The following is a 55,550-nucleotide window of genomic DNA, read 5'->3' on the forward strand; positions in this document are numbered from 1 at the left end:
GCACGCTGGCCCACAGGCCGAGCCCGCCGGTCAGCGGGTTGAGCAAGGGCAGCAGCGCGAACAGAACGGTCGCCAGCGCAAGCTGCTCGATCCACGCGCGGCGCGCCGGCCGCAGCCCGGCATGCAGGAAGGCCAGCGCCCACACCGCGAAGAAACCCTGGATCTCCCAGTCGGCCCGCCCGGCCAGCGTCGCGGGCAGCAGCCGGTTGAGCCAGAGGCAGGCGGCCAGCGCGAGCGACAGGCCGCCGATGGTGCCCAGGTTCAGCAGCTCGACGAGACGGTGCCCGAACGGTGTGCGCCCCGCCTTGCGGCGCTCGGGCAGCCGCTTGACCACCCACAGCACGAGCCCGGTGGCCACCATGACGGTACCCACGACACCGCAGAGAAACAGCAGCAGGCGCAGCCCCGGTCCGGCGAAACGGCCCAGGTGTGCCGCGGTGAGCACGTTGTAGACGGCGCTCGCGACGCCGGGCTCGGACCCGGCCGGCGCAGCCTGCACGGCGCCCGTCACGCCGTCGAAGACCAGGCGCCGGCTGGCGCCGCGATCCACCAGGCTCGTGCCGCCGTGCTCGCGCAGCTCCACCGTGGCCGCCGACGTACCGGGGCGGTTCACCGCGATGCTGCCGACTTCCCTGCCCGGCCAGCGCCGCTGCGCCTCGGCCAGCATCGGCCCGACCGGCGCCAGCGGCACGCCGGCGACGACCGGTTCCGTGACGCGAGCCGCAGCGCCCGGCCCTGCGCCGCGCCCGGCCTGCTGGCGCTCGGCGAAGTAGGCCCGGGTATCGCCGTCGTAGGCCGCGTTGATGCCGGCCGGCAGCAGCATGTACATGAACAGCAGCAGCCCGCTGAAGGTAATCATCAGGTGGAATGGCAGGGCCAGCACGGCGGTGGCGTTGTGCGCGTCCAGCCACGATCGCTGGCCCTTGCGCGGACGAAAGGTGAAGAACTCGGTGAAGATCTTCTTGTGCGTGACCACGCCGCTCAGGATCGCAACGAACATGAGCAGCGTGGCGATCGCCACCACCCAGCGTCCCCAGACGCGCGGCATGCCGTACAGCTCGAAGTGAAAGCGGTACAGGAAATTGCCCGCGCGCGTTTCGCGTGCCGCGATGGGTTGGCCGGTGGCCGCATCCAGCTCGGCGCGCTGCTGGCCGCCGCGCCCGGCGGGCGCACCGGCAGGACGCCAGCTCGCCTGTACCTGCATCTGCCGTTCATTGGGCAGGGCGAGCGTCCAGGATTCGGCGTCCGGCGCCAACTGCTGCATGGTCTGCAGGGCGCGCTCGGCGGTCTGCGGCGCGGGGGCGGACCGATGCAGTTCGGGCCGGGTCCATGCGTTGACTTCGTCGAGGTAGTAGCTGAGCGTGCCGGTGAAGAACACCGCGTACAGCAGCCAGCCCAGCGGCAGCCCGGTCCAGGTGTGCAGCCACGCCATGGACTGGCGCAGTCCCTCCGCTTTGCCGTCCGGTCTCATCGCGCACCTCGGGCTGCGCCGGCCGGCGCCGGGATCTCGTTCGCATGCATCTGGGCCAGGCCGTGGCTGGCGAGCCAGGCCAGCAGTGCCGCCAGGCAGGCGCCGGCGAGAGCGCGCCGCGTGCGCGCCTGGGCGAACACCCACATGGCCAGCACGGCCCAGGCGATGAAGCCCAGCATGGTGCCGGCCATGACCGCTTCGGCCCGCGAGGTGGCGCCCGCCAGCGCCAGGCCCAGCGCGGCGGCGCCCGCCACGTCCGAGGCGAACAGATAGCCCACGCCGCCGGCGGCCAGGCTGCGCAGCAACACGTCGACGCGGTACCGCCAGCCCGGGCCGCGGCGCACCGCGGCTGCGGGCCGGCCGCGCTTGGCGGCCCGGATGTCGGGCGTGTGCGGCGCATCGGAGGCGCCGCCTGGCATGCTCATGGTCATGGTCAGAAAGAAAGCTGTGCGGAAAGCGAAATGCGTCGCTCGTCGCCGTACAACACGGTGCCGGGCGGAAAGCGCCGGCGTTCGTAGTACGCCTTGTCGAAGAGATTGCTCACGTTGAGCGCGAGCTTGAGTTGCTTGTCGTGGCCGATCGGCTTGTCCCAATACAGGCCCAGGTCGACCAGGCCGTAGCCCGGGTTCCAGTTCGCCGTCGGCGGGCTGTCCGTGCCACCGCTCCACGGGCTGTGCACGCGCGACCATGCGCGCAGGCCCAGCCCCAGGCTGACCTCGCCGACGCCGGGCGCGCGGTAGAGACGGAACTTGTTCCAGATCGACAGGTTGTGGCGCGGCGTGTATTCGACGCTGTTGCCCAGGGCCGCCACGCTGTCGGTGCGCAGGTACTTCGCTTGTGTATACGAGTAACCGAGCTGGGCCACCCAGCCGTCCATGATCTGCCCGGTCAGGCGCAGCTCGACGCCCTGGGCGCGGGTGAGGCCGGTCAGTCCGTAGCAGCGGTCCTCCGGGTCGGGCAGGTCGGGCCACGGCCTGGCAGGCTGTCCGGGTTCGCAGATCAGGCCTTCCTGCTCCGTCGCGACGTTCTTCTTCTCGACCCGGAACAGTGCGCCGGTGAACATCGCGGAACCCTCGAAGAGGTCGGCTTTCAGGCCAGCCTCGTACTGCACGCCCTCCACCGGCCGGGTGATGTAGTTACCCTGCAGATCCAGATACGTCAGGCTCGGCTGGGGCAGGAAGGATTCGCCGTAGCTCGCGTAGACGGTCACGGCAGGCGTGATGTCGTACATGGCCGCCAGTCGCGGCGACCAGCGCTGCACGGTGTTGGCCTCGCCGGTGGACGGCGCGCTGCGGTAGCGCGACCAGCCAGCACCCAGCATGAAGCGCGTGCGCCCGTCCGGCAGGTGCAGCATGTCCTGCAGGTAGAAGCTGGTGTCGGTGCGCGTAGCGGCGGGCACCAGCGGGTCTTCCCAGATCAGGAATTGATAGGGGTAGTCGGTGTAGACCGGGTCATGGATATTGATCGGGTCGACCGCATACGGCCCCGAACGCGATTGGCTCGCCACGGCGCGGCCGCTGGACGAACCTTCGCTGCGCCCGTAGCCCGCGCCGAGCAGCCAGTCGTGGCGCCAGTCGCCGTGGCGGGCGACGCCGGTGAAGTCCAGCGAGCCCGAATAGCTCTCGCCCTCGCTCTGGCGGCCGCTGACATAGCGCTTGACGTTGCCGTCGGCGTCGGGGCCTCCGGCGGCAGCGTCGGCGCGCGTGTTCTGCCACCACTGGTCGTAGCGCTGGTAGGTGGCGCCGCCGCGGATCTTCAGGGCTTCGCTGCGCGACCAGGTGGCGTCCCAGATCAGCGTATCGGTATTGCGCACCACGCGGTCGTTCAGGCTACCCCAGAAGAAGTCCCGGGGCACCGGGTAGTACTGGCCGGCCAGCGCGCCGCGCGAGATCATGAAGTTGTTTTCCTGCTCCGGCACCGAGCGCACGGCCATGCGTTCGTAGGTCAGCGTGGTGTCGAAATCGGCGTTCGGGCGCAGCGTGAAGGCCGCCATCGCGCTCTTGGGCTCGGACCAGATGTGGTCCTGGTCGTCCTTGCGGTGCTTGTAGCTGCCCACCAGCCGGTACATGAGCCGGCCTTCGGCCTCCAGCGGTCCGGTCATGTCGACCATGCCGCCATAGGAGCCCTTGTCGTCGGTTTCCATGCGCAGCACGTAGGCCGCCCGGGGCTGGGGCCGCTTGTATTGATAACTGATCACACCACCCGGTTCGGCCGAGCCGTAGTACAGGCCGGCCGGCCCGCGCAGCAGCTCGACCATCTCCAGGCTGTCGGTGCCGCGCAGCGTCCCGGCCGTGTCGCTGTAGCTCGGGATGCCGTTGATCAGCGTCTGGCCGCTGGCGAAGCCCCGGATCTGGATCGCCCGGCTGTGGCCGCCGCCCGCATCGCTGTTGGAACTGTTGGTGGTGAGCCCGGCGAAGCCCTCGAGCGTGGCGAAGATGTCGGCGTCGCCGCGCTCTTGGATCATGTCGGAGGTCACCTGGTCCACGGAGAACGGCGTCTCGCGCGGCAGCAGGTCGGTCTTGGTGGCCGTGCTCGACGGCCGATCGGCCATGTAGGTCGGTACCTCGCCGGTGACGGTCACCGTGCCCAGCGTGACCGGCGCGGGGCCGACCTCGGCCTGTGCCACGGGGCGCAGCGCGTAGCCGGCCGCGCCGCGCGGCACCGCCTCGTAACCGCTGCCGGCGAGCAGGCGCGCCAGGCCCTCCTCGACCGTATAGCTGCCGCGCAGGCCATCGGTGCGCACTTGCGCGAGCGGGCCCGCGTCGAAGGCAATGCTGGCGCCGCTGGCCACGCTGAACCGATTGATGGCCTCGGCCAGCGGGCCCGCGGGAATGTCCACCGCGTGGCGTACCGGGTTGTTGCTAGCAGCGAACGCCGGCGCGGGCAGAACGCCGGCGCCGGCCAAGACTGCGCACAGCACGGTGGCAAGCGAAACGGCGGCGACGGAGCCGGGCGTGCTGCGCATGCCGCCCAGGCGCGCGCGAGCATGAAAGCGATGTCGGGACATGACGAACCTGTTGTCTATGAAAGAAGGGATTCGTCCTGCAGGACACCCGGCCTGCCTGCAACCGGCAAAATGGGGAGGGATCGCGGCGGCGTGCATAGGTCGACGGTGCTGGCCGGCGATCAGCGCGAGACGATGCGAGTCCAGTAGCGCGTGCGCCGCTCGATGCGCAGCGGGAAGGCCGCGACGAGCAGCTCGAGCGCCGCGTCCGTATCCGCGAGCGGATACACCCCCGACACCCGCAGCCCGGCCGCTGCGGGCGCGCACCCCAGGTAGCCCGGGCGATAGGCCGCCAACACGGCGACCCAGTCGGCCAGCGGCGCATCCACCACGCTCAAGCGCCCGCTGCGCCAGACATCCTCGTCGCCGGCGGACGGCGTCAACAGCCCGCTCGCGCCCGCCGAGAACGTCATCGCCGAACCTGCCGGCACCCGGCTCGACGCATCGAGCCCGGCCGGCTGCACGCGCACCGCATGGGACGACACGGCCACGCGCACGCGCCCCTGCGGCAGCACACGCACCACGAAGCGCGTGCCCAGCGGCTGCAGGCGCCCCGCCGGCGTGTCCACGAAGAAGGGGCGCGCATCCGGCCCGGTCTCGATCCAGAGCGCCCCGGCGCCCAGGACGAGCCGACGCTGCTGGGCGTCGTACCGCAGCTCGGCGTGCGTGCCGGCATCCAGGGCCAGGCGGGTGCCATCCGGCAGTACGCGCTCGTGCCGCTCGCCCGTGGCCGTCCAGAGCAGCCCATCGTGCGGGGCGTAGGCCGAACCGCGCAATGCCAGCGCACTGCCGGCCAACCCGGCGCCCAGGCCGGCCAGCAGGCGCAAGGCGCCTCGACGCGTGCCGGCGCGCGCCAGCACCGCCGCTGCCACCGGCCCGGACAACGGCTCCAGCCGGCCGCTGAACGCGAGCACGCGCTGCCAGGCGCGCTCGTGCGCCGGATCGGCCGCCAGCCAGCCGCGCCACTGTTCGAGCAGATCCGCATCGGACGCTCGCGGCAGCAAGGCGGCATACCAGCGCGCCGCTTCGCGGATGGCGCGTTCGTCCCGGCGCTCGTCTGCCGGCATGCTCAATCCATCAGCAGGCAGCAGTGCGCTACCGCGGTGGCCACATGGTTCTGCACGGTGCGCACCGAAACCCCCAGGCGCTCGGCGATCTGCGGATAGGCCAGGCCGTCGAAATGCGCGAGCAGGAAAGCCTGCTTCACCTTGCGGCCCAGGCCGTCGAGCATCGCATCCAGTTCGGTCAGGCGTTCGCACATGACAGCCTGGACCTCGGCCGACGGCACCCGCTCCTCGGGCAGGCTGGCCAGCACCTCCAGGTAGGCCAGCTCGATGGCGCGCCGGCGATGGAAATTGGCCACCAGACGCCGCGCCACGGTCGCCAGGTAGGCGCGCGGCTCGCGCAACTGCGCATCCACGCGCGCCCGCAGCACGCGCACGAAAGTGTCGTGGGCCACGTCCTCGGCATCGTGACTGCTCGGCAGGTTGCGCCTGAGCCAGGTGCGCAGCCAGTCGTGGTGCTGCACATAGAGCACGGCCCCGAAGTCGGGCGCGGAGGAGTCGAGTCTGGACATGGGTCAGCGCCGGCCAGGGCCAGCGCAATGATGTAAATGATAATGAATATCGTTACATGATATCGGCAGGCGCATCGGCTGGCAATCGAAAGCAATCGGCCGAGGCGGCGCTCGGGGCAGCCTGCCGGACGTTCGTGCAGACGTCCCGCGCCGGCTTGCGTGCGACAATGCCCTCCCCCCGCCTGCGTGACGCGGCCGGATGCACGTGCGGCGGGCCAGACAGGAGACGCGATGCCCGCCCCGACCATGAGCGCGAAGGAATGGTCCCTGCTTTGTGGACTGTCCCTGCTGTGGGGTGCGTCCTTCTTCTTCACCGGCGTCGCAGTCCAGGAACTGCCCCCGCTCACCATCGTGCTGCTGCGCGTCGGGCTGGGCGCACTGACACTCTATGCGGTGCTGCGCGCAAGCGGCGGTACGCTGCCGGGCGACGCGCGGGCGTGGCGCGACCTGGCGGTGCTCGGTGTCATCAACAGCGCCTTGCCGTTCACGCTGATCGTCTGGGGCCAGACCCAGATCCCGAGCGGCCTGGCCTCCATTCTGAACGCCACCACGCCGCTGTTCGGCGTGCTCGCCGCCCACCTCTGCACCCAGGACGAAAGGATCACGTCGAATCGGCTGGCGGGTGTCGTCATCGGCTTTGCCGGCGTGGCGCTGATGGTGGGCGCCGGCGCGCTGCGCGGCGGCGACGCCCCGGTCGCGGGCCAGCTCGCCATCCTGGGCGCGGCCTGCTCCTATGCGATCGCCGGCGTGTATGCGCGGCGCCTGCGGCGCTACGGGCTCGCGCCCATGGTCGCCGCGACCGGCCAGATCGCCTGCGCCACGCTGATCCTGCTGCCCCTCGCGCTGCTCGTGGAGCGCCCTTGGCAATACGCCATGCCGGGCGCCGCCACCTGGTTCGCCGTAGCCGGCTCGGCCGTGCTGTCCACCGCACTGGCGTACGTGATCTATTTCCGCCTCATCGCCACCGCCGGCGCGACCAACATCCTGCTCGTGACCTTTCTCGTGCCCGTCAGCGCCATTCTGCTGGGCTGGCTGGTGCTGGGCGAACGGCTGGAGCCGCGCCACTTCCTGGGCATGGCGCTGATCGCCGGCGGTCTCGCCGCCCTGGATGGCCGCCTGCTGCGCCGGCGCCGCGGCGCCCCGCTCAGTGTTGGTGGAAGCGGCACTGACCGTGGTCGGCCAGGATCTCGATGACCCGGCAGTCGCCCACCTCGCCGTGCGCGCAGCCGCGCAGCATGCGTTCCAGCTCGGCCGCCAGCGACTGCAGGCTGGCGATCTTGGCGCGCACCTCGACCAGGCGCTCGCTCGCGATGGCGTCCGCCGCCGCGCACGACTGGTGAGGATCGTCCTGCAGGGCGAGCAGCGCGCGGATGGCGTCCAGTTCGAAGCCGAGTTCGCGCGAGTGGCGGATGAAGGCCAGTCGCCGCACTTCGTCCTGGCCATAGCTGCGCCGGTTGCCCTCGGTGCGGCCGATACCCGGCATGAGGCCGATCTGCTCGTAATAGCGAATCGTCGGCACCTTGACCCCGCTGATGCGGGCGGCCTCGCCGATCGAATAAGTGTGCATCACAGGGCTTGCTCCTCTAGTCGCTAGAGGACCTAAGCTTACTTCACATCAGGGCCTGTCAACGGGCGCATGCCGCGCCGCAGGCCGTGGAGTACGAACGATGGACACAGCAACCCAGCAATGGCGATTTCACGTCGGCGGCATGGACTGCGCCGCCTGCGCACGCAAGATCGACACGGCAGTTCGCCGCCTGCCCGGCGTCCAGGACGTCTCCGTCTCGGTGGCTGCCGGCACCATGACGCTGACCGGGCTCGCCGGCGTGGATCTGGACGCCCTGCAGCACCGAGTGCATTCGCTCGGATACACCACCACGCCGCTGCCGGCCGCGGGGCGGCGCGGCGAGACCGCCATGGCGCCCGACGCCACGCCGCCTGCCTGCGGCAACACGCACCACGATCACAACCACGACCACCGCCATGGCAGCGACCGTGATCGCCAGCACGCCGGGCATGCGAGCCCGGCTGCGGCGCCGGGCGCCATGGCGTTCTCGCCCGCGCAGGCAACGGCCGGCGCGCGAGGCTGGCGCGCTTGGCCGCAAGGCGGCCAGGCCCGGCTCACGCTGGCCTGCGGTGCGGGTGTCGTGCTCGCCTTCGTCCTCGCACAGGCCTACCCGCCCGGCAGCGTGTGGGCCTATCTGGCGGCCATGGCCATCGGCCTCGTGCCGATCGCTCGACGCGCCATCGCCGCCGCGCGCAACGGCAGCCCCTTCACCATCGAGATGCTGATGAGCGTGGCGGCCGCGGGCGCGGTCGTCATCGGCGCCACCGAGGAGGCCGCGGTGGTCGTCCTGCTGTTCCTGATCGGCGAACGGCTGGAAGGCCTGGCCGCCGGCCGGGCGCGCGCCAGCATCGCCGGCCTTGCGGCGCTGATTCCGCGCACCGGCCTGCGCGAAGACGGCGCCGAGCTGCGCAGCGTGCCCGCCGCCGAGCTGCGCATCGACGACATCGTGCGTGTGCGGCCGGGCGACCGCATCCCCGCCGACGCGCAGGTCCTGAGCGGCGCGAGCGCGGTGGACGAGGCGCCGGTCACGGGCGAATCGACGCCGCGCAGCAAGGCGCCGGGCGATGCGGTCTATGCCGGCACCATCAACGGCGACGGCGTGCTGCGCCTGCGCGTCACCGCGGCTGCGGCGGACAACACCATCGCCCGCATCATCGCCCTGGTCGAGCAGGCCCAGGAAGCCAAGGCGCCCACCGAAAGGCTGATCGATCGCTTCTCGCGCTGGTACACGCCGGCAGTGATCGTGGTGGCAGCGCTGGTGGCCGTGCTGCCGCCCCTGCTGGGCATGGGCGACTGGAGCACCTGGGTCTACCGCGGCCTGGCCATCCTGCTGATCGGCTGCCCGTGCGCGCTCGTGATCTCCACGCCGGCCGCCATCGCCGCCGCGCTCTCGGCCGGCGCACGGCGCGGCCTGCTGATGAAGGGCGGCGCGGTGCTCGAGGCGCTGCGCGGCATCGACATAGTCGCCTTCGACAAGACCGGCACGCTGACCGAAGGCCGCCCCCAGGTCACGGACATCGTGGCCGGGGCATGGGACGAAGCACACGTGCTGCGCCTGGCCGCCGGGCTGGAGCGCGGCGCGAGCCATCCCCTGGCACGCGCCGTCCTGGCGCGCGCCGAGGCAGAAGGCGTGAGCCTGCCCGATGCCGCCGAGTCCACGGCCCAGGGCGGCCGCGGCGTGGCCGGCCGCATCGAAGGAATGACGGTGTTCCTGGGTTCGCCGGCCGCCGCGGCCGGGCAGGCCAACCTGCCCGCCGCACTGCACGAACGGATCGCCAGGCTCCAGGCCGAGGGCAAGACGGTGGCCGTGCTGGTCGTGGACGGCATGGCGGCCGGCGCGCTGGCGATGCGCGACGAACCGCGCGCCGACGCACGTGCCGGCCTGGCCGCCCTGCAGCGCCAGGGCGTGACCGCCGTCATGCTCACCGGCGACAACCGGCAAACCGCAGACGCCGTGGGCGCAGTGCTGGGCATCGCCGCCCACGCCGAGCTGCTGCCGCAGGACAAGCAGCGCATCGTGAACGAACTGCGTGCCCAGGGGCGGCGCGTGGCCAAGGTGGGCGACGGTATCAACGATGCGCCCGCGCTGGCCGCGGCCGACGTGGGCATCGCCATGGGCGGCGGCGCCGACGTCGCCCTGGAGACCGCCGACGCGGCCATCCTGCACGGCCGGGTGCTCGACGTGGCGGACATGCTCGCGCTCTCGCGCGCCGCGGTGCGCAACATCGGTCAGAACATCGGCATCGCGCTCGGACTCAAGGCCGTGCTGCTCGTCACCACCGTGCTCGGCATCACCGGCCTGTGGCCGGCGATCCTCGCCGACACCGGCGCCACCGTGCTGGTCACGGCCAACGCCCTGCGCTTGCTCGCCTGGCGCGGCTCGACGCAGGCGTGACATCGCGCCGCCCGGCACCGGCATCGCCGCCTTGCGGGCCGGTGCGCGCCATGCCGGTGCCGAACGGGCCCGCGCAGCGCGGGCCGCGCCCAGGCGCTAGGCGCGGGTTGCCGACGGGGCCCTCGATCTGTCGTGGGGATGGAGCTCGGCGGCCAGCTCGAGCCAGGCCCGCGCCGCCGCCGGCACATAGGCGCCGCGCCGCCACACCAGGGCCATCGCCCACTCGGTGCCAGGCTCGTCCAGCAGCACCGGACGAATGCCCGTGTGCTTGCGCTGCTGCGCCAGCATGCGCGGCAGGAACGCAACGCCCAGCCTGGCCGCCACCAGCTCGATCATGAAATCGACCTGGCTGCTGCGCGCCGCGATGCGCGGTTCGAAGCCGGCACGGCGGCAGGCTTCGAGAATGATCCGGTGCAGCGCGAAGCCGCTTTCGAACATCAGGAAGGGGGTGTCGCGCAGACCGTCCAGGGTCACGCGCCGGCGCCGCGCCAGCCCATGCGCTTCGGGCAGCAGCGCCACCAGTGGCTCGTGGCGCACCGGCTGGACCTCGAACTCCCCGGACGTGGGCAGCAGCGCGCCCGCCACGTCCACCTCGCCCGCGCGCAGCAGATCCTCGAGCTGGTCGCTGCCATGCTCGACCAGCCGGATCTCGATCTCCGGATAGCGCTGCCGGTACGCGGCGAAGAGCGGGGCGAACAGCGTACTGCTGCCGATGGGCGGCAGACCCAACCGCAGCAGCCCGCGCTTCAGGCCACGGATCTCGTCGAGTTCGGCGAGCAGGTCCTCGCGATCGGCCAGGAGCTTGACGCCGCGCCGATACACCACCTCGCCCGCCGCGGTCAGCACGCTGCGATGGCCGATCCGGTCGAGCAGCGGCACGCCGATCTCGTCCTCGAGCTGGCGCACGGCCTTGCTCACCGCGGACTGGCTGGCGAACACGGTTTTGGCGGCCTGCGAAAAGCCGCCCTGGCGCACGACCTCGACAAAAGCACGCAGGGTACGAAATTCCATGGTTATTCGATTATCGACTTAAATCTATTCGAACAATTCGCTTTCCTCATGCTGCCCCGGATTATAGAGTGGCACGCATGCATACACCGTCAAGCCCCGCGCGCCAGGTGCCGAACCGCACTCAGGTGCCGCCTTCGGATCGCCCCGGCCCCGTCACGCAGACGGCCGCAGCGCCGGCGCCGCGCCGCCATCCGCTGCTGCAACTGGGCTTCGTCGCGCTGTTCTGGCTGGCAGGCGAAGGCATCGGGCGCGCCACCGGCCTGCCGCTGCCGGGCGGCGTGATCGGCCTGGGCCTGCTGCTCGTGCTGCTGGCCAGCGGGCGGCTGGCGCTCGCGAACGTCAAGCGTGGCGCGGAATGGCTGCTCGCCGACATGCTGCTCTTTTTCGTGCCCGCGGTGCTCGCCGTGCTGGATCACCGGGATTTCTTCGGTCTGCTCGGCCTGAAGATCCTTTTCGTCATCCTCGCCAGCACCACCGCCGTCATGCTCGTCACCGCCTGGGTGGTCGAGCGCTGCCATCGCTGGAGACTGCAACGTGTCCCTGCATCCGGCGTTCGTTGAAGGGCTGTTCCAGGCGCTCTTCTGGTCCGCGCTCACCATCGGCCTGTACGGCGCGGCCAAGCGCGTCCACCGGCGCTGGCCGCGCTGGTGGCTGATGCCGCTGAGCATCACCCCGCTGCTGGTGGGCCTGGTGCTGTTCGGCATCCATGCGAGCTACCGCGAGTACATCCATGCCACGGGTTGGCTGCTCATTCTGCTCGGCCCGGCCACGGTCGCCTTTGCCGTGCCCATCTACGAGCAGCGCCGGCTCATCCGCGCGCAATGGCCCGTGCTGCTCGTCGGCGTGCTCGCGGGCAGCCTCACCGCCATGGTCTCGAGCTGGGGCTTTGCCACCCTGGCCGGCCTGGACGATACCCTGCGCGTGAGCCTGGTGCCGCGCTCGCTCAGCACGCCCTTTGCCATGGCCGTGTCCGCCGACATCGGCGGCGTGCCCGATCTCACGGCCATCTTCGTCGTGGTCACCGGCATTGCCGGGGCCGTCATTGGCGATATCATGCTCACGCGGCTGCGGCTGGAGTCGGCGATCGCGCGCGGCGCCCTCTTCGGCGTCGGCGCGCACGGCGCCGGCACCGCCCGCGCCCACCAGCTCGGCCGGACAGAAGGCGCGGTGGCCGGGCTGGTCATGGTGATGGTGGGTTTGGCCAACGTCCTTGCCGCGCCCTTGTTGGCACAATGGCTTAGATAGGAGATCGTCGCATGCGGCACCCGCGCATGCTGGACACACTCACGGGGCGCTGGGGCGCCGCATGGCGCGATGCCGCAGCGAGTGCCGCGGCCGCGGCCATTGCCTGGCTGCTCGCGGTCTGGCTGTTCGGCCACCAGCGTCCGGTGTTCGCCGCCGTCACGGCCATCGTGTGCCTGGCGCCCGGCCTGCCCAGCCACGGCAGGCAGGCGGTCGGCCTGATGCTCGGCGTGGCGACCGGCATCGTCGCCGGCGACCTCGTCCTGCTGCTTCTGCCGCAGGAAGTCCTGCTGCCGCACGGGCTGTCGCTGCTGCGCGTGGTCTTCGCCACTTTCTTCGCCATCCTGCTCGGCGCCTCCTTCGGCCAGCCTCCGGTCGTGCCGATCCAGGCCGGCGTGTCCGCCATGCTGGTGCTCGCCATGGGCCCGGAGACCGCCGGCATCGTCCGGCTGGCGGACGTTTCGGTGGGCGTGGGCGTGGGCCTGCTCTTCAGCCAGGTTCTGCTCACCCCCGATCCCCTGCAGATCATCGACAAGGCCGCGGACGACTTCCTGCGGCGCATCGAGGACGGCCTGAAGCGCGCCCAGCAGGCGGCCCAACGACAGGACAGCGCCCAGGCCGACGCCGCGCTCGGCCTCTTCTCCAACGCCCACGCCAGTCTGGCGGCGCTCTCCACCGCCATCGAGAACGCCCGCCACAGCACGCGCTGGTCGGTGCGCGGACGCCTTTCCGCCCAGCTCGTCGATGCGGCCGTGGCGCGCTACGACCGTGGCGCCACCCGCCTCTTCGCGCGCAGCCTGTTGCTGGCCGAAGCCCTGAGCCGCGGGCTGGAGAACGCACGCGAGCAGATCCCGGACGGCTTGGCGCAGCGCATCGCCGAACTCGCCCAGCGCTGCGCCGACGTCCTGGCCGGCCGGCCCGTCGCACCGGGGGAGCCCCTGCCGGCCCGGCTGCCCGACGACCTCTCCTGGCGCCAGGCGCTGGACCACCTGGGCGCCATGGAAGGCTTGCTCGCCGATCTGGGCCCCATGCAGCCGGCGGGCCAGGGTACATCGACCTTCATCGCCCGCTGATCCAGGCCGCCGCATGCGTGCGGCTTGGGCGAGGGCCGTACCTTGCGGTATCGTGCTCCCATGTATATCGCCATCGGGATCGCGCTGGGTGCGGCCATCGGGACGGCGTTGGGCAACCTCGCGCTGGGCATTGCCGTGGGCGCACTGGTCGGCCTGGCACTGCATTCGATGACGCGGCGCTGAGGGCACACCGGCTCGTCGTAGCCGGGTCTGGCCGCGCGCGGGCGTGGCGTCGCGCCGCGTACGCCCGGGCGACCCACGCGGGTCCGCGTCCGCACCCAGCTTTTTGCAGCGCACGCCATGGCGAGGGCGGAGCTGCCCGCCCATTCCGGATGCACGGAGGCTTCATGTCCGACACCCTGCACTTGCCGGGCGCCATGTGCGTCCATCGCGAGCCCGCGCCATGATCGCGCAGCGGCTCGCCCGGCTGGTCGACCTGCGGCGCGGCGAGGCATGGCCGGTCGCATGTTCCGTCGGTTTCTTCTTCTGCGTGCTGACCTCGCTGATGATGCTGCGCCCGGCACGCGAAGCGCTGGGCATGCAGAGCGGGCTGGACGCAGTGCGCTGGCTGTTCGTCGGCACCGCCGTGGCCACCCTGCTGCTGAACCCAGTGTTCGGCTGGCTCGTGAGCCGCCACGCGCGCATGCGCGTGCTCGTCGCCACGTATGGCTTCTTCGCGCTCAGCCTGCTGGGCTTCTTTGCGCTGCTCGTGGGCGCCCCCGAAGCGGTGGGCCGTGTGAGCGGGCAGGTGTTCTACGTCTGGTTCAGCGTCTTCAACCTCTTTGCGACCATGGCGTTCTGGGCGCTGATGGCCGACCGCTACACGCTGGAACAGAGCAAGCGTTTCTTCGCCCTGATCGCCGTCGGCGGCACCCTGGGTGCGATCTTCGGGCCCTGGCTTGCGAGCCTGCTGGCGCGGCCGCTGGGCACGGCGGCCCTGTTGCCGGTGTCGGCCGCGTTCCTGGCGCTGGCTCTCGTGCTGGCCGGCATCGTCGCACGCACGCAGCCGACAGCGCGCGGCGCCGAGGAGGACGGCGTGCAGGGCCCGGTACTCGGCGGCTCGGCGTGGCAGGGCGTGCGCGCCGTAATGCGTTCGCCCTATCTGGCCGGCATCGCGGCCTACGTGCTGATCCTCGCCGTCATGGCCACGCTGCTCTATTTCACGCGGCTGCAGATGGTCGCGGCGCAAGGCGCGGAGCTGGACATGCGCACAGCGCTGTTCGCCCGCATCGACATGCTCACCCAGATCGCCACCCTGGTGATCCAGTTGTTCATCGCCGGACGGCTCATGAAGCGGCTCGGGGTGCCGCTGGCCCTGGCCCTGCTGCCGATCACCACGGCGCTCGGCTTCATCGGGCTGGCCATCGTCGGCTCCCTGGCCGCGCTGATCGTCGTCGAAGCGGCCTTTCGCGCGGTGCAGCGCGCGATCATGCGGCCGGCCAGGGAAACTTTGTTCACCGTGCTCGGTCGAGAAGACAAGTACAAGGCCAAGGCTTTCGTCGACACCTTCGTCTATCGGTTCGGGGATGTCGCCGGCGCCCAGCTCGAAGGCGCGCTGGGCAGGCTGGCCATGGGCCTTGCCGCCGTCACCAGCGTAGCCGTTCCGCTCTGCCTGGTCTGGGCAGCGCTCGCGGTCTGGCTGGGCCGGCGCCAGTCCCGCCTCGCCGCGCCGCCGGCGCCCGACGCGCAGCGGCACACATCCATCACCTTGACCCAGCCAGGAGGCCAGACATGACATCCCGACGCGACGCCTGCAAGATCGCGCTCGCCCTGGGCGCCGGCGCAGCCCTCGGCGCAACCCCGCTGCACGCGGCGAGCGCCCGCGCCAGCGAGCTCATCACGCGCCCGATCCCGCGCACGGGCGAGCGTCTGCCCGCGGTCGGGCTGGGCAGCTCGGCCACGTTCTCCAGCGCCGCCAACACCCAGGATGCCCAGCGCCTGCGCGAGGTCCTCGAGGCCTTGCTCGCGCAGGGCGGCACGGTGTTCGACACGGCGCCCTCCTACGGCGCCTCCGAAGAGGTGGCCGGCACGCTCGCCCAGCAGGCCGGCATCGCCGACAAGCTCTTCTGGGCCACCAAACTGAACGTTGCGCAGGGCGGCAAGGCGGACCCGCAGCAGGCACGCGCGCAGATCGAGGAATCCTTTCGCCGCATCGGGCGGCCCGTCATCGACCTGATCCAGGTCCACAACGTCGCCGACGTCCCCACCCAGTACGCCATCCTCAAGGAACTGCGGGAGGCCGGGCGCATCCGCTACGCCGGCGTGACCAACACGTTCAGCCGCAACCGCGACACGCTCGTACACGCCATGCAAACCGAGCCGCTGGATTTCATCGGCATCGACTACGCCATCGACAACCGGGACATGGAGGAACGCGTACTCCCGCTGGCGGCCGACCGCGGCATTGCCGTGCTTGCCTACGCACCCTTTGGCCGCACCCGGCTCTGGGACAGGGTGCGCGGGCGCACCATCCCGCCCTGGGCCGCCGAACTGGGCATCGCCTCATGGGCGCAGTTCTTCCTCAAGTTCGTTCTCTCGCATCCGGTCATCACCTGCGCCACCCCGGCCACGAGCCGGCCCGCCAACGCCATCGACAACCTGGGCGCGATGCGCGGCGAGCTGCCGGATGCGGCAATGCGGGAGCGGATGGCGCAGCATATCGCCGACCTTTGAGTGCGCATACGGCGGGTCTACCCCCTCTTGCCCGGCCCCCCAGCTCTCGGCCATCGGGCAGGCGCTTCGCGACCCGCACCCAGGCGTGCGGAAGGGCGTAGCGCGCCGATGCTTCGCCCGGCCTCAGGCCTTGGCGACGTGTTCCGCGGCTCTGATGCCGAACACCAGCCCCTTCATCAGGCCGCCGATATACGTAGCACCCTGTCGCCCTTCCAGACCGGCGGTGTTCGCGCCAGCGGCATAGAGGCCGGCGACTGGAACGCCGCGGGTCGAGCGTACGCGCGCATGCTCGTCAATCGCGATCCCGCCCATGGTGTAAGTAATGCCCGCGCAGACGGGCGCGGCAAAGTAGGGAGGATGATCGACGGCCCATGCCTGCCCCGCCGGACGCGAACGCGGCGGGTCGAGTTGCTGGAACTGACCGGAGATGACGGCTTGCCGGTGTGCCGCAATCGTTTCCTGCAGCGCCTGCGCGGGCAGCCCCGTGCGCGAAGCGAGTTCAGCCAATGTGTCGGCCTGAATGATCGTGCCACCGGCGCGCACCAGATGAGGATTCACCGGAATGCGCGCGTTCCTGCCTGGCCCCTCCCAGATTGCCGAATCGAAGACAGCCCAGGCCGACAGCGGATCTTCAAGTTTCGCCACCGCATTGGCCAATTGCACGCCGCCCAGCCCCTCGTCGGCGAATCGCCTGCCGTCGGCGCCTACCATGACGCCCGCCACGCCCAGCTCGTCGAGCTGCGGATACGGCCAGGTTCGGGGGTTGTCGAACGCATCGCGCGACAGCAGATGGCCGTAGAAGTAGCTGAGATCGGCGATCTCGGCGCCAAACGCCTGCGCCATGCGCAGGCCGTCTCCAACACCGGTTGCCGCCCCCCTCTGTTTCAGCTTCTCCGGTGCGCCGCTGATGTGCTGGCCAAGCAACGCCAAGTTGCCCTGGAAGCCACCATCGGCCAACACCACCGCCGACGCCGGAAGCTGGCTTACGTCACCCTGCCTGCGAATCTCTACACCGACGCATGCGCCAGCGCGCTCCATCAGCGAAACGGCCGCAGCGCCCTGGATGATGCGCCCACCGCGGGCAAGCAGGTTCCTGGCCAGGAGCCGCAGCGTGTAATCGGCGCCACGCCCGTACCAATCCATGCCGGCCATGATGCGTCGAGGGGGCGCCATGACCCAGCTTTGCCAGTCGACGGCCAAGCTCATGCGGACGAACTTTACGCCCTGACTTTTGATCCACTCGCCTGCGCGCGCGCTGGTATGGGCCAGCGCGCGCGTCAGATCCGGGTTGGCTTGATCTTTGGTGGCGGCCCGTACCGCTTCGATCAGCGCTTCGGGACGATCCCTGATATTGCGAAAAGCCACATGCAGCACGCCACCAGCCAGCCTGCTGTTACACAGATAGCGCTCGTCGGTACCACGCTCGAGCAGTACGACGCGCAGCCCCTGTTCCGCAGCGCGATTGGCGGCGGCGAGCCCGGCAATCCCGCCACCGACGACGATCAGGTCGAACGCTTGCGTGTCGGGCATGGCATTCATTTCGGTAACAGCATTTCCGAGACGACGCGCACCAGCTCGACGTAGCTCTTCATGATGAGCAGCAAGACCGCGCTTGAGACAAGCCCCGCCGCCAGCACCAGCCAATGCAGCGATAACAGCTCGAACGCTGCCCAGGCCCCGATCAACGGCAGGACAGCAACGAGTACTGCGATCGCCGTACCATGCTCGACAAGCAGCTTTATGGTGGGGAACTGTTCCATGATTTCGATAGCGATCCACAGTGTTTTTTATTAAGCGCGATGCGGCCCTGGCCGGTCCCGGCAGCGGCGTGCTAGCCTTTCTCCGCCATGCCGGACAGCAGACTTCCCCATCCGGAAAGAGGCGTCGACTGCCCCAGCAATCGCAACGCTGCCCAGATACTGACCTGGTTGGTCGTCAGTACCGGTTTTCCCAACTTGCGCTCCAGCGCCTCGACACGGCTCATCGCCCACCAGTTTCCGCACGCCAGAAAGACAGCGTCGGCCTCCGATCGGTCCGCCTCGCAGGCCAATGCAAACGCCGTGTCCGGGCTGAGCCGGCCGACGTCATTGTTGCGCACCACGCCCATGGCCCGTTGACTGACCACCTGGACGCCATTGGCCTGGATGAAGCTGGCCACGGTCTGGTTCACCGATTCGCTCCAGGGAGCCGCCAATGCCACGCGCTGAATGTTCAAGACAGCGAACGCCTCAAGCATGGCCGTGGAAGCGGTCGCGGCCGGCTTGCCGGTGGCATCCTGAATACGTCCCAGAAGTTCCTTGTCATAGCCGAGTCCTTTGCGTGAAGTGGGCGCCGTGGCGGCTAGAAGGATCACGCCGACATCGGCATCGGCCAATTTCCGGCTTTCCGTCTCCAGCTCTTCGACGATGCGCACCGTTGACTCGGCATCAATCGAATTGAGCGTGAGCCGCGCCGTGTGCAAAGACACATCGCGCGGCAGGACATCGGAGAACTCGGGCTCTTGAGTAGAGTTCGACGACGGCAGCAGCAAGCCCAGGCGCCGCGTCCTCAACATATCGGTCATGCTATCTCCTGATGCCGGCGCACTACCGGCCTGCTGTCTTGACAAGAAAGCTGCGGCCTACCAACTGCCGGTGGATCTGGTTCGTGCCCTCCCATATCTGGGTGATCTTGGCGTCCCGCATCAGACGCTCCACGCGATAATCCTTGGTATAGCCATATCCGCCGAACAGTTGAACCGCGTCGGTGGCAATGCGCATGGCGAGATCGGAAGCACGCATTTTCAACATGGAGGACTCATTGCCGATGTGCTCATCGCCTGCTTCTATACGGCTTGCGACATGCCAAAGCCATCTTTCACACATCGCAAGATCCACCGCCATGTCCGCCACCATGAATTGCACGCCCTGGTTCTCCAGAATGCGCCGTCCGGACTGCACCCGCTCGTTGATGTAATCGACGGCGTCGAAGAAGGCGGCGCGCGCAATGCCCAACGCGTGCGCCGCCACGCTGGGACGGGATTTGTTTAGAAAGTGAAACAGCATCCGAAGCCCCTCGCCCGGCCTGCCAAGCAGGTTCGCGGCCGGAATGCGGCAGTTCTCGAACGACAAGGCGGCCGTGGTGGAACTTCGCATGCCCATCTTCTTCTCGGTTCGTATCACGCTGAAACCCGGCGTGCCCTTCTCGATCACCGCGATGGAGATCGCGTCCTTGCCCGATCCCAGCGGGCCCCACTTGCCGAACAACACCAAGTAGTCGCACACGTCGCCGTTGGTGATGAATATCTTGGATCCGTTCACAACGATCCCATCGCCCTCCGGAACGAAGGTCGTTCTCATCCCGGTCGCGTCGGACCCCGCCCAAGGCTCGGTCAGCGCCAACGCGACCAGCGCGCCATCGGCGATTCCCGGCAGCCATCGCCGCTTCTGCTCCTCGTCGGCGAAATCCACGATCGGGCTGGCTCCGTGAAAATTCGTCGCCCAGACAATGCCTGTGGAGGCGCATGCTTGACTGATCTCCCGGCAGCACGCGAGATAGGTCGAATACGAGAGTTCGTTGCCACCATAGGCTTCGGGCACGAACATGGCGTTCAACCCCAGAGCATTGATGTCATTCACGTTGTCCCAGGGGAACTCCTCGCGCTCGTCGTAACCGGCTGCCCTGGGCTGCAATCGCTCGCTGGCGAGCCGGCGCACGCTCTCGATGACCTGACGCTCTTCTGCCGTGAACTGAATCGTTGCGTCCAGTCGTTCAAGTAGATTCATGAGGTGTCTCACAAGGATATTGAATGACCGCCGTCGACATAAATGCTCTCTCCGGTCAAGAACCCGATCCGCTCCGTGAACAGGGCCGCGACCAGCCGCGCGATCTCGTCCGGGGTACCCGGTCGTCCCGTGAAAGTGCGGGACCTCACCTTCTGCCCGTGTTCGGGATCGCTCAGATAGTCCCGGTTGATGTCGGTCTCGATGTATCCAGGCGCCACATTCAGCACGGATATGCCTTTGCGTCCCCATTCGGCCGCGAGGCAGCGCGTGATGGCGCCGACGGCGGCCTTTGCTGCGCAATAGGCGGTGCTGCCCTTGGCGCCAAGGCGCTCGAAGAACGAGCCGATGTTCACGATCAACCCATCGCCCGATTGCACCAGATAGGGATAGACCTCTCGGCATGCCGCGAAAACGGACACCGCGTTGATCCGCAGTACCGTCTCGAATTCGGCGGTGGGAAATGCGCGCGAGGCGCCGTCGCGGTGAATGCCTGCGTTGTTGACCAGGCCGTCGATCCCGCCGAAACGCTCGGCGACCTGGCCAAAGGCCGCACGCAGATCATCTTCGCGGCTCACGTCGCACCGCAGACAGAAAAAAAGGTCGGCCAGGCCGACGGCGTCGTGCACGTCCGGTGGGCTGCCGCTGCGCGACAGACACGCCACAGCGTGGCCGCGCCGCGCCAGCTCGCCGGCGATTTCCGCGCCGATCCCCCGGCTGGCCCCGGTAACGACAATGGTCCGGTGCTTTTCCATGTCAGTGCCCGAACTTGGTCGTATCCGGCTGCCTCTTGCCGGCGAATGCCGAACCCAATTCGCGCGCTTCTTCAGACGCATAGTAGCCAGGCAACATCAGGTCGTGCGAAAGGCGGGACAGCCCGCCCACGCCCTGGTGCTTCGCGCCGAACGCCGCTTTGATGCTCGCCAGGGCAAAGGATCCGCGCTCGGCGATCTCCAGCGCCATGTCCATCGTCGCCTGAGCCAGCTCGGCGTCGGGAACGACCTTGTTCACCAACCCCATCGCGAACGCCTCGGCCGCAGTCAGCTTGGGGTTGCGAAACCACATCTCCTTGGCGCGCTTCTTTCCTATCAGGTCTTCCAAGTACCAGGTGCCGTATCCGCCATCGAAGCTGCCCATCATCGGCCCTACCTGACGGAAAACCGCGCTTTCCTTGGCGATGGTCAGATCGCAGACGACATGCAGCACGTGGCCGCCGCCGACCGCGTAGCCGTTCACCGATGCAATCACGGGTTTCTGCAAGCGTTCGATCGCCTCGTACATTTCCAGCGTCGGCATGACACCCGCATAGAGTCGGCTGTCGGGTAGTCCCTCCTTGCGCCCGCCGATGCAGAAGAACCTGTTTCCCGCGCCGGTGAGTACCAGCACACGGGTGCGCGTCTCGCGCCGCACGGCTTCGATGCAATCGCGGACTTCCAGGCAGGTGGTCGGCGTGAACATATTGCCGTCATGCGGCCGATTCAGGGTCAGAATGCCCACCGACCCTTCCTCTCGATACAGTATGGTTTCGTACGCCATCAGATAACTCCCGACTGTTTGTACTTCTCGATCTCCAGAGCGCTCAAGCCCGCCAGCTCGCCGAATACGGTGGCATTGTCCTGGCCCAGCCCAGGCGGCACATGTCGATAGCCGGCCTCGCGGCTGTCGAAACGAATCCCCAACCCAACCTGCGGGATCGGCTGGCCGCTGTCATCCATGGCGTAAAAAAGCCCCCGCGCCAGCAGTTCTTCATCCCGGACGACCTGATCCACACGGTTGATGGGGCCCGCCGGCACCTTGTGGCTGCGACACTGTTCCAGCCAATGAGCCCGCGGCCTGCCAAGCAAGATCTGCTGTATCGCCGCCACCAGTTCCTGACGGGACGCCACACGAGCCTCGTTGCCGGCGAATCGCGGATCGTTCGCCATGTCGGGCCGCTCGATCAGTCCGCAGAACCTGCGCCAGATGGCGTCGGTCGGCAGACCCAGCGTGATCGGCTCGTCCGCGGTGCTGAATACCTGATAGATGGCAATGACGCTATCCTTGGCGCCGGACCGCCTGGGCGCTTCGCCGCCCCCCAGATAGCTGACTATGCGCGGGGTCAGGAAGCGGGTCATGCTCTCCACCAGGGATATCTCCACCAGATGCCCCTGGCCTGATCGCGCCCTGTCCATCAGCGCGGCAAGACATCCCATCGCGGCGTCCGCACCGCTCAGCAGGTCCGCTGCAGGCGTACCCACCTTCTGGGGATCACCCTGCAGCTCGCCCGTCAGGTCCATGACAGCGCTGTAGCCCTCGGCGATGAGGTCGTAGCACGGATCGTTCGCGCGGCCGCCCTCCAACCCGAAACCGGTGAGCGAAACGAAGACGATATCGGGCCTGACCTGTTTCACGGCCTCGTACGCAAGGCCGAGCTTTGCCAGGGTCGAAGGCAACTGATTGGTCACCAGGACGTCGCTGGCCTGGATCAATTGCCGCAGCAATGCCTTGCCTTCAGGCCTGGAATAATCCAAGGTGACGCTGCGCTTATTGCGATTCACGCTCAGGTACCACAGGGCGTGCCCCGCCAGGGAAGGCGGCCGCCATAGCCGGGAGTCGTCGCCATTGCCCGGACGCTCGACCTTGATGACTTCGGCGCCGAAATCGCCCAGCAGCATGGTCGCGTAAGGCCCGGCGATCGAAGTGGTCAAGTCCAGGACGCGTGTTCCTTGCAGCAGGTTCAACGCCTGCCCCGCCGCCTTGCGCGGCAGGCTGTCAAGCGGAAGGGGTTGGGATTCGATGTTCATACGATGTGCACGCTATAACGACCTTCGATCACGGCATCGCGCAACGCGAACTTCTGTACCTTTCCTGTCGGTGTCATCGGAAACTCGGAAAGCATCACCAGAAACTCGGGCAGCTTGTACTTGGCTATCCCACGCTCTTCGAGATAGTCGAGCAATTCCCTCAGCGTGGGCTGTGCCTCCCCTGCGGGAATCACGAACACGCAACCCTTCTCGCCCAAACGATCATCCGGCACGGCCACCACTGCGACGTCGTTCACCAGCGGATGGCGGCCCAGCAACTCCTCGACCTCGCGCGCACTGACTTTCAATCCGCCACGATTGATGATGTCTTTCCTGCGCCCCACGATCCGCATGTAGCCCTCGGCATCCATGACCGCAAGGTCATTCGTAAACAACCAGCCATCCGGGGAGAACGCCTGCGCAGTGCGTTGGGGATCATTGAAGTAGCCCAGCGCGACATGAGGCCCGCGCGTCGCGAGCTCTCCCACTTCGCCGCAGGCCAGGATGCGCGTATGCGTCTCGTCGAATATGGCCAACTCACCGCCAGGCATGGCGCGCCCGTCCGTGCCCCAGCGTTTTTCCTCGGGGTCGTCGGCCCGCGAACTGCTTCCGACGAAGCACTCCGACATACCCCACATACCGATCAATTCGCATCCCAGCTTCTCTTTCGCTTCCAAGCCCAGATGGCGTGGGATGGGTGCGCCGGCGCAGCCGAAGTAGCGAAACGACGAGGTATCGCGGTGCTGGACCGCAGGACAATCCAGCAGCATCTTGACGAACGGCGTCGCAGAGAGCGTGAACGCGCAGCGTTCGGCTTCGATCAGACGCAGCGCCTCCTCAGGGTCCCAGATGTCCTGCAACACCATCTTGCTGCCCAGCACCAGCGCCTGTCGCATTCCCCACACGAAGCCGGTCCCGTGGCCGACTGGAGACGGGACCCAGACGGTGTCCTCGTGCGTGAGTCCGAGCAGCTCCGGCATCGCTTGCGTGGCGTACATCATCGTGTTGTGGCTGTGCATCACGCCCTTCGGCTTGGACTCCGTACCCGACGTGAACACCACGACCGAGACATCGTTCGCGTCCCACTCAAGAGCCGGCAGAGGGAACGACGATTCCGCACTCAGCTCCGCGTAGTCCCGCATGCCCGCAGCGGCTTCGCCGCCCACCACCACGACCCTCTCGAGATCAGGCAGCGACGCGCGCATGCGCTGGTACATCGCGGGATAGTCCCAGCCACGGTATTGCCCTGGAATCAAGGCCACCTTGGCCTTCGCAAAGGCGAGGATGTAGGACAACTCGCTTTCCCGATATATCGGCAGCAGAGGATTGGTTACCGCACCCACGCGCGTCGCTGCCAGATGCACGACCACGAATTCCGCCCAGTTCGGCAACTGCACGGAAATCACATCCCCCTGCCCGACACCCCAGGCGGCCAGATTGGCCGCGACCCGTCGGGACGCCTCGTCAAGCTCGGCAAAGCTGAGGCGTCGTCCGTTGGGTGACACCACCGCCGTCGCGTCGGGGCGCAGCCGTACCACATCATCGAGCGCATGCAACAGGGTTCGTCCCCGCCAGTATCCAGCCGCTTCGTAGCGCCGTTTGCTTTCTTCTCTCAGCAAGGTGTCGAATCGCATGAATACTTTCCTTCAGTCCAGGCCGATTGCTGTGCGCCAGGCGCGGGCACGCGCCCTGCGGGCAGGGTTGAACCGGAGCGAACCCAACGCCTCGTACAGCTCGCTGCTGACGCGGTAATGTTCTTCCATGCCCGTCGCATGCAGCAGTTCGATCGGCCCTAGCGGGTGCCCCAAGCCCAGACGCAACGCCATGTCCATCTCCTCCGGTGGAGCCAGCCCTTCGTCTACGCTGGCAAGCGCCGCATTCAGGTAGGGACGCAGCAGATAGTCGACGATGCGACCCGGGGCGTCCGCGCATACCGCGGTACTCAGGCCCATGCCGTTGAAGAGGGCATGTATCGCCGCGATCACCGATTGCGATGTCGCTCGTGTACGCACAACCTCGACAAGATCCGTGGCGGCGGCTCGGCCGAGACGGTATCTGCTGAATCCCACGACATTGACCACCGTATCCTCTTGTTCGCCCAGGTATAGCCCCAGACATTCTGTATGCAGTTCAACGGCGATCGCGGCCTCGGAGGAAAGATCCCGTCCGGCCAAGGCTCTTGCCCTGGCAACCGGATCACCGCCGAGGATCATCGTTCCCCGCCATGCAGCGCTTGCGTCGCGCAGTGTCGACAGGTCGGGAAAGGAGCGGCTTGCACCCAGATCGATCAGTTCCATTGCCATGGTTTCAGCTTCCGAAAGTTCCGGTGGATGCGTAGCGATAGAAACCGCGGCCGCTTTTCTTTCCCAGATGGCCGGCGGCGACCATCTGCCGCAATAGCGGCGGACATACGTGCCGCGGGTCACGCGTCGCTTCGTAGAACGCCTCGCAAAGCCGAAGCTGGGTGTCCAGGCCGACCAGGTCGACCAGTTGCAATGGCCCGAGCGGGTATCCCAGCGCTTTGCGCGCGGCCAGGTCGATATCCTCGGGCGCGGCGACACCGCGTTCCACCAATCGGATCGCGTCGTTGTTCATCGGGATCACGAAGCGGTTCAGGATGAAGCCAGGCGTGTCCTTGGTTCGCACGGTTATCTGTCCCAACGCGCGGCAACATGTTTCGGCGATTCCCAGGGTGCGCGCGTCGGTCAGCAGTCCCGGCGTCACCTCCACCAATTTCATCAGTTGCGCCGGCAAGCAGAAATGCATGCCTATCACACGCTGCGGTAATCGGCTGGCACTGGCCAAGCGGGTGATCGAGAGGGTCGACGTATTCGATGCGATGACCGCTTCCTCGCGAATCACTGCGTCGAGTTCCCGGACAAGCGCGCTCTTGACGCCAACGTCCTCGTAGACAGCCTCGATGACGAGGTCGGCGCGTGATAGGTCGGCGATCCGGCTCGTGGATTGGATTCGTGCCTTCGCCGCCTGCGCCGCTTGCGCAGAGAGCCGGCCGAGTTTCACCGAGCGCATCAAGAACCCGCACACCTCTGAAACAGCAGACCGTGCTCGCTCTGCGTTCACGTCGTACAGCCAGGTGGACGCGCCGCCCCGGGCAGCGACGATGGCGATTCCTGTGCCCATCGTGCCGGAGCCAGCCACCGCGATGGTACGCACTTCACTGTCAGCCAGCACGACGCGACACCTCGTAGTCGAGCTCGAAGTACGTCGGCCGTCCGTCGAACCAGGGGTCGCCCCACAGTTGCTGACCGCCGTCGATCGTCAGCACCTCGCCGGTGACGAACTTGCTGGCATCGCTGGCGAGGTACGTCAGACCTTCGCTGATATCTGCGATCTCGCCGGCGTGCTTCATCGGGTTGGCCTGCTGGAAACTGGCCCGGCCTTGCTCGTTGTAGTAGTTGAATGCGTCCGTCTGGATAGTCCCGGGCGCCAGGCAGTTCACGCGTATCCGGTGCTCGGCCCATTCGACCGCGACGGACTTGGACAGAAAGACCACACCCGCGCGGGCCGCACACGTGTGCGCAACCTGGGGCAGCCCACGCCAGATGACTGCCACGACATTGATGATGTTGCCCGGTTGCCCGTGCTTCTGCCAACGCTGTGCGGCCGCCTGCATCATGTACCAGGTGCCGTTGAGATTGGTGTCCACCACTGCGAGCCAACCTTTGGGCTTTATCTCCAGCGCCGGGCTGGCAAACTGGCCGCCAGCGTTGTTCACCAGCACATCGATACCGCCGAACTCGCGCCAGGCCTCGTCCATGAGCGCCTGTACCGCCTCGGGATCGCGGATCGTCATCGGCCGGGCCAGCACCTTTGCACCCAGCTCTCGCAGATCCCGGGCCGTCGCTTGGAGCCGCTCGCCATCTCTGGCGCAGATGACCAGCGAGGCGCCCAGCCGGGCGAACTGCTCGGCGCAGGCCTTGCCCAGCCCGGTGCCTGCGCCCGAAACAAGCACGACCTTCCCCTCGAACAATCCGTCTCGGAAGGCGGTCTTCGGGTTCGCATTAGTCTGCATATAGCAATCTCTCTTCGCGTCACATGTAGGGAATCAATACGAGATGCCAGCCCGGGCCCGCCGAGTCGGCATGCAGACCACGGGCTCATCGGTCCAGGATGCGCGGCGCACGCTTGGCGATGAATGCCCTTGGACCTTCCTTGCCATCCTCGCTGTTCATCGAGATCGTCGAGAGATCCGCTTCGATTCTCAAACCGTCCTGCAATGAGGTATCGACACCGCGCAACACGGCGTCGCGAATCAGCCGCATGGCCAGCATGCTGTGACCGGTAAAGCCGCGCGCGTACGCCATCGCCGCCTCGATCACATCACCGTGCACTATTCGATGCAACAGGCCTATGCGCAGGGCTTCGTCGGCAGCCACCATGCGTCCGGTCAGCACGATGTCCAGGGCCGCTGCCACGCCCACCAGGCGAGGCAAACGCTGCGTCCCTCCGTAGCCAGGCACCAAGCCGAGCTTGACCTCCGGCAGACCGAACTTCGCCGACGATGTCCCGACCCGGAAAGTGCACGCCAGGGCGAGCTCGCATCCGCCTCCGAGGGCATATCCGTTCACGGCCGCGACGGACGGAACGGGAAAGCTTTCGATGCGAGAAAATACCGACTGGCCAAGGCGCGTGCCGACATACTCGTCGGGGATATCGCGATCCAGCAGTTCGCTGATGTCGGCGCCCGCGCAGAAGGCCTTATCGCCGCAGCCCGTGAACAGCAGCGCCCGCACCTTCCAGGCCGCAACTTCATCCAGCGCCTCGTCGATTGCTTGCAAGGTGGCATAGTTCAATGCATTCAGGGCGGCGGGACGATCGAGCGTGATCACCGCAAAATCGTCGCGTCGCGTCAACTGAATGGACATGGATGCTCCTGTAGCCGGATGACGACAGGGTGCTCTCCGGTACACCAGTGAGTACCTGCTCGTCAGATGTCTATGTACAGCGACAGTCTGCCCGGCGCATGAGCTCGCGACAATTTGACGTTTTCAAAGGAGTGGTTTGGGCACCGCGAAGCGGCACACGCGGACACTGTTGCGTCGCCCATAGAGCGGCTCAGCCGCTTTGGAGGATGAAATCGACCAACTCGCGCGCAAAGACCGGCATTTCGCTCTGTCGGCGCACACAGATACGCAGCTCCCGCATGGCCCAGTCGTCCATTAGCTGCACCGTCTTGAAACGCGTCGCCTTTGCCAGACGCTTGGCCACCATTTCGGGCAATACCCCGACACCGACGCCGGCTTCGACCATGCGGCACATTGCGTCAAAGCTACAAACCTGTACGCGCTGCCGCAACGAGCAGCGCATCTGCGCCACTTCGTGCTGAAGAAATGCCACGGTGGCGCTATGTGTATCCAAGCCGATGAAATCATGTTCCAGCGCGTCGGCAAAGTACATGAATGGGACGTCTGCGAGTGGGTGATCCTCGGCGACGGCCAGCACCAGCCGGTCTTTCCGGTATGGCAGTGTCTCGACCCCTTCGGCGACGACGTGTCCCGATATCACGCCGATGTCGGCGATCCTTTCGTGCACAGCGCGTACAATCTCGGCGCTCAGCCGCTCCTGCAGATCGACGGTGATACCCGCATGGGTTCTGAAGAACCGCGCCAGCACGCCAGGCAGGATCTCGGATATGGCCGTCGCGTTCGCAAACAGCCTCACATGGCCGCTGACCCCCTGGGAGAAGGGCTGCATGATGTCCTGCAGCCGCTCCACGCCATGCAGGACGTTGCGGGCGCACTCCAGAAACGCCTCGCCCGCGGGAGTCAGGGAAAGCCCCCGCGTCCCACGGTAGAAGAGTTGTGCTCCCAGGACTTCCTCCAGGTTCTTCACCCGTAAACTGGCAGCGGAAAGCGACAGAAAGGCGCGCTCCGCCCCTCGCGTGAAGCTTTCCTCTTCCGCAACGCTGGTGAAAACCCTGATATCGGTCAGGTCGAAGCGCGGAACACTCGACACGGCATTGCCTCCGTTCCCAGGGGAAGCATGGCCGGCGAGCAAGCGAGCCCTGGAATGCTTCTATCAGCCGGCAAGCTCGACTTTACTGCACACACGTCTGTTGCATACACATTCACTGCATGCTCTCCAGCCTTGCTTGATTACGCACTCCCCGCCACCGGGCATCTGCGCCCCCGAGATACCTGGGCGGACAGCCCGGGGCTCGACGCCACATCGCTCTCCGGCGACTCGAGCCGTGTGTTGCTAACCTTCGTCCACCTGATTCATCGTGTAGAGCAGACGATACCGGTCAAATGCAGCGTGATCGCCGAGTTCGAGCACGCGCCACGATGCCATCTCGGCAATATCATGCATTGCGGCCGCGAGGTCCTTGTCGTGTCCCGCCTCGATCAACATTGCCCAGTCTGAGGATCCGTCCCGATGCCCCGTGACGCGTACGGCATCCATGCGGGCCCTCAACTCGGGATCGTTCTCCACCAGCCACACACTGCCGATGCACGCATGGCGCGACAGTGCCGGCAACACCTCGTTCACCAGGCACTGACGCACGTCATCGGGGGCGCGGCCACCACGATTGACGCGGATCACTCCCAAGACGCCGCCAGTGCCGCGTCCGAAGCGCGCCACAACCCGACACGTAACTCGAACCGGGTTGGCATACCAGCCACGGCGCTGGCGGTCTTCGTCACTCACCTTGCCGAGCAGCGCCAAATACGCAGGATCGAGCAACGCTCCCGACGTGGACGTCTCGAACAGCACCATGTGACTCGCATTGCCCTGAATGCGCTCGTAACAACGCCCTGATAGGAAAGTGGTGCCCACACGGCTCGGCATGTGGTCATGCAAATACCAATGCAGCCATTCTTCTGTCACCTGTGGCGCGATATCGAACCAATACGCCAGGACACCCCGTGATGTGCGATTGTTTTCGGGCACTGCCTACCTCCCTGAGAAGCCCCGCTAGGCGGACGAAACTTCCGTCAGCTTGGAACATTCGGCGCAACGCGACGGCCTTGCCGGGGCGTTCGTTGCAGCTCAGCGCGCAGCACCTGGCCCGATGGACTGCTACAGCGAGATACGGCTTTCCTCGATGACGCGTCCATAACGCTCGGCGTCGGCGGCCAGGAACCGGGCGAACTGGTCAGATGTCGCGGACCAGATCTCCGAGTACAGCGCCTTGATTCGGCTTTGCACCTCGGGGCGCTGATATGCCTTGTTCAAGGTGGCGTTGAGCAGGTCGACGATCTCGCGCGGCGTATCGCCGGGGGCGAACACGTCTCCCCACAGCGGAAAATCGAAGTCCTCGATTCCTGCGATTTCGCTCACGGCTGGCACGTCGGGAACCGTCGCCACGCGCTGCCCGGCCGTCACTGCCAAGACCCGGAGCGAGCCGCTCATGGCGTGCGGCATTGCCGTCGACAGCGCGCCAAAATGACATGCAAGCTGCCCGCCCAGCAGATCGGCAAGCACCTGGCCGCCTCCTTTGTAAGGAACGTGAACCAGCGCTGTGCCGGTGCGCAGCCCCAGCATCTCGCCAGCAAGATGGCCCGGCGTGCCGACACCCGCAGAGGCGAAGGTCACCGCTCCAGGGTTATCCCTTGCGTCAGACAGGAGATCCTCCAGCGAGCGGTATCGGGATTTCGCGGAGACCGCAATCGCATGGGTAATGCTGTAGACCGGCACGATAGGAACAAGATCGGCGAGCGGACGATAGCCCAGGTCTTTGATCAGATGCTGACTGATCGATATCTCGGTCGTGTTTCCCAACAGCAGCGTATAGCCATCTGGCGCTGAACGTGCCGCGACGCGGGCAGCGATGCTGCCGCTGGCGCCGGGCAGGTTCTCCACGACGACCGACTGGCCCAGGGCACCCTGCAACGCCTCGGCGGCAATACGGGCCGATACGTCGGCGCTGCCGCCAGGCGCGTAGCCGATCAGAATCCGAATCGGCTTGCCGGGATACGCCCGGAGCGGGTTGGCGACTGCGTGCTTCGCCGGGAAGGCCAACGATGCCAACCCGAGAGCGCCAAGCCGGCGAACGGCATTTCGTCGCGCATGCCGCAACTCGAACCGATCCGAGACGTCGCTCATGAGGCTCATCTTGTCTCCATGCGAACAGGCTGATCGACTCTTATAGGAATTCACTTCCCATTGCCTGGCATGAACTTATAGCGGCCTGCCTCGGCAGGCAATCGCGATTGCGCAAAGCCCTCTTTCGCGATGGCAAAAGCCCGGCGGCCCTTGGCATTCCCCTCCGAAAGGTGTCGACCCTTGATGGACGACGAACGAGCACTTTGCCATATCAAAATTGTCTGCGCCCGATCGTGCGACATAGGATTTGATCCTGTTGCCGCCGCCTTGCCGCGCCCCTTGCGGCCCAGGAACCCATGCCCATTGCTACGCACGATTCGACTCGCCCGTATGTCTGGATCGGATTGATGAACCATGATGGCGTGTCCGTCGAGACTGCGCGCAGTTGGTGCAGGACGGTGCTCGCATCATGCATGCGCGCATCGGAGCCGGACCCGGCGCATGGTCTGTACGCCGCCTTCAACATGAGCCGGCTCGCGCTGGTCGCGCCATGTGACGCGCCGCCCAGCCCCGATGCGCAGAGGTTGCCCGTCCCGCCGGGATCGGCCTTCAGGCAAGAGCTTGGCGAATTGACTTATGAAAAGCGCCAACGGGGCGCGAACGCTGCCGGGCATGAGCGAATACTCTACGCCGTTCGCTTCAACGTGCCCGACACATGGACCGATGAGTTCGATCGCTGGTATGAAGAAGAGCATATACCGATGATATACGGCTGCCGGCATTGGGCCATGACGCGCCGATACCGCCTTCACCGCGCCGGTGAAGGCGATGCAAGCCACCTCGCGCTGCACTATCTATCCGACGCCGGCGGTCTGGACGCGCCTGAACTCCAGGCGGCGCGGCAGACCCCATGGCGCAAGAAGTTCCTCGAGCAGGACTGGTTTACCGCTGTAGACAAGATCGTCTATTTCCGCCTCGGAACCGCGTGACCGCCGGCCTGGCATCCTGCCGATCGGACTTGCCCTGGCCCCAGGTCGGGCCCAGCCACTGCCGCACCAACTCATACGCGACAAGCCATGCAACTGCCCGCGCGCCAGACTTCCCGTATTACCACCGACGTGATCGTGGTCGGCGGCGGCGGCAGCGGGTTGGCCGCCGCCATCGAGGCCGCGGCTGTGGGCCGCCGCGTAATGTTGGTGGAGAAAGGTCCTCGACTCGGCGGGACGACGGCCTGGTCGGTGGGGTCCATCAGCGCAACCAATACTCCGCAGCAACTGCGACGTGGCATCCTGGACAGTCCTGACGCTCACCTGGAAGATCTGGAGAAATTCAATAGTGTGCTCGGCCTGAAGGGGAACGCCGCGCTGAGCCGGACCCTGGTGGACAACGTGCCGGAGACCGTACGCTGGCTGATGTCCATGGGAGTCGAGTTCTTTGGGCCGATGAACGAACTGCCTCATCGCAAGCCCCGCATGCACTTGGTTCTCCCCAACTCGCGCGCGTACATCTACCATCTCTCACACCGCGCGCGCACCCTGGGTGTTGATATACGGACGTCCACTCGGGCCATCGCACTGCTGACCGAACATGGCGCCGTGCTGGGCATACGCTGCGACACGCCGGACGGAGCGCTCGAAATCCTGGCTCGAGGTGGGGTCGTGCTATGCAGCGGAGACTACAGCGCTAGCCAGCATAAACGCGCCGAGCACCTTGGGCTCGGCATGGCGGACGTGCAACCGGTGAATATCCGAAATACCGGGGATGGTCATGACATGGTGCAACAGGTGGGCGGCCGGCTCATCAACTCCCACCTGTTCCTGGCCGGCATCCGCTTCGAGGCTCCTTCTGCAAAGTGGCTGCATCGTCTTCCTCCCTGGCGCATCGTGACGCGCGCCATGCGCTTCATGCTCGAGGCACTGCCGGGCGCCTTGATACGCCCGCTGGTCATGAGTTTTCTCACCACGGTCCTCGTTCCTTCTCCGAAGCTGCTTAGACAGGGCGCAATCCTGGTCAACGGCAACGGGCTGAGGTTCTGCGATGAGCTCGACTCCCCCGGCCCCTGCATCGCGCAGCAGCCCGGCCAAGTCGCCTATCTGATTCTGGACGCGAAACTCGCCGCACGGTTCACAGGGTGGCCCAACTATGTCTCGACCGCGCCCGGCCTGGCTTACGCATCCATCGCCGACTACAGAAGCAACCGTAAGGACATTTACCGGGAGGCCCCGAGCCTTGATGCCTTGGCGAAGAAAATCGGCGTTCCAGCCGAAGCGCTGGCAAGAACCGTCGCCGAACACAATCGAAATATGGGCACCAATGCCGAGACCGACTCGCGTCGCGCGCTGGACGAGGGCCCTTACATCGCGCTCGGGCCCGTGCGTTATTTGATCAATTTCACAGATGGCGGCGTGGCAGTGTCGGACAACCTCGAGGTACTGGGCGCCGATGGCCAAGGCATACCGGGCCTTTATGCAGCCGGCTTCACCGGCATGGGCGGCGTCTTGTTGGAAGGGCATGGCCATCACTTGGCCTGGGCATTTACGTCCGGCCGCCTGGCCGGTCGCCGCGCCGCCTACCGGGCGGTGACCGACGACATTCCCGAGGCCGCACACGCCGCAGCGCCCTCCCACTGACAAGAAGAACGGCGCCACATCCGCATCGACACTCATAAGGAGACGACCATGGAAACCCGCAAGCAAAGAGCACCAGCCACGACCGACGCCATCGCACCTCCTCGACGTCGTGCCTTGTCGAGTTTGATCTTTGTTGCCGTCGGCACCCTGCTCGTCGTGGCGTATTCTCCGGCGCACAGTGCTGACAACCGGCCCATCCGGTTGGTGGTTGCGTACTCGGCAGGAGGCAGCATCGACCTTGCCGCACGGCGCATCGCCGACGAGCTTTCGGTACGACTTGGACAGCAGGTCATTGTCGAGAACCGTGTGGGCGCCAACGGCGTCGTCGCCAGTGAATATGTCGCGCGCTCGACGCCCGACGGGACGACGGTGCTTTTCACAACGATGCCGGCACACGCGGGCAACCAATCCGCCTACAAGACCCTGCCCTATGACACGATAAAAGACTTCGCGCCCGTAACGGTATTGTCGATCGTCCCGCTCGTATTGGTTGCCCGTCCCACTTTGCCAGCGAACAACTTTGACGAGCTCATGCGGCTGGCCCGAGAGAAGCCAGGTCAGATCAACTATGCGTCGTTCGGCATTGGCGGTACCGCACACCTGGCAGGCGTGCAAATGAATCTGCTCGGCGGAACCGAAATGAGCCATATCCCGTATAAGGGCGGCGGCCCCGCCATGGCCGACGTTGTCGGTGGCCACGTGGACCTTTATTTCTCCGGCGTGGCATCCGCTCTGCCGTACATCAAGGACGGCAGGCTCAAGCCCCTGGCGGTGTCCAGCCGGGAGCGGGTCAGCTCGTTACCCGATACCCCTGCGATCGCCGAAGTGCAGGGCTTCGAAAGCTTCGAGGCGGTCGTCTCACCCATCATGCTCGTGCCCGCCAGGACACCCAGACAGACGATAGACAGGCTACACGCGGCAACGCTCAAGGTCACGCAAACAGCCAAGTATCGGGAGCAGCTTGAAGCGGCAGGAGAAGGCGAACCGCGCGCGACGACGCCCGACGAATCCAGAGCCATGCTCGAGAATGAGGTCGCGCACCTGGCCGGCCTGTTCATGGCCGCCGGCATCCAGCCCGAATGAACTCGGACGCGCTCGAATCGCCGGCAAGGGAATCCTCATGACGCTCTCGCAGCTTTCGACCATTGCCCGCTTCGTGGCCACTGCGCCCGAACGCGCGCTTGCCGCCGACGTCATCGAGACGGCCAAACAATGCCTCGTCGACTGGACCGCGGTATCCCTCGCAGCAAGACATGACGCCGGGCCGATGGCGACACGCCGTCTCATCGAACAATGGCATACGCATGGACAGGCATGCAATCTCTACGGCGACACAGGGGCGGCAGCCCCCATGGCGCTGGTCAACGCAAGCTTGTCGCACAGCCTGGACTACGACGACATGCATTTTGCCACCACCTTCCATCCAAGCGGCCCCACCTGGGCAACTGCCTTGGCGATAGGTATGGACCGAGGAGCGACCGAGGAACAGATGCTGCGCGCGTTCGTGACGGGTTATGAAGTCGGCGCCACGATGGGGTGCGGCGACGTGGGCCCACGCCTGGCGGATGCAGGCTGGCACCCTACAGGCATTCTCGGACATTTCTCGGCTACATCTGCCGCTGCGGTGTTGCTGCGCCTGCCGGCATCGCAGATCGCAGTCGCGCTGGGCTTGGCGGCGACCCAGGCGGCCGGCCTGCAGGCTTCGGGCGGAACGATGGCCAAGCCCTATCACGTCGGCAAATCGGCGATGAACGGGGTACTGGCCGCCGAACTCGCAGCACTGGGCATGGATGCGAACACGCGTTTGTTCGACGAAGCAGAGGCAGGCTTTCTGAGCGTGCTGTTCCAGCGCCCCGCGGCCGCCAGTTTCGACTCGCTCGGGAGAACCTGGCAGATACGAGGCAACACCTTCAAACCCTATGCATCATGCCAGCTCACCCATGCCGCGCATGAAGTCGCGCGCGGACTCGCAGGCAGGCTCGAGCGCTGCATGCTGCGTCAAGTTCGCGTCTGGGTTCATCCGCTGGCCATCAAAGTCGCAGGCCGGCCTGGTGCATCGACGCCCATGGAGGGAAAATTCAGCATTGCCTATTGTGTAAGCCTGGGGCTGCTCGGCCATGACGCAGATATGACCGGTTTCTTGCCTGAGCGTATAGCGGATCCCGATGTTCGCAAGCTTGCCGCCATGACCCGGGTCATCCCCGACGACGACACGGAGCGTTGTGCCGCCCGCATCGAGCTCGACCATGGTGCTGCTGGCGTCGTCCGCGGGGAAATCAATGCGGTCCGTGGCAGTCCTGGTCGCCCCATGACCTGGAACGAGCTTGAAGAGAAATTCCTATCCTTGACAAGACCGATACTCGGCGACTCGGCTGCACAATTGCTACTGGTTCTACGCAATTTCGAACGGCCTGGACAACTGGCCGAGTTCGTTCGCATCGTCAGAATGACCCGTGATAATGCTATTGCCGGTACAACCGCAACGGAGACGCAGCGATGAAAGTCACTGGAGGATGTCATTGCGGCCACGTGTCGTACGAGGCCGAACTTGATCCTGAGAATGTATCCATCTGCCACTGCACCGATTGCCAGATGCTGAGCGGCTCTGCTTACCGTGTGTCGGTGCGGGTACCCGTGGCAACGTTCCGGCTGAACTCCGGCAGTGTCAAGGTTTACCTGAAGACTGCGCAGAGCGGCGCCCAGCGGACCCATTCATTCTGTCCAGAGTGCGGCAGCCCGGTGCACTCGGCCGACCCGAACGAGCCAAAGACCTATTCACTGCGGGTGGGCTGCCTCGACCAACGCGCTCGGCTTGCGCCGCGCAGGCAGATTTGGTGCCGGTCAGCCGTGCCTTGGTCCGGCAATATCGAATCGGTACCGGGCGTTCCCACACAATAATGGCCCGAATGCGCCAGTTCCGCCCAGGTGGATGCTGGCGCTCATCGCGGCGCGGATAGGCCGCCGATGGTCATCGGTGCAGGGCACATCAGTTCTTCAATTTGAGACCGGCCGCCTTGACGACCTCCGCCCACCTCGCCATATCGGCCCTCACGAACGCGGAAAACTCCTCCGGCGTTAGATCGATGGGCGCCAATCCTTGCCTGGCAAGGGTTTCCTTGACCTCGGGCTGACGCAACGTGTCCGCCGTCTGAGCGTGCAGCGTCGTGAGTACCTCGGCCGGCGTCCCGGCCGGCGCGACGATCCCATACCAGTATTCCAGCACATACTCCGGAATACCTGCTTCCACGAACGTGGGAACGTCCGGCATAAGCGACGTCCGCTCCCGTGTGGACACCGCGACGACGCGTAGTTTGCCGCTGGCCGCCAAAGCCGTTGCGGAGGGCAGCGAGGTGAACAGCACCATCCCCTTCTGTGCGCCGATGACGTCCGCAAACGCCTGCCCGACGCCCTTGTAAGGGACGTGCGTCATCTTGGTTTTTGTCTCGTGTAGAAATAGCTCCGCTGCCAGATGCGCGCCGCTCCCTACTCCCGCCGAGGCAAAGGTCAGGGCCCCGGGTTGCTCGCGGGCCAGTTGGACCAAGTCGGCCGCCGTTTTTATGGGTGAACTGGGATCGACCACAAGCACCATGGGCGTGGAGGCCAGCGGCGTGACCGGAATGAAGTCACGATCCACATCGTAGGGAAGATCGGCATACAGGCTGGGATTGATACCGATCTCGGAAGTCGAACCGATCATGAGCGTATGGCCGTCCGGAGCCGAGCGCGCCGTGAATTGCGCGGCGATCGATCCCGCCGCGCCCGGCCTGTTCTCCACGACGACCGAAGTCCGCAAGCGTTCCCCCAGGCGCGGTGCTACGGTGCGCGCAATGATATCGGTACCGCCTCCTGGAGAGAACGGCACAATCAGGGTCACGGGCCTGCCCGTCAGGTCCTGCGCGTTCGCGCCAGGCATCATAACGGCACAAACGAACCCAGCCACCGCTACGACGAGAGCGGATGATTTCCTGTGAAACATGACTGTCCCTCCGGTGTTTTTCGTGCCCGCGTCCATGCGCGATGCATCTGGTTGACGGCCACTGCCAACCGGGCCGCGCTGCTCAGGAGCGGTGCGTAGACAATGCGCGCAGTTGGGAGCTGTAACGAGCTTGTGCGCTAAGTCTGGAGCAAAGCGTATTCGGTGGGCAATTTGTCATCGTCAAACCGGTACTTTGCGTGACCGAAATACCTTGCTTCGGGCGGCCGGGTCACGCGCCGAACGTCGCCGCAGCAACCTTGACGGACATGGGATTCTCTGGCCGCACTGGCATCACGGCGAGCGCCGTGTCTGGCCGTCGGGCCGGGTGCCCCGACGGGTGCCTTGACCGTGGTTGCCCGGCGTCCTGGTCGGCGTCCCTCTGGCGTCGTCTGGACGAACGGGGCCGATTCACCGGGCGGCTACTGATGGATCTCGGGTTCCACCAGCGCCACGAGCTTGCGCAGCGACGCCTGCCAACCGAGGTAGCAGGCTTCGGGCGGGATCACGTCTGGCACGCCCTCCTGCTCGATGGACAGTTCCGTGCCGACCGACACGGCCTTGAGCGTCACCGTGACCTTCATCTCGCCCGGCAGGCCGGGATCATCGAAGCGGTCCGTGTAGACCAGTCGTTCGTTCGGCACGAGTTCGAGATAGACACCGCCGAAAGCATGGCTGGCGCCGGTGGTGAAATTGCGGAACGACATGCGGTGCCTGCCGCCCACCCTGGCATCCAGCTCATGGACGGTGCACAGGAAGCCGAAGGGCGGGAGCCAACTGGCCGCCGCGTCCGGCTCGATGAAGGCGCGATAGACCTTTTCGGGTTTGGCCGCGACGACGCGATGCAATCGGATGGTGTTTGGCATGACATTCTCCTGGTGTGGCCTTCAAGTGAGTGATTGGCCGGAATCCGGCCGGAACAACAGCTTGAGATAGCGATACAGGTGATCGATGCTGTCGGCCGCCACCGCTGCGCCGCCCGTGGCCTTGGCCAGGATAAAGGCGCCTTGCAGCACCGCCTGTGTATGCAAGGCCAGTGATCGTGCGCTCCAGTCCGGCGACAGCCCGCGGCTGTCGAGCACTGCCTGGATGTCCGCTTCCAGCGTGGCGGCATGGCCGCTGATGCTGCGTTCGCAGGCGTCGCGAATGGCCGGGATGGCGTCGTAGGTCTCCTGCACCATCGTGCCGACCAGACAGGTGAATTCCGGCACCTCGCCCTGCAGCAGCTCCTTGCGCAAGGCCACATAGCCCAGGACGCGATCCAATGGGTCGGCATGCTCGTGAAACGGTGCCGCGGCAAAGAGCGCACCTGTCACTTGCGACCAGTGGTCTGCCGCTGCGACGGCCAGCTCGTCCTTGCTCCTGAAGTGATGGAAGAACGCGCCCTTCGTCACGCCGGCGGCCCTGCAGAGATCGTCGACCGTGGTCGCCGCATACCCCTTGGCGCGAATGAGCGTCAGGGCCGCGTCGAGGAGTTTGGACTTGGCGTCCGGCTTTGTCGGGCTTCGGGGCACGGGAATCTCGTCTACGTCATACATACCAACTAGTCGGTATCGTATCTGTGGTCACAGGAAACGTCAACAGGGTGCCGAAGAGCATCGGCGTGTTCTGAAGGTGTGGCAGCATAGTCCCCTTGCCGCTCCGATCGAGTTCACGGACGTTGACCGTCACCTTTCCGAACAACCAAGGAGGAGACACGTGAAAGCCATTCGTTGCGCCAGCATCGCCTTGGCAATTGCAGGGACCTGCTCCCTGCCGGCGAACGCGCAGGACTACAACTATGTGCCTGGCTGGGCAAATACCCACAACCATCGTTACAAAGGCCAAGGCAACGGAGGGGAATGGTCGGCGAAAACCGAACTGTTCGCCAAATTGAGCGTCCGGGGGCCAGCGACGCAATGCACGCTGGAGAACCTGTCCGACGCCGACGGCAATGCCATCGTCAACCGGTATCGCCGCGAGGCTCGCAAGACCAACGAAACGACAGCGCTTCGGTCGGCGCATCAACAGGTTGAGATACATCATCGACAGTTGAAAGCGCGGGGAAAATGCTGACCGCTCCCGCCGGCGACCGGCCCTGCGCGGCCGGCGCACCGGCGAACGCACCGTCACGCCGTGGTGGCGACCTCGCGCGCGGCGCGCTCGAACCAGCCTCGAACCGCCAGCCAATGAGAGTCACCATATAGCCGGCGGAATCGCTGCGCCTCTTCCGCCTGCTCGTCGTGCCAAACGCTCAGACGCCGAACCAGGTACTCCGACGTCAGCGCAATGCCGCATTCGACGGTTATGCAATGGCGCCATTGCTCATACGTCTCAGGAATCATCATGAACACCGTTCGTGGTGGAGATGTGGCTGCTCTCGGCCACGTTCTTGAATCCGTAAATGAGATGATATAACATATCAATCTATGATGGAGCGTTTTCACTCTGCCTGGCCATGAGCGCTCACCGAAAACTGACAGCCAACCAGCAGCGCGTACTCGAAGCGCTACGCCAAGGCCCAGGCGCCCTGAGCGCCTATGCGCTCCTGGAACGTGCGGGGTTCAGTGGGCCGAGTCAGGTCTATCGCGCCTTGGACAAGCTGATGGGTCTGGGCCTGGTGCGCCGGCTGGAGAGTCTGAATGCCTACATCTGCTGTTCGGGGTCGGGCGCATGCCGCCCCACGGCATTCGCTATCTGCGACTGCTGCGGGCACATCGACGAGATGGTCGACGGGCCGCTTGCACAGTGCCTGCAATGCATGGCGAACCATCTCGATTTCAAGCTCGATCGGGCTGTCGTGGAGGTGCATGGCAGATGCTCGGCATGTGCCGCCCCAGGAAGCCCCGGGCACGACTGACGACCCCGTATCGGCTGCCCCCCCTGTAACGACAACGAATAGCGAACAATGAAGACAGAAACTTTTTCGCAGCAGAAAAAGCTGCCCGTGACGGTCCTCTCCGGCTTTCTTGGCGCCGGCAAGACCACGCTCCTGAATCACATCCTCAACAACCGCGAAGGCCGGCGCGTGGCGGTCATCGTCAACGACATGTCCGAGGTCAACATCGACGCCGCGCTGGTGCGCGAGGGCGGCGCCGAATTGTCTCGCACCGATGAGAAGCTGGTGGAAATGAGCAATGGGTGCATCTGCTGCACGTTGCGCGAAGACCTGCTGCTGGAGGTAGACCGCTTGGCCAAGGAGGGCCGTTTCGATCAGCTCGTCATCGAATCTACCGGCATCTCCGAACCGCTGCCGGTGGCCGAGACTTTCACTTTCGAGGGCGAGGACGGCCGTAGCCTGAGTGAAGTGGCCCGGCTGGACACCATGGTGACGGTGGTCGACGCCTACAATTTCCTGCGCGACTACAGTTCGCGCGACAGCCTGCAAGACCGCGGGGAGTTCCTGGGCGAGGAAGACGAACGCACGGTCGTGGACCTGCTGATCGAGCAGGTCGAATTCTGCGATGTCATCGTGCTCAATAAAGTGGACCTGATCACCGGGCAAGAGCGCGAACGGCTGATGGCCATCCTGCGCAAGCTGAACCCGCGGGCGCGAATCGAAATATCGGAATTCGGCCAGGTGCCGCTCGAGCGCGTGCTGGGTACCGGCCTGTTCGACTTCGACGAGGCTTCCAAGGCGCCAGGCTGGTTGAGGGAGCTGCGGGGCCAGCACACGCCGGAGACCGAGGAATACGGCATCCGCAGCTTTGCATACCGGGCGCGCCGTCCTTTCCATCCGGAACGCTTCTTCGCCCTTGTGGAAAGCCCATGGCCGGGTGTGGTGCGGTCCAAGGGCTACTTCTGGCTGGCCAGCCATCCTGAACTGGCGGGCTCCTGGTCCCAGGCCGGTGCCGTGGCACGCCACGGTGCAGCAGGCTACTGGTGGGCGGCCATGCCGCCCGAGCGCTGGCCGCAAGACCCCGAGTATGTCGCCATGATCCGCAAGAACTGGCATGACGGGGTCGGCGACGCCCGGCAGGAACTGGTTCTGATCGGCATGGACATGGACGAGGGAGCGCTGTGCGCCCGTCTCGATTCCTGTCTGCTCACCGATGAAGAGATGGCACAGGGCCCTCACGTGTGGAAGACCTGGCACAACCCCTTTGCGAACTGGCCCCGATCCTGACGCGTTTCTCATGCTCCGAAGCCAGCCTTTGTCGGCCCGATCGACCGAACTTCGCGTACCTACGTTCGCCACCTGGAAAGCCTGCATCCCCATGATGCGGTGGCCTGGGCCGCCGCCTCAGAGAGTGTCTCCCTATGAGTTCCGAACTGATTCCCGTCACGCTGCTCACCGGCTTTCTGGGCAGCGGCAAGACCACGGTGCTCAACCACCTCGTCCGGCAACCGGAACTGGCCGACGCGCTGGTCATCATCAACGAGTTCGGTCAGATGCCGCTGGACCACAGGCTCGTGGCCCACAGCACCGAAAACCTGGTGATGGAAATGAGCAGCGGGTGCCTATGCTGCACTGTCCGCGGCGATCTGGTCAAGACGCTGCGCGACATCGTCTGGCGTTTCTCTCGCAATGGGCAGCGGCAGTTCCGTCGCGTGTTGATCGAAACTACCGGCCTGGCCGATCCGGCCCCCATCGTCCACACGCTGATGACGCATCCACAGGTCGCGAGCCGCTATCGCCTGGACGGCATCGTCACGACGCTGGATCTGGCGACCGGCGAACAGGCGCTGAACAAGCACCCTGAGGCCGTGCGGCAAGCCGCCATCGCAGACTGCCTGCTGCTCACCAAGGCCGACCTGGTCGACGACGATGCGCGGCATGCGCTCCTGCGCCGGCTCGACGGCATCAATCCAGCCGCGCCGCGCTGGGAGGCCCGCCACGGCGACATCGCCGCATCCAAGGTACTGGACCTGGGACTGTTCTCCACCGACGGGAAATCGCCCGACGTCGAGCGGTGGCTGCGTGAGGAGGCCTACACGGGCAACGCCCATGAGCATGCCCATGAGCATCACGGCACCGACGGACAGAACGATGGCCACGGAGCGCACGGCGATCACGACCATGGCCACCATCATGACGTCAACCGCCATGATGATCACATCCGGGCGTTCTGCTTTTCGATCGACCTCCCCATGCGCGAGGAAATCTTCTCAGCCTGGATGGAGGTACCGCTCGGCTTCGTGGGCAGCAACATCCTGCGCATCAAGGGCATTCTGAACATCGAAGGCAGCGCCGGGCCTGTCGCCATCCATGGCGTACAGCACATCTTTCACCCGCCCACGACCTTGCCGGCGTGGCCCGATGACGACCGGCGTTCCCGTCTGGTGTTCATTACGCAGGATGTCGGCAGACAGGTCATCGAGGAGACGTTCAAAGCCCTCGATGGCCATCTGCCACAACCTTGGGAGGCGACATGAAAAGTGCGCACATCCATCTGGGCAACGCGCTATTGATCCGCGGACTACTGAAGCAAGCACCCCGCGAAGCGATCCGGCTGGCGCACGAGCCCTATTCCACCCATCCCGGCGCCGAGATCGAAACACGATGAATTCCTCCTGTTGATTCTCAACCCTGCTCGAAAGGAGCCTTCCGTGAAAGTCCTCTCCTCGCTGAAAGACGCCAAGACCCGCCATCGCGATTGCCAGGTCGTGCGCCGGCGCGGCCGCATCTATGTCATCTGCAAATCGAACCCGCGCTTCAAGGCCCGCCAGGGCGGCGCCAAGAGCAAGAAGGCGTAATGCATCGCCTGGACGTTGCAATCGTGGGCGCCGGCGCAGCCGGCATCGGCATGGCCCTGGCCTTGCAGAAAGTGCCGGGGCTGAAGTTCGGTGTGCTGGAAGCCGGTCGCGTGGGCGAGTCGTTCCGGCGCTGGCCAGCGCAGGCGCGCTTCATCACGCCGTCCTTTCACAGCAATCCTTTCGGCCTGGCCGATCTCAATGCCGTGAACGAGCCGAGTTCGCCGGCGATCCACACGGGCGCCGAGCACCCTGGCGGCGCCCAGTACGCCGAATACCTGACCTTTATCGCCAAGGGGCATGAACTTCCCATCGCCAAGGATTGCAAGGTCGAGGCGGTCGGGGCGGTGCCGGGAGGCGGCTTCATCCTGGAGACCCCAAAGGGCAGGCTGCGGGCCGGCTTCTTGATCTGGGCCACGGGAGAATTCCAGTTTCCGGACCTGGCACCCTTCCCCGGTGCGCAGTGGTGCGCGCATTACGCGCAGGTCGCTGACTGGACAAGCTTCAAGGCCGGCCGCTACGCGGTGATCGGCGGCTACGAGAGCGGCGTGGACGCGGCCGTCAACCTGGTCAAGCTCGGGCGCAAGGTCCGGCTGCTCGTGCGCAAGTCGACATGGGATCCGCAAGGTCCGCATGACCCGAGCCTGTCGCTCTCGCCCTACAGCCGGCAACGGCTCTACGAGGCGATCGATACGGGCCGGCTGGAGATCGTCTTCGGCGTGGACGTGATCGGTGTCACGCAGAACCAGGGCGGCGGCTTCCGTATCCACGCGGGCGACGGCCGGTACTGGGACGAGAAGCAGGCCCCGATTCTGGGGACCGGGTTTCTAAAGGGCGGCGGCGTGCAGCAAATCGCCGAGCTTTGGGACTGGGACGACGACGGCCGCGTGGTGCTGTCCGAGGCCGACGAATCGACGATCACGCCGGGTCTGTTCCTGGTCGGCCCCCAGGTGCGTCACGATAAGCGGATCTACTGCTTCATCTACAAGTTCCGCCAGCGCTTTGGCCTGATCGCCCAAGGCATCGCCCAATGCCTAGACCTCGACACCAGCGCCTTGCACACTGGTGCCGGCGCGTGGGGTCCCTTCGGCAACGGCGAATGCTGCGAGGGCTGCGAATGCTGACCGCTCTCAAGCGCATCGTCCGTTCGTCCTGGATTTCCGTACTGCTGATCGCCGGCATCGTCGCCGGCGCGGTCATCGGCCACATGTGGCCTGCAGCAGGCGAACTGCTGGGCAGCCGCGTGGATGCCACCCTGCTGGTGCTGGTCACGCTGCTTTTCTTCGGCGTGCGCTTCGAAGCCATCGTACGCGCCTGGGGCAACCTGCGGTTCCTGGGTCTGACGCTGCTTGCCACCTACGTTCTCGTCCCGGCCATCGGCTATGCCATCGCCTCGGTCGTGCTCGCGGCGCACCCCTTGTTCATGGTGGGGCTGGTGATCTATTTCATGTCGCCCTGCACGGACTGGTTCCTGGGCTTCACCCGGCTGGCGCACGGGAATGTCGCCTTGGGTACGGCCCTCATCCCGATCAACATGGTCGTGCAGCTCCTGCTGTACCCGGTCTACCTGCACCTCTTCACGCGCGGCCCCGTCGAGGTCGACGCCGGGATCATCGGCAATACGCTGCTGCACTGGTTTCTCGCGCCCCTGGCCGTGGCCGTCCTGGCCCATTACGGCCTGCGCCGGCTGGTGGGCACGCAACGGTTCGGCCGGCTGCTGCACCGCGTAGACCAGGCCGTTCCCTGGGTAATCGCGCTGCTGGTCATGGAGATCTTCGCCGCCAACATCGCCGTCATCCTCGAACACCGCAGCGTCTTCACCTGGGTCCTGCTGGGCGTCTTCATTTTCTTCGTCTTCACCTATTTTCTCGGCGAAGGCATCAGCCGGCTGGGCCGGCTCGCCTATCCCGAACACGCCCTGCTCACGATGAGCATCGCTGCCCGAAATGCACCGCTGATGCTGGCAGTGACCATGGCGGCCCTGCCTGGCCAGCCGCTGATCTATGCGGCGCTGGTCATCGGCATGCTGGTGGAGTTCCCTCATCTGACCGTGCTGCAACGCGTGCTGCTCGATCGGCGAGAGCGCGGAACATCCGGATGCCATGCTGGCCATGGCACCAGCGCTCATGAAGGAGCCCGAAATGGGTGAAGACCAAAGCATTGCCGGCCGGCTGGCGCGTCGTGACGATGATGTGCGGGCACATCGTCGTGCGGGAGGATATTTTGGTGGGACAATCGCTGGGTGGCCCCTCCAGTTCCTGCAGGCGCCACCACCAAAGTGCGACGGGCCTTTCCGGCCGCCGCCACAGCCGGGAGCACATCATGAGCGATGCGGGTGAACTGAAACGCGCGGGGCTGAAGGCGACGCTGCCCCGGCTGCGGATATTGGATCTCTTTGAAGAGACGGACCAACGGCACCTGTCGGCCGACGACGTATACCGCCTTCTGCTGGAGAAAGATGTCGAGATAGGGTTGGCCACCGTTTACCGTGTCTTGACCCAGTTGCAGCATGCCGGCTTGCTCAAACATGCTCGCTTTGACGCCGGCAAGGCCGTCTACGAGCTCGACGACGGCGAGCATCACGACCATCTCGTCTGTACCGACTGTGGTCGGGTACAAGAGTTTCACGACGAGGTGATCGAACAGTATCAGCACCGGACAGCCAGGCGGCTGGGCTTCGAGCTGGGCGACCACACGCTGATTCTCTATGGCCGATGCACCAGCACCGATTGCAAGCACCGCGCTGCCACCAGGACAGCAAGATAATGACTCGAGACCACACCCCTTCGCCAGCAGCAGACGCCTCCGATGGCAGTGCCAAGTTCTGGAGACGAGAGAGGGCGGGCTTCGTGCGGGTCGGCCGGCCGCCCACTCGTCCGATCGACGCGTCGTGCCCGGGCGCTAACCGCTGAGCCGCCCCCGGATCAGAGAGGAAAAATCGGCCCGGCTGAAGGTCACCGTCTTGTCCGTGTAGTAGTTGGCTCGCTCGAACTGCTTTGGGCCGACGGCTTTCTGGCTTTCGACCGCAGCAACGACAAATGCAGACCGCTTCTCCACTTGATAGCGCATGTGGATGAGTTCGGCTTCCAAGAGGCGCTGGATGCCGGTGGCGACAATAACGATCAGGGGCACGGGCGCTTCAACGACGTGATCCGCGACAAAATTTCCCGCAATCGGAAGCGGTACGTCCACGGCATGCTCATAGCCCGTGCCCGCAACAGCGTCCGAGACGGATCGCGCCACCGCTGCCTTGAACTCGCTCACTTTCCTAGGTGGACGCGAAGTGGCCAGCGCGTAGAGTTGCTGAGCCGCTTCGGCAACCCGAAAGATCAATATAGGGATCAAGCGTTCATCGACCGCTTTCGCGCCCAGCACCTCGTCGTCCCGCATCTGCACCGCACCGCTTTCGGAAAGTTCCTCCACCCAGCGCTTCACTGCCTCGGAATCGACATCGCCGTCGGCCATGCTTGCGTACAAACAAGCTTCGCCATTCTCGTCGACCTCGAAGTGCTCGTCCCGCGGCCGAACCCGAACCACGATGTGATCACCTGAACCCGAATATTGCATGGGCGTCACTATTCGCTGCACACCCGCCTCGTCCTGGTGCACTTCAAATAGCGAGCAAATCGCCCGTCGCAGGTCGGTGGTCAGCTCCATAGCGGCTTCTGGTCAGGAGACCCATCCTTTGAAATTCGAATATCGCAGGCTCGGCAGAAGATCTCTATCAATGCCATCCGGCCAGCCTCCTTTCGAGGTTCCAGCCGAGAGTCGGTTTCCATCGCCAACTCTCGACACCGGGTGAGCATGCGGCCGTGTAGCCTTCCGCAGATCCGCATGGCGTAACACAGCGGCACCCCTTGTGGCTTGGATGCCAGTGAAACTCGAACAGAGTCCGCATCTGTCGATCAGCCCTGACTTCCACCAAGTATGCGTAGAACGCGGAATCGCTCAATATCTCACCGTCGCGCCAAACGAAAAGTACCGAATGACGATTAGAAACGGAAATCATTCCGGAGGAATGAGCGCGGAGCCTGCCCAGCCGCTGACACTGCCCCGGCAACGATTTTCTCTTCAGCGGGGAAAAGATCACCGGCCCTGCCAACGCCTTCGGCTCCGCCTTGTGCTTCAGGAGATCACGTCGGTCCATCCCTCTCGCTCTACAGACAGCATCACACCATGGAATCTTTTTGTAACACAGACCTGGTGTGATGGGCACCCGCAGCGGACGCGTCCCGGGTTCCCGGGAAGACACTGCCCGTGACGCAAAAAAACCCGCCACTCCATGGAGTCAGCGGGCTTCGCAGTTCCCGAGCCTTCGGGAACGATATCCTGGCGGACAGAGGGGGATTCGAACCCCCGATACGCTTATCACGTATACACGCTTTCCAGGCGTGCGCCTTCAACCACTCGGCCACCTGTCCTGATTTGGGCCGCAAAAGACGCGGGCGAACACACCCCGGCAATTGCGAATCCGCGATTCTAGCAGATTTCCACGAGGCCCAGCGTGCCCTTGCCCGACGCCTGCCGCCGGGACTCGCTCAATCGTCCCCCGCAAGCGCGCCCTCTTCAACCAGCCAGGCCTCGAAATGGCGATGCGCCACGGTCTTGGGCAAGCCCACCGGCGTGAGCGACAGATAGCGCTGGGATGCCGTGACGATCTCCGGAAATGGCAGTGTCAGGCGGCCGGCCTCGACGTCTTTCCCGAGGGTAGGCAGTGGGCCGATGCCGACGCCCAGGCCGTCCAGAAGCGCGGCGTGCGTGACATAGAAATGGTCGTAGCGCTGGTAGCGCAGTTCGCGGGTGTCGCGCAGGCCCGCGGCGTTGAACCATTGCTGCCAAAGCCCTGGGCGGGTCTCGGTGTCGAGCAGAAGATGCGCGTGCAGGTCGTCCGGCGATTCGAGCGGGCTGCGCGCGAGCAGCGCGGGAGCGGCGATGATGGTGTGCCATTCATCGAGGAACGCGACGGCGGTGAAATGCGCCTGGCTGTATACGCCGACCCGGATGGCCAGGTCGAAGCTGCCGCTCAAAGCGAGCTGCTGGGTGGTGGCGGTGACGACCTGCACCTGGATGCCTGGATGCCGGGCGTGGAACATGGGCAGGCGCGGATGCAGCCAGCGCATGGCGAAGGTGGCGGGCGCACTCACGCGCAGCAGGCTGGTGGCGCTGCCCTTGCCATAGCGCCGGGCGGCGGCGTCGATGCGCTCCAGCGCGACGCCCACCTCCTGCGCGAACGCCAGGGCGTGGGGTGTGGCCACCATGCGCTGGCCGGACCGTTCGAACAAGCGCTGGCCCAACCATGCTTCCAGGGCCTGGATCTGGCGACTGATGGCACCGTGGGTCAGTCCGAGCTCCTCGCCGGCGGCCGAATAGCTGCCGGCGCGGCACGCCGCCAGAAAGGCGCGCAGGGCAGGCAATGGCGGGATGCGCATATGGCTCATGGTGACGGATACGGGTTGACGCCCAAGGGCAGGATGCGTGAGCAATACTCACAACATGCCGAAAATCTATCACAGCAACGCCAGAATTCTCACGATATTCTGGCAGTCGTCTCGCTCAAGAACAGAATGTCATGTCCGCGCACATCGAATTGCATGGCCGGCAGTACCGGCTTCCCAGTCAACCCGTGGTCGTCGTCTGCATCGACGGCTGCGACCCCGAATACATCGCCAAGGGTATCGCCGACGGCATCTGCCCGAACATCGCCCGCTTCCACGCGGAGGGCTACGGCGCCACCGCGGACTGCGTGATGCCCTCCTTCACCAACCCCAACAACGTGTCGATCGTCACGGGCGCGCCGCCCGCCGTGCACGGCATCGGCGGCAACTATTACCTGGATCGCGCCAGCGGCCAGGAGATCATGATGACCGACGCTCGTCTGCTGCGCGGCGAGACGCTGCTCGGCCTGATGTCTCAGGCAGGCGTGCCCACCGCCGCGATCACCGCCAAGGACAAGCTGCGCAAGGTGCTCGGGCACAACCTGGACGGCATCTGTTTCTCATCCGAGAAGGCGGACCAGTACGACGGCAGCGCGCACGGGATTGCCGATCTGCGCGCCCTGGTCGGCCGCTCGGCGCCCGACATGTACTCGGGCGATCTGTCGCTGTACGTGCTCGACGCCGGTCTCGCCCTGCTGCGCAGCGGCCGCGCCCGCCTGCTCTACCTGTCGCTGTCGGACTATGTGCAGCACAAGCATGCGCCGGGCGAGCCCGAGTCCGACGCGTTCCTGCGTGCGGTCGACGAACGCCTGGGTCAGATGGCGGATGCGGGCGCGGTGGTCGCCTTCGTCGCCGATCACGGCATGTCGGGCAAGACCGACGCGCAAGGGGTGCCCAACATTCTGTTCCTGCAGGACCTGCTCGAGACGACGTTCGGCACCGGTAGTGCGCGCGTGATCTGCCCCATCACCGACCCGTTCGTGCGCCATCACGGCGCGCTGGGCTCCTTCGTGCGCGTGTACGCAGCCGACCCGGACATGATCGAAGCCATGCGCGAGCTGATCCTCGAGCAATCGGCGGTGGAGCGGGTGTATCGCGGCGAGGAGGCCGCGCGTGAGCTCGAGCTGCCGCTGGACCGCGAGGCCGACCTGGTGGTGGTCTCGCGCGAGCATCACGTGATCGGTTCGTGCCGGCACGAGCACGATCTGGCCAGTGTCAATGACCACCCCCTGCGCTCGCATGGCGGCTTCTCCGAGCAGCCTGTGCCTTTCGTGCTGTCCCGACCGCTCACCCCCGTCTACCAGGACCGCGCGAGCAGCACGCGGCTGCGCAATTTCGACATCTTCGAGTTCGCGCTCAACGGCATATCCGCCTGATCCATTACTGAAATTGTCAGTACAAATAGCCGGCATGCGGACGGGTTCCGCACGCCGGCTATTTTTCTTTCAAATCAACAACTTAAGAAAATAAAAACGCAGCTCTGTCATCTTAGTGAAATGACAGGTCCCTAGCATATAGGGCATGAAAAGCACTCATCGAAGCGTCGTCGTGATCTGCGACAGCCTGCGACGCGATCTCATCGACCAGGACTCGGCGCCCGCGATCCATGCCCTCGCCCAGCACGGCACGTGCTACGCCAATGCGCGCAGCGTGTTTCCTTCGACCACCCGCGTCAGTTCCGCCTCCATCGCCACCGGCTGCCTGCCGGCGCGGCACGGCCTGCTCGGCAATCGCATGCTGCTCGAGGAGGACGGCGGCCTCGTCAGTCACGACGTGGGCGCGCCGGCATTCCGCGACCATCTCTTCAAGACGACAGGCAGGACGCTGCTTGTGCCGACATTGGCCGAACGCGTACGCGAACACGGCGGTGCCTGCATCATGTCGAACGTCTCGCCCGGCGCGGCGTACTTTCACGATCCCGACGGCCACGGCCATGTGTTGCATCGCGCAGGCTCCTTCGGCCCGGGCCGCGAGCGGCTGTCTGGCGGTCGCGGTCTGGACATCCCTTCGGGCGCCCATGGCGACCGCCTCATGACGCAACGTTTCTGCGCGCTGATCGAGAGCGAGAACGCGCCGGCCGTGGCCACGCTCTGGCTCTCGGAGCCGGACCACTCCGGGCACAGGGAGCCGCTCGGCTCCCCGGCGCATCGGGCAGCCATCGCGCATGCGGATGCCTGCGTGAACGCCGTATGGCGCAGCGTGCGGCGTCTGCGCGAAGCAGGCGTCGACGTACTCCTGCTGGTGGGCTCGGACCACGGCATGGAGACGGTGATCGGGGAAGTCGACGTGGCCGCCGAGCTGCGGCGCGCCGGGCTCATCGGCAATGCGGACGGCACGTCGGTCGCCGTCGCGGCCAACGGCAGCGCCTGTGTGCTCGGCCTTGCGCAAGCCGGGCGAGCCCGTGCCGCCGAGATCGCCGGGTATCTGTCGCGGCAACCCTGGTGCGGCACGGTGCATCGCGGCGACGCGCTTGCCGACGTAGGCCTGCCCGAGAGCGCCGCCTGCACCCTGGCCATCAGCCTGCGCCACAGCGATGCACCCAATGGCCACGGCGTGCCAGGCAGCACGTGGATCGCCATCGACACCGACGACGGCAAGCACTACCTCGGTGCGGGCCAGCACGGCGGGCTGGGCCGGTACGAACAATCGCCCTTCCTGATCGCTTGCGGCGGCGGCTATCCCGCCGGCGCGGTCGCGTCGCAGCCGGTCGGCCTGATCGACTACGCGCCGACCATCCTTCGCCACCTCGGCCTGCCCCATGACGGCATGGACGGCAGCCCGCTTCCCCTTCCCCTCGTCAACGAAGCCGCCGCCTGAGCGGCCACGCCCCACCTGGATCTCCCCATGCAACGACGCACCCTGCTCAAACTGCTTGCCATGACCGCCGCCAGCGCCAGTGCCCCCATCGCCCTGGCCCAGGCCGATACCGCCCAGCCCCGACGCGGCGGCACCCTGCGGCTGGCTCTGCTCGGCCTGGACACCGCCGATCCGCACCGCCACGCCGGCTCGATCGCCGTCCAGCAGGTCTATGCGGAGACGCTCACCAGCATCGGCGACGACGGCTCGGTCGCGCCCTTTCTGGCCGAACGCTTCACGACCAGCCCCGACGGCCTGACCTATACCTTCCACCTGCGCCCGCAGGTGCGCTTTCACAATGGCCGTGAGCTGACCGCCAGTGACGTGCAGGCCAACTTCGAACGCGTGCGCAGCCAGGTCAAGGGCGGCTGGCTGAGCGGCGCCATGCAGTTGGTCGAGCGCGTCGAGACACCGGACGCCGCCACGGTGCAGGTGGTGCTGAGCGAGCCCTATGCGCCCTTGCTCAACCTGCTCTCCGAACTCTGGATCCTCGCGCCCGAGTCGCCCGGCTGGGCCGACACCATCACCCAGCCTATCGGTACCGGCCCCTTCGTCTTCGGCACCTGGCGCCCGGACGTCAGCTTCGAGGCGCCCGCCTTCGGGGAATACTGGCAACCCGGCCTGCCCTATCTCGACGCCCTGCATTTCGACCTGCGCGGCGAGCGCGACAACAGCCTGGCCCTGCGTTCCGGCGATCTGCACGTGGGCTACGTCGCCAACGACCAGATCCCGGCGCTGCGCAGCGGCGGACTGGACGTGCAGTTCCTGAAGGACACCGCCTGGTACTTCCTCTCCTTCAACAACCGCAAACCCTCGCCGCTGATGCAGGACAGGCGCGTGCGAGAGGCCATCGCACTGGCGGTGGACAAGCGCGCGTACATGAACTTCATCGTGCCGGACGCCCTGGTCAGCAACCAGCCCGTGCGACCCGAGACGTATTACTGGGACGCCGCGCTGGAGGCTGCGGATACCTTCGCCAAGCCGGATCTCGCGCGCGCCAAGGCCCTGCTCGCTGAGGCCGGCGTGAACCCCGCGGCACATACGCTGAAGGTGGTGTCCTGGCAGAACGACTATGCGCAGGTAGCGGTGCAGATGGTGCGCCAACTCGGCTTCGGCATCGATCACCAGGCCCTGGACGACATCGGCGCACAGCGCCTTCTCGCGCAGTACGACTGGGATCTCGCGCCGTTCAACTCCGGGCCGCGCGCCGATATCTACCTGCGCTACGCCCGTCTGCTGTCCGACGGACCGAGCCCGATGCTGTGGGGCGGCATCCAGGACCCGGAGCTCGATGCGCTGATCAAGGCCGCGGTGTCGTCCCCGTCGCCGGAGCGCGCTCGCGCGGGCTATCTGCGTGCCTGGGAGCGCGTCCAGTCGCAGTTGTACACCGTGGGTGTCGGCCATGCCGCAGATGCCATCGGCATCGGCGCCAAGGTGCACGGCTATCGCACCGGCTACACCTGGAGCCAGCACCGCGCGGACGGCGGCGTGGCGCGCACCTGGCTGCAGGCATGACGCGCAGCGCTGGCCTGTCGCGCTGGCCCTGGGCCGTGCTCGCCGCGATCGTCCTGGTGGCGCTGGCCGGCCCCTGGCTGGCCGGCCACGATCCCTATGCGCAGGACCTGCTCGCGCGCAATCAGCCACCGTCGCCGGCGCACTGGCTGGGGACCGACAACTTCGGCCGCGACCTGCTTTCCCGGCTGGTGGCGGGTACCGGGCTCACCCTGCTCGTCGCGCTGGGCGCCAGCCTGCTCGCCCTGGTGGGCGGCGCGGGCCTGGGCATCGCCGCCTGTGCGCTCGGCCGCCCGGCGCGCGCCATCGTGTTCGCCGGGTTCGACATTGTCCGTACGTTGCCGGCGATCCTGCTCGCGCTCGCGCTGATGGTGGCCATGGGCGTGGGTACCGCGTCGGTGATCCTGGCCGTAGGCGTCGCCTTCATGCCGCAGTTCGGCTACGTGGCGCGAGCCGTGTACGAACGCGAGACCGCCTCGGGCTACGTGCTGGCCGCGCGCACGCTCGGCGTCGCGCCCGCGACCATCGCGTGGCGCCACATCATGCCGAACGCCGCGGGTGCGCTGCTCACCCAGCTAGCCATCATTCTTCCCCGCACCATCGTGACCGAATCGGTATTGAGCTTCTTCGGCCTGGGCGTATCGCCGGACGAGCCGACCTGGGGCCGCATCATCGCCACCGCCGTGCCCTATGCCGAGCGCGCGCCGTCGGCGCTGCTCTTTCCGGTGCTCGCGCTGGCATTGACTTCGCTCGCGCTGTCGCTCGCCGGCAACCAGTTGCGCTTGCGCTACGACCCGCTGCAGCGTCCCACCGCGGCGCAGGGATGAGACTCATGCACGTACTGCCCAGAACCGGCGCGTTTCTCGGCCGCCAGCTCCTGCAGATCCTGATCATTGCCTTCACCATCTTTCTGCTGCTGCGCGCGGTGCCCGGGGATGTCCTCGACTTCTATGCCGCGCGCGGCGACTACGACGCGCAGGCGCTTGCCGCGTTGCGTGCGGATCTCGGCCTGGACGACAGCCTGCCGGCCCAGTTCGGCGCCTGGGCCCGCGCCGCGCTCGGCGGCGATCTCGGCAGCTCGATGCGCTACGGCGCGGAGGTGAGCGGCATGCTGCTCACGGCCCTGCCCACCTCGCTCAAGCTGGCCGGCCTGTCCCTCGCGGTCGGCCTGGCGGCGGGCATCGGACTCGCCGTGCTGGCCATCGGCCGTCCGCGTCTCGCCGGGATGGTCGAAGTGCTCAACGTCTGGTCGATCGCCGTGCCCAGCTTCTGCACCGGGGTGGTCGGCATCCTGGTGTTCTCTGTCTGGCTGGGCTGGCTGCCGATCCGCGGGCAATGGCTGCTGCCGGTGCTGATCCTGGGCGCGGACATCGCCGGGCAGATCGCCAAGCCGCTCTACGAAGAACTGACCGAGACGACACGCGCCGGCTTCGTGCGCACCGCCACCGCCAAGGGACTGTCGCGCGGCCGCATCGTCTGGCGCCACATCCTGCCCAACTCGCTGTCGGTGGCGATCGCCCTCTCCGGCATCATCCTCGGCGGGCTGATCGGCGGCACACTCACGATGGAGGCCCTGTTCGCGCTGCCCGGCCTGGGCAGCCTCACCCTCGAGGCCATCCGTGGCCGCGACTACCCCGTGATCCAGGCCGCGATCATGGCCATGGCCACCTTCGTGGTGCTCGTCAACATCGCCAGCATGGCCCTGCAGCGCTGGCTGGACCCTCGCCGCGCGCACGCGCCCGGCTGAACCCAGGAACCCTCATGCCCGAACCTTTGTTGAGCGTGCGCGAACTGTGCGTGTCCTTCGGCGCGCGCCGCGTCCTCGATCACGTGAGTCTGGATGTCCGGGCAGGCGAAGTCCTCGGCCTGATCGGTGAATCGGGCAGCGGCAAATCCATGACGGCACTGGCCATCATAGGGCTGTTGCCGGCCACCGCCCAAGCCACCGGCAGCGTGCGTCATGCCGGCACCGAACTCATGCGGCTGGATGAACGCGGCTGGTGTGAGATCCGCGGCCGCGGCATCGGCATGGTGTTCCAGGACCCCATGACCTCGCTGAATCCGGTGATGACGCTGGGCGCGCAGATCGTCGAGACGATGAAGCGGCGCGACGGCGAAAGCGGTTCGTACCGGCGCCGCCGCGCCGCCGCGCTGCTGGAGGAAGTCGGCCTGCCCGAGCCCGAGCGCATGCTCGGCCGGCGCCCGTTCGAGCTGTCCGGCGGGCAGCAGCAGCGCGCCATGATCGCCATGATGCTCGCCGCCGAACCGAAGGTGCTCATCGCGGACGAGCCGACGACGGCGCTCGACGTGACCACCCAGGCCCAGGTGCTGCGTCTGCTCCTCGACGTGCAGCGTCGCAGGGGCATGGCCATGCTCTTCATCTCCCACGATCTGGATGCGGTGCTGGCGATGGCCGACCGCGTGGCCGTGATGCGCGGCGGCCGCCTGCTCGAACAGGGCCCTGTCGGCACGGTGCTCGACACGCCCGCCCACGATTACACCCGGCAGTTGCTCGACGCCTATGCGCGCCTGCCCGCGCGGCGAACGCCGGCGGCACCGGCATCCACCTCCCCCGCCATCGCGCTCGAGGACGTGAGCGTGAACTATGGCGCGGCCACCGTGCTGCGCGGCGTGAGCCTGACGCTCGCGCCGGGGCGCACACTCGGCGTGGCAGGCGAATCCGGCTCGGGCAAGACCACCCTCGCGCGCGCCATGCTGGGACTCGTGCGTCCGAGCCGGGGACGGCTGCGCGTATGCGGTCAGGATCCGCATGCGCCAACCTCGCGCGCGCAGTTCGCTCGCTTGTGCCAATACGTGTTCCAGGACACTTCCGGCAGCCTCAATCCTCGACGCACCCTGGAACAGACACTGGGCGAAGCCCTGGAAATGCGCGCCGCCGGCGCGCGCG

57 protein-coding genes and 1 tRNA gene (2 of these 58 only partly in view) are annotated in these 55,550 nt (G+C 66.2%); 28 read left to right on the forward strand and 30 right to left on the reverse strand.

Translation table 11 applies throughout. The annotated features are described in order from the left end of the window. The 5 genes from FOZ76_RS15035 to FOZ76_RS15055 form a co-directional block, all read right to left on the reverse strand. Positions 1-1,432: the 5' portion of a PepSY-associated TM helix domain-containing protein gene (locus FOZ76_RS15035; RefSeq protein WP_246129528.1), read on the reverse strand. The gene continues 176 nt to the left of window position 1, outside the view; the window shows 1,432 of its 1,608 coding nt (coding positions 1-1,432); it begins with the start codon at positions 1,430-1,432; its stop codon lies off the left edge, out of view. Between the two features lie 35 nt (positions 1,433-1,467). Then, positions 1,468-1,896 carry an iron transporter gene (locus tag FOZ76_RS27720; protein WP_211366262.1) on the reverse strand — a complete coding sequence of 143 codons (429 nt, stop codon included), beginning with the start codon at positions 1,894-1,896 and terminating at the stop codon, positions 1,468-1,470. 8 nt (positions 1,897-1,904) lie between these two features. Then, positions 1,905-4,478 (reverse strand): TonB-dependent siderophore receptor, encoded by a 2,574-nt coding sequence (locus FOZ76_RS15045; RefSeq protein WP_170235472.1) that lies wholly within the window; start codon positions 4,476-4,478, stop codon positions 1,905-1,907. Positions 4,479-4,597: 119 nt separating this feature from the next. Beyond that, entirely contained in the window at positions 4,598-5,542 is a 945-nt protein-coding gene (locus FOZ76_RS15050) for a FecR domain-containing protein (protein ID WP_143949094.1), read from the reverse strand. A gap of 2 nt (positions 5,543-5,544) precedes the next feature. After that, on the reverse strand, positions 5,545-6,051 hold the full coding sequence (locus FOZ76_RS15055; protein ID WP_143949095.1) for a sigma-70 family RNA polymerase sigma factor: 507 nt from the start codon (positions 6,049-6,051) through the stop codon (positions 5,545-5,547). A 231-nt stretch (positions 6,052-6,282) separates the two neighbouring features. Here FOZ76_RS15055 and FOZ76_RS15060 point away from each other — a divergent pair, with 231 nt between their 5' ends. Continuing rightward, positions 6,283-7,245, forward strand: a complete 963-nt coding sequence (locus tag FOZ76_RS15060; RefSeq protein WP_211366265.1) for a DMT family transporter — start codon at positions 6,283-6,285, stop codon at positions 7,243-7,245. Here the strand turns inward: FOZ76_RS15060 and FOZ76_RS15065 are convergent. Then, complete coding sequence (locus tag FOZ76_RS15065; protein ID WP_143949469.1) at positions 7,196-7,618, reverse strand: MerR family transcriptional regulator; 423 nt, start codon at positions 7,616-7,618, stop codon at positions 7,196-7,198. The genes FOZ76_RS15060 and FOZ76_RS15065 overlap by 50 nt on opposite strands. 100 nt (positions 7,619-7,718) lie before the next feature. Between FOZ76_RS15065 and FOZ76_RS15070 the strand changes: the two genes are divergently transcribed. Continuing rightward, entirely contained in the window at positions 7,719-10,013 is a 2,295-nt protein-coding gene (locus FOZ76_RS15070) for a heavy metal translocating P-type ATPase (protein ID WP_143949096.1), read from the forward strand. Positions 10,014-10,109: 96 nt separating this feature from the next. Here FOZ76_RS15070 and FOZ76_RS15075 read toward each other — a convergent pair whose 3' ends face one another. Then, entirely contained in the window at positions 10,110-11,024 is a 915-nt protein-coding gene (locus tag FOZ76_RS15075) for a LysR family transcriptional regulator (protein ID WP_143949097.1), read from the reverse strand. Positions 11,025-11,101: 77 nt separating this feature from the next. On the opposite strand from FOZ76_RS15075, the gene FOZ76_RS15080 reads away from it, so the two are divergent. The 6 genes from FOZ76_RS15080 to FOZ76_RS15100 all read left to right on the forward strand — a co-directional run bounded on the left by FOZ76_RS15080 (position 11,102) and on the right by FOZ76_RS15100 (position 16,012). Further along, positions 11,102-11,584, forward strand: coding sequence for a CidA/LrgA family protein (locus tag FOZ76_RS15080; RefSeq protein ID WP_143949098.1), 483 nt, complete (start codon positions 11,102-11,104; stop codon positions 11,582-11,584). After that, positions 11,559-12,269, forward strand: a complete 711-nt coding sequence (locus FOZ76_RS15085; protein WP_143949099.1) for an LrgB family protein — start codon at positions 11,559-11,561, stop codon at positions 12,267-12,269. Before FOZ76_RS15080 ends, FOZ76_RS15085 begins: the two co-directional genes overlap by 26 nt. Positions 12,270-12,280: 11 nt before the next feature. After that, a complete protein-coding gene (locus tag FOZ76_RS15090; RefSeq protein ID WP_211366268.1) occupies positions 12,281-13,339 on the forward strand; it encodes an FUSC family protein in 1,059 nt (352 codons plus the stop codon). Between the two features lie 60 nt (positions 13,340-13,399). Next, positions 13,400-13,522, forward strand: coding sequence for a glycine zipper domain-containing protein (locus FOZ76_RS28190; protein WP_281283008.1), 123 nt, complete (start codon positions 13,400-13,402; stop codon positions 13,520-13,522). A 220-nt stretch (positions 13,523-13,742) separates the two neighbouring features. After that, positions 13,743-15,074, forward strand: coding sequence for an NTP/NDP exchange transporter (locus tag FOZ76_RS15095; protein ID WP_143949100.1), 1,332 nt, complete (start codon positions 13,743-13,745; stop codon positions 15,072-15,074). Next, on the forward strand, positions 15,071-16,012 hold the full coding sequence (locus tag FOZ76_RS15100; RefSeq protein ID WP_143949101.1) for an aldo/keto reductase: 942 nt from the start codon (positions 15,071-15,073) through the stop codon (positions 16,010-16,012). The genes FOZ76_RS15095 and FOZ76_RS15100 overlap by 4 nt, the downstream gene beginning before the upstream one ends. A gap of 123 nt (positions 16,013-16,135) precedes the next feature. On the opposite strand, the gene FOZ76_RS15105 is transcribed toward FOZ76_RS15100, so the two are convergent. The 16 genes from FOZ76_RS15105 to FOZ76_RS15180 form a co-directional block, all read right to left on the reverse strand. Continuing rightward, positions 16,136-17,542: an FAD-dependent oxidoreductase gene (locus FOZ76_RS15105; protein WP_170235473.1), complete on the reverse strand. Its 1,407-nt coding sequence runs from the start codon at positions 17,540-17,542 to the stop codon at positions 16,136-16,138. Positions 17,543-17,547: 5 nt separating this feature from the next. Then, positions 17,548-17,772 (reverse strand): hypothetical protein, encoded by a 225-nt coding sequence (locus FOZ76_RS15110; protein WP_143949103.1) that lies wholly within the window; start codon positions 17,770-17,772, stop codon positions 17,548-17,550. A gap of 71 nt (positions 17,773-17,843) precedes the next feature. After that, positions 17,844-18,575 (reverse strand): maleate cis-trans isomerase family protein, encoded by a 732-nt coding sequence (locus FOZ76_RS15115; RefSeq protein ID WP_143949104.1) that lies wholly within the window; start codon positions 18,573-18,575, stop codon positions 17,844-17,846. A 22-nt stretch (positions 18,576-18,597) separates the two neighbouring features. After that, on the reverse strand, positions 18,598-19,776 hold the full coding sequence (locus FOZ76_RS15120) for an acyl-CoA dehydrogenase family protein (protein ID WP_143949105.1): 1,179 nt from the start codon (positions 19,774-19,776) through the stop codon (positions 18,598-18,600). Positions 19,777-19,784: 8 nt separating this feature from the next. Next, positions 19,785-20,528: an SDR family NAD(P)-dependent oxidoreductase gene (locus FOZ76_RS15125; RefSeq protein ID WP_143949106.1), complete on the reverse strand. Its 744-nt coding sequence runs from the start codon at positions 20,526-20,528 to the stop codon at positions 19,785-19,787. Position 20,529: 1 nt separating this feature from the next. Continuing rightward, positions 20,530-21,309 (reverse strand): enoyl-CoA hydratase-related protein, encoded by a 780-nt coding sequence (locus FOZ76_RS15130; RefSeq protein ID WP_143949107.1) that lies wholly within the window; start codon positions 21,307-21,309, stop codon positions 20,530-20,532. Then, complete coding sequence (locus tag FOZ76_RS15135) at positions 21,309-22,556, reverse strand: CaiB/BaiF CoA transferase family protein (protein ID WP_143949108.1); 1,248 nt, start codon at positions 22,554-22,556, stop codon at positions 21,309-21,311. The genes FOZ76_RS15130 and FOZ76_RS15135 overlap by 1 nt, the downstream gene beginning before the upstream one ends. Continuing rightward, a complete protein-coding gene (locus FOZ76_RS15140) occupies positions 22,553-24,190 on the reverse strand; it encodes an AMP-binding protein (protein ID WP_143949109.1) in 1,638 nt (545 codons plus the stop codon). Before FOZ76_RS15140 ends, FOZ76_RS15135 begins: the two co-directional genes overlap by 4 nt. 12 nt (positions 24,191-24,202) lie before the next feature. Further along, entirely contained in the window at positions 24,203-24,853 is a 651-nt protein-coding gene (locus tag FOZ76_RS15145) for a 3-hydroxyacyl-CoA dehydrogenase family protein (protein ID WP_170235474.1), read from the reverse strand. A 10-nt stretch (positions 24,854-24,863) separates the two neighbouring features. After that, the gene (locus FOZ76_RS15150) at positions 24,864-25,748 is read right to left on the reverse strand and encodes a 3-hydroxyacyl-CoA dehydrogenase family protein (protein ID WP_246129529.1); all 885 of its coding nucleotides are present in this window, start codon (positions 25,746-25,748) and stop codon (positions 24,864-24,866) included. Beyond that, on the reverse strand, positions 25,738-26,589 hold the full coding sequence (locus FOZ76_RS15155) for an SDR family oxidoreductase (RefSeq protein WP_143949111.1): 852 nt from the start codon (positions 26,587-26,589) through the stop codon (positions 25,738-25,740). The genes FOZ76_RS15150 and FOZ76_RS15155 overlap by 11 nt, the downstream gene beginning before the upstream one ends. A gap of 85 nt (positions 26,590-26,674) precedes the next feature. After that, positions 26,675-27,442 (reverse strand): enoyl-CoA hydratase/isomerase family protein, encoded by a 768-nt coding sequence (locus FOZ76_RS15160; RefSeq protein WP_143949112.1) that lies wholly within the window; start codon positions 27,440-27,442, stop codon positions 26,675-26,677. Between the two features lie 190 nt (positions 27,443-27,632). Then, positions 27,633-28,532 carry a LysR family transcriptional regulator gene (locus FOZ76_RS15165; protein ID WP_143949113.1) on the reverse strand — a complete coding sequence of 300 codons (900 nt, stop codon included), beginning with the start codon at positions 28,530-28,532 and terminating at the stop codon, positions 27,633-27,635. A 243-nt stretch (positions 28,533-28,775) separates the two neighbouring features. Beyond that, positions 28,776-29,294: a hypothetical protein gene (locus FOZ76_RS15170; RefSeq protein WP_143949114.1), complete on the reverse strand. Its 519-nt coding sequence runs from the start codon at positions 29,292-29,294 to the stop codon at positions 28,776-28,778. Positions 29,295-29,597: 303 nt separating this feature from the next. Continuing rightward, on the reverse strand, positions 29,598-30,632 hold the full coding sequence (locus FOZ76_RS15175; protein ID WP_143949115.1) for a Bug family tripartite tricarboxylate transporter substrate binding protein: 1,035 nt from the start codon (positions 30,630-30,632) through the stop codon (positions 29,598-29,600). 41 nt (positions 30,633-30,673) lie between these two features. Next, positions 30,674-30,979 (reverse strand): hypothetical protein, encoded by a 306-nt coding sequence (locus tag FOZ76_RS15180; RefSeq protein WP_143949116.1) that lies wholly within the window; start codon positions 30,977-30,979, stop codon positions 30,674-30,676. On the opposite strand from FOZ76_RS15180, the gene FOZ76_RS15185 reads away from it, so the two are divergent. From FOZ76_RS15185 to FOZ76_RS15205, 5 genes are all read left to right on the forward strand, one after another. Beyond that, positions 30,971-31,552, forward strand: coding sequence for a DUF4286 family protein (locus FOZ76_RS15185; protein ID WP_143949117.1), 582 nt, complete (start codon positions 30,971-30,973; stop codon positions 31,550-31,552). The genes FOZ76_RS15180 and FOZ76_RS15185 overlap by 9 nt on opposite strands. 87 nt (positions 31,553-31,639) lie before the next feature. Further along, positions 31,640-33,193 carry an FAD-dependent oxidoreductase gene (locus FOZ76_RS15190; RefSeq protein ID WP_143949118.1) on the forward strand — a complete coding sequence of 518 codons (1,554 nt, stop codon included), beginning with the start codon at positions 31,640-31,642 and terminating at the stop codon, positions 33,191-33,193. Between the two features lie 48 nt (positions 33,194-33,241). Beyond that, on the forward strand, positions 33,242-34,276 hold the full coding sequence (locus FOZ76_RS15195; RefSeq protein ID WP_143949119.1) for a Bug family tripartite tricarboxylate transporter substrate binding protein: 1,035 nt from the start codon (positions 33,242-33,244) through the stop codon (positions 34,274-34,276). Between the two features lie 37 nt (positions 34,277-34,313). Then, positions 34,314-35,693: an MmgE/PrpD family protein gene (locus FOZ76_RS15200; RefSeq protein ID WP_170235475.1), complete on the forward strand. Its 1,380-nt coding sequence runs from the start codon at positions 34,314-34,316 to the stop codon at positions 35,691-35,693. Then, positions 35,690-36,091 (forward strand): GFA family protein, encoded by a 402-nt coding sequence (locus FOZ76_RS15205; RefSeq protein WP_143949121.1) that lies wholly within the window; start codon positions 35,690-35,692, stop codon positions 36,089-36,091. Before FOZ76_RS15200 ends, FOZ76_RS15205 begins: the two co-directional genes overlap by 4 nt. A gap of 88 nt (positions 36,092-36,179) precedes the next feature. On the opposite strand, the gene FOZ76_RS15210 is transcribed toward FOZ76_RS15205, so the two are convergent. From FOZ76_RS15210 to FOZ76_RS15220, 3 genes are all read right to left on the reverse strand, one after another. Then, positions 36,180-37,067 (reverse strand): Bug family tripartite tricarboxylate transporter substrate binding protein, encoded by an 888-nt coding sequence (locus FOZ76_RS15210; protein ID WP_170235476.1) that lies wholly within the window; start codon positions 37,065-37,067, stop codon positions 36,180-36,182. Positions 37,068-37,588: 521 nt separating this feature from the next. Next, positions 37,589-38,032 (reverse strand): SRPBCC family protein, encoded by a 444-nt coding sequence (locus FOZ76_RS15215; RefSeq protein ID WP_143949123.1) that lies wholly within the window; start codon positions 38,030-38,032, stop codon positions 37,589-37,591. Positions 38,033-38,053: 21 nt separating this feature from the next. Next, entirely contained in the window at positions 38,054-38,680 is a 627-nt protein-coding gene (locus tag FOZ76_RS15220) for a TetR/AcrR family transcriptional regulator (RefSeq protein WP_211366271.1), read from the reverse strand. A gap of 184 nt (positions 38,681-38,864) precedes the next feature. Between FOZ76_RS15220 and FOZ76_RS15225 the strand changes: the two genes are divergently transcribed. Then, entirely contained in the window at positions 38,865-39,221 is a 357-nt protein-coding gene (locus FOZ76_RS15225; RefSeq protein WP_143949125.1) for a hypothetical protein, read from the forward strand. Positions 39,222-39,274: 53 nt separating this feature from the next. Here the strand turns inward: FOZ76_RS15225 and FOZ76_RS15230 are convergent, their stop codons facing one another. Then, complete coding sequence (locus FOZ76_RS15230) at positions 39,275-39,493, reverse strand: hypothetical protein (RefSeq protein WP_246129531.1); 219 nt, start codon at positions 39,491-39,493, stop codon at positions 39,275-39,277. 110 nt (positions 39,494-39,603) lie between these two features. Between FOZ76_RS15230 and FOZ76_RS15235 the strand changes: the two genes are divergently transcribed. From FOZ76_RS15235 to fur, 8 genes are all read left to right on the forward strand, one after another. Continuing rightward, a complete protein-coding gene (locus FOZ76_RS15235; RefSeq protein ID WP_143949126.1) occupies positions 39,604-40,005 on the forward strand; it encodes a Fur family transcriptional regulator in 402 nt (133 codons plus the stop codon). A gap of 48 nt (positions 40,006-40,053) precedes the next feature. Continuing rightward, positions 40,054-41,271: a zinc metallochaperone GTPase ZigA gene (zigA, locus tag FOZ76_RS15240; protein ID WP_143949127.1), complete on the forward strand. Its 1,218-nt coding sequence runs from the start codon at positions 40,054-40,056 to the stop codon at positions 41,269-41,271. Between the two features lie 134 nt (positions 41,272-41,405). Next, entirely contained in the window at positions 41,406-42,521 is a 1,116-nt protein-coding gene (locus FOZ76_RS15245; protein WP_143949128.1) for a CobW family GTP-binding protein, read from the forward strand. Continuing rightward, a complete protein-coding gene (locus FOZ76_RS28195) occupies positions 42,518-42,652 on the forward strand; it encodes a hypothetical protein (protein ID WP_281283009.1) in 135 nt (44 codons plus the stop codon). Before FOZ76_RS15245 ends, FOZ76_RS28195 begins: the two co-directional genes overlap by 4 nt. A gap of 43 nt (positions 42,653-42,695) precedes the next feature. Next, a complete protein-coding gene (gene ykgO, locus FOZ76_RS15250; RefSeq protein WP_143949129.1) occupies positions 42,696-42,842 on the forward strand; it encodes a type B 50S ribosomal protein L36 in 147 nt (48 codons plus the stop codon). Beyond that, positions 42,842-43,963, forward strand: coding sequence for an NAD(P)/FAD-dependent oxidoreductase (locus FOZ76_RS15255; protein WP_143949130.1), 1,122 nt, complete (start codon positions 42,842-42,844; stop codon positions 43,961-43,963). The genes ykgO and FOZ76_RS15255 overlap by 1 nt, the downstream gene beginning before the upstream one ends. Continuing rightward, entirely contained in the window at positions 43,957-44,988 is a 1,032-nt protein-coding gene (locus FOZ76_RS15260) for an arsenic resistance protein (RefSeq protein ID WP_143949131.1), read from the forward strand. The genes FOZ76_RS15255 and FOZ76_RS15260 overlap by 7 nt, the downstream gene beginning before the upstream one ends. A gap of 173 nt (positions 44,989-45,161) precedes the next feature. Next, complete coding sequence (gene fur / locus FOZ76_RS15265) at positions 45,162-45,605, forward strand: ferric iron uptake transcriptional regulator (protein ID WP_143949474.1); 444 nt, start codon at positions 45,162-45,164, stop codon at positions 45,603-45,605. Positions 45,606-45,740: 135 nt separating this feature from the next. Here the strand turns inward: fur and FOZ76_RS15270 are convergent, their stop codons facing one another. The 3 genes from FOZ76_RS15270 to FOZ76_RS15280 form a co-directional block, all read right to left on the reverse strand. Next, complete coding sequence (locus tag FOZ76_RS15270) at positions 45,741-46,496, reverse strand: hypothetical protein (RefSeq protein WP_143949132.1); 756 nt, start codon at positions 46,494-46,496, stop codon at positions 45,741-45,743. 673 nt (positions 46,497-47,169) lie between these two features. Beyond that, positions 47,170-47,260 (reverse strand) — tRNA-Ser (locus FOZ76_RS15275). A gap of 117 nt (positions 47,261-47,377) precedes the next feature. Next, positions 47,378-48,277 (reverse strand): LysR substrate-binding domain-containing protein, encoded by a 900-nt coding sequence (locus tag FOZ76_RS15280; protein ID WP_246129535.1) that lies wholly within the window; start codon positions 48,275-48,277, stop codon positions 47,378-47,380. 131 nt (positions 48,278-48,408) lie between these two features. Here FOZ76_RS15280 and phnA point away from each other — a divergent pair, with 131 nt between their 5' ends. From phnA to FOZ76_RS15310, 6 genes are all read left to right on the forward strand, one after another. Then, positions 48,409-49,650 carry a phosphonoacetate hydrolase gene (phnA, locus tag FOZ76_RS15285; protein ID WP_143949133.1) on the forward strand — a complete coding sequence of 414 codons (1,242 nt, stop codon included), beginning with the start codon at positions 48,409-48,411 and terminating at the stop codon, positions 49,648-49,650. A gap of 145 nt (positions 49,651-49,795) precedes the next feature. Beyond that, positions 49,796-51,091 (forward strand): alkaline phosphatase family protein, encoded by a 1,296-nt coding sequence (locus tag FOZ76_RS15290; RefSeq protein ID WP_143949134.1) that lies wholly within the window; start codon positions 49,796-49,798, stop codon positions 51,089-51,091. A 27-nt stretch (positions 51,092-51,118) separates the two neighbouring features. Beyond that, positions 51,119-52,645 carry an ABC transporter substrate-binding protein gene (locus FOZ76_RS15295; protein WP_143949135.1) on the forward strand — a complete coding sequence of 509 codons (1,527 nt, stop codon included), beginning with the start codon at positions 51,119-51,121 and terminating at the stop codon, positions 52,643-52,645. After that, complete coding sequence (locus tag FOZ76_RS15300) at positions 52,642-53,469, forward strand: ABC transporter permease (RefSeq protein WP_143949136.1); 828 nt, start codon at positions 52,642-52,644, stop codon at positions 53,467-53,469. Before FOZ76_RS15295 ends, FOZ76_RS15300 begins: the two co-directional genes overlap by 4 nt. Positions 53,470-53,474: 5 nt before the next feature. Next, a complete protein-coding gene (locus FOZ76_RS15305; RefSeq protein ID WP_143949137.1) occupies positions 53,475-54,389 on the forward strand; it encodes an ABC transporter permease in 915 nt (304 codons plus the stop codon). Between the two features lie 14 nt (positions 54,390-54,403). After that, a protein-coding gene (locus FOZ76_RS15310) for a dipeptide ABC transporter ATP-binding protein (protein WP_143949138.1) crosses the window boundary here: on the forward strand, positions 54,404-55,550 show its 5' portion. The gene runs 497 nt beyond the window's last position; 1,147 of the gene's 1,644 nt are visible here — the first part of the coding sequence; the start codon lies at positions 54,404-54,406; its stop codon lies beyond the right edge, outside the window.

Origin of the sequence: Verticiella sediminum, from assembly GCF_007558815.1 — a bacterium.
Classification (GTDB): Bacteria; Pseudomonadota; Gammaproteobacteria; order Burkholderiales; family Burkholderiaceae_B; genus Verticiella; species Verticiella sediminum.

Excerpts from the sequence above, each read along its gene's own strand:
- FOZ76_RS27720 (WP_211366262.1), bottom strand. The coding sequence starts at position 1,896 with ATGAGCATGCCAGGCGGCGCCTCCGATGCGCCGCACACGCCCGACATC.
- FOZ76_RS15045 (WP_170235472.1), bottom strand. The coding sequence starts at position 4,478 with ATGTCCCGACATCGCTTTCATGCTCGCGCGCGCCTGGGCGGCATGCGC.
- FOZ76_RS15050 (WP_143949094.1), bottom strand. The coding sequence starts at position 5,542 with ATGCCGGCAGACGAGCGCCGGGACGAACGCGCCATCCGCGAAGCGGCG.
- FOZ76_RS15055 (WP_143949095.1), bottom strand. The coding sequence starts at position 6,051 with ATGTCCAGACTCGACTCCTCCGCGCCCGACTTCGGGGCCGTGCTCTAT.
- FOZ76_RS15060 (WP_211366265.1), top strand. The coding sequence starts at position 6,283 with ATGCCCGCCCCGACCATGAGCGCGAAGGAATGGTCCCTGCTTTGTGGA.
- FOZ76_RS15065 (WP_143949469.1), bottom strand. The coding sequence starts at position 7,618 with ATGCACACTTATTCGATCGGCGAGGCCGCCCGCATCAGCGGGGTCAAG.
- FOZ76_RS15070 (WP_143949096.1), top strand. The coding sequence starts at position 7,719 with ATGGACACAGCAACCCAGCAATGGCGATTTCACGTCGGCGGCATGGAC.
- FOZ76_RS15075 (WP_143949097.1), bottom strand. The coding sequence starts at position 11,024 with ATGGAATTTCGTACCCTGCGTGCTTTTGTCGAGGTCGTGCGCCAGGGC.
- FOZ76_RS15080 (WP_143949098.1), top strand. The coding sequence starts at position 11,102 with ATGCATACACCGTCAAGCCCCGCGCGCCAGGTGCCGAACCGCACTCAG.
- FOZ76_RS15090 (WP_211366268.1), top strand. The coding sequence starts at position 12,281 with ATGCGGCACCCGCGCATGCTGGACACACTCACGGGGCGCTGGGGCGCC.
- FOZ76_RS28190 (WP_281283008.1), top strand. The coding sequence starts at position 13,400 with ATGTATATCGCCATCGGGATCGCGCTGGGTGCGGCCATCGGGACGGCG.
- FOZ76_RS15095 (WP_143949100.1), top strand. The coding sequence starts at position 13,743 with ATGATCGCGCAGCGGCTCGCCCGGCTGGTCGACCTGCGGCGCGGCGAG.
- FOZ76_RS15100 (WP_143949101.1), top strand. The coding sequence starts at position 15,071 with ATGACATCCCGACGCGACGCCTGCAAGATCGCGCTCGCCCTGGGCGCC.
- FOZ76_RS15105 (WP_170235473.1), bottom strand. The coding sequence starts at position 17,542 with ATGCCCGACACGCAAGCGTTCGACCTGATCGTCGTCGGTGGCGGGATT.
- FOZ76_RS15110 (WP_143949103.1), bottom strand. The coding sequence starts at position 17,772 with ATGGAACAGTTCCCCACCATAAAGCTGCTTGTCGAGCATGGTACGGCG.
- FOZ76_RS15115 (WP_143949104.1), bottom strand. The coding sequence starts at position 18,575 with ATGACCGATATGTTGAGGACGCGGCGCCTGGGCTTGCTGCTGCCGTCG.
- FOZ76_RS15120 (WP_143949105.1), bottom strand. The coding sequence starts at position 19,776 with ATGAATCTACTTGAACGACTGGACGCAACGATTCAGTTCACGGCAGAA.
- FOZ76_RS15125 (WP_143949106.1), bottom strand. The coding sequence starts at position 20,528 with ATGGAAAAGCACCGGACCATTGTCGTTACCGGGGCCAGCCGGGGGATC.
- FOZ76_RS15130 (WP_143949107.1), bottom strand. The coding sequence starts at position 21,309 with ATGGCGTACGAAACCATACTGTATCGAGAGGAAGGGTCGGTGGGCATT.
- FOZ76_RS15135 (WP_143949108.1), bottom strand. The coding sequence starts at position 22,556 with ATGAACATCGAATCCCAACCCCTTCCGCTTGACAGCCTGCCGCGCAAG.
- FOZ76_RS15140 (WP_143949109.1), bottom strand. The coding sequence starts at position 24,190 with ATGCGATTCGACACCTTGCTGAGAGAAGAAAGCAAACGGCGCTACGAA.
- FOZ76_RS15145 (WP_170235474.1), bottom strand. The coding sequence starts at position 24,853 with ATGGAACTGATCGATCTGGGTGCAAGCCGCTCCTTTCCCGACCTGTCG.
- FOZ76_RS15155 (WP_143949111.1), bottom strand. The coding sequence starts at position 26,589 with ATGCAGACTAATGCGAACCCGAAGACCGCCTTCCGAGACGGATTGTTC.
- FOZ76_RS15160 (WP_143949112.1), bottom strand. The coding sequence starts at position 27,442 with ATGTCCATTCAGTTGACGCGACGCGACGATTTTGCGGTGATCACGCTC.
- FOZ76_RS15170 (WP_143949114.1), bottom strand. The coding sequence starts at position 29,294 with ATGGTGCTGTTCGAGACGTCCACGTCGGGAGCGTTGCTCGATCCTGCG.
- FOZ76_RS15175 (WP_143949115.1), bottom strand. The coding sequence starts at position 30,632 with ATGAGCCTCATGAGCGACGTCTCGGATCGGTTCGAGTTGCGGCATGCG.
- FOZ76_RS15185 (WP_143949117.1), top strand. The coding sequence starts at position 30,971 with ATGAACCATGATGGCGTGTCCGTCGAGACTGCGCGCAGTTGGTGCAGG.
- FOZ76_RS15180 (WP_143949116.1), bottom strand. The coding sequence starts at position 30,979 with ATGGTTCATCAATCCGATCCAGACATACGGGCGAGTCGAATCGTGCGT.
- FOZ76_RS15190 (WP_143949118.1), top strand. The coding sequence starts at position 31,640 with ATGCAACTGCCCGCGCGCCAGACTTCCCGTATTACCACCGACGTGATC.
- FOZ76_RS15195 (WP_143949119.1), top strand. The coding sequence starts at position 33,242 with ATGGAAACCCGCAAGCAAAGAGCACCAGCCACGACCGACGCCATCGCA.
- FOZ76_RS15200 (WP_170235475.1), top strand. The coding sequence starts at position 34,314 with ATGACGCTCTCGCAGCTTTCGACCATTGCCCGCTTCGTGGCCACTGCG.
- FOZ76_RS15205 (WP_143949121.1), top strand. The coding sequence starts at position 35,690 with ATGAAAGTCACTGGAGGATGTCATTGCGGCCACGTGTCGTACGAGGCC.
- FOZ76_RS15215 (WP_143949123.1), bottom strand. The coding sequence starts at position 38,032 with ATGCCAAACACCATCCGATTGCATCGCGTCGTCGCGGCCAAACCCGAA.
- FOZ76_RS15230 (WP_246129531.1), bottom strand. The coding sequence starts at position 39,493 with ATGATGATTCCTGAGACGTATGAGCAATGGCGCCATTGCATAACCGTC.
- FOZ76_RS15235 (WP_143949126.1), top strand. The coding sequence starts at position 39,604 with ATGAGCGCTCACCGAAAACTGACAGCCAACCAGCAGCGCGTACTCGAA.
- zigA (WP_143949127.1), top strand. The coding sequence starts at position 40,054 with ATGAAGACAGAAACTTTTTCGCAGCAGAAAAAGCTGCCCGTGACGGTC.
- FOZ76_RS15245 (WP_143949128.1), top strand. The coding sequence starts at position 41,406 with ATGAGTTCCGAACTGATTCCCGTCACGCTGCTCACCGGCTTTCTGGGC.
- FOZ76_RS28195 (WP_281283009.1), top strand. The coding sequence starts at position 42,518 with ATGAAAAGTGCGCACATCCATCTGGGCAACGCGCTATTGATCCGCGGA.
- FOZ76_RS15255 (WP_143949130.1), top strand. The coding sequence starts at position 42,842 with ATGCATCGCCTGGACGTTGCAATCGTGGGCGCCGGCGCAGCCGGCATC.
- FOZ76_RS15260 (WP_143949131.1), top strand. The coding sequence starts at position 43,957 with ATGCTGACCGCTCTCAAGCGCATCGTCCGTTCGTCCTGGATTTCCGTA.
- fur (WP_143949474.1), top strand. The coding sequence starts at position 45,162 with ATGAGCGATGCGGGTGAACTGAAACGCGCGGGGCTGAAGGCGACGCTG.
- FOZ76_RS15270 (WP_143949132.1), bottom strand. The coding sequence starts at position 46,496 with ATGGAGCTGACCACCGACCTGCGACGGGCGATTTGCTCGCTATTTGAA.
- FOZ76_RS15280 (WP_246129535.1), bottom strand. The coding sequence starts at position 48,277 with ATGAGCCATATGCGCATCCCGCCATTGCCTGCCCTGCGCGCCTTTCTG.
- phnA (WP_143949133.1), top strand. The coding sequence starts at position 48,409 with ATGTCCGCGCACATCGAATTGCATGGCCGGCAGTACCGGCTTCCCAGT.
- FOZ76_RS15290 (WP_143949134.1), top strand. The coding sequence starts at position 49,796 with ATGAAAAGCACTCATCGAAGCGTCGTCGTGATCTGCGACAGCCTGCGA.
- FOZ76_RS15295 (WP_143949135.1), top strand. The coding sequence starts at position 51,119 with ATGCAACGACGCACCCTGCTCAAACTGCTTGCCATGACCGCCGCCAGC.
- FOZ76_RS15300 (WP_143949136.1), top strand. The coding sequence starts at position 52,642 with ATGACGCGCAGCGCTGGCCTGTCGCGCTGGCCCTGGGCCGTGCTCGCC.
- FOZ76_RS15305 (WP_143949137.1), top strand. The coding sequence starts at position 53,475 with ATGCACGTACTGCCCAGAACCGGCGCGTTTCTCGGCCGCCAGCTCCTG.